Origin of the sequence: Mycobacterium sp. 4D054 (assembly GCF_052245755.1) — a bacterium.
Classification (GTDB): Bacteria; Actinomycetota; Actinomycetes; order Mycobacteriales; family Mycobacteriaceae; genus Mycobacterium.
The window spans coordinates 114,846-171,840 of sequence record NZ_JBQQCF010000001.1 but is presented as its reverse complement, the minus strand read 5'-3'; the positions used below and the strand labels follow the sequence as shown (position 1 = coordinate 171,840).

The window sequence follows — 56,995 nt, the reverse complement described above, 5'->3', positions numbered from 1 at the left end:
GCCGCGGGGGCGTCATCGGTGCGGGTGGTGCCTTACACGCTGGCCACCTTGGCCGGCGTGCTGCCGGGCACATCGGCCATCGTGATCTTCGGCGACGCGCTGACCGGACGGGTCAGCCCGCTGCTGCTGGTGGTGTCGGTCTGCACCGCGGCGCTCGGCGTGGCCGGTCTGATCTACGAGATCAGGACCCACCGGCGCAGCCAGACACCGATCACGGCGTCCTGACGTCCGGCCCTTTCACCGTCATCGCTCCGAACATCGCGAGCAGCGACGACGCCGCGACCAGACCCGGGCTCCAGTCCCTGGCCCGGACGTGGGAGCCGACCGCGAGCGTGAAGTAGACCGTGAGCATGAACGTGGTCAGCCGGGCCAGCGCCGGCCAGCGGAACACCGACAGCAACCCCACCGCACTGGCGGCCTTCACCACCGGAATCAACGGGCGCAGTTCCTCGGGCAGGCCGACGTCGTCGAACGCCTTCTTGACCGGCGCGATCGGGCCGACACACGCCGCCGCGTCGGCGGCCTGCACCGCGGCGAGCACGACGTAGGTGCGCGGCGAGGTCAGCGCGCTCACTGCTCCGGCGCCCCGTGCCGCGGCGCAGCCAACTGGCCGGGCGCCTCCGGAGCCGACAGAAGTCCGGGCCCCTGGACCGGGGTGCGCGCCTCGGCCTCGGCCTTGGCCACGGCCTGCGCGATCGCGGGATCGGTCTCGGTGTTGAACCAGTCGGCGACTTCCTCGTCGTCGGACTTCGGCGCCGTGTCGTCGGCCGGCGACGGCGTGTAGCGGAACACCCCGTCGGACCCCGGCGCGCCCAGCAGCTTGGTGAATCCCTGTAGGGCCGAACCGAAGTCGCTCGGCACCAGCCACACCTTGTTGGCCTCGCCCTTGGCCATCTCCGGCAGAGTCTGCAGGTACTGGTAAGCGAGCAACTCCGGTGTCGGCCTGCCGGCCTTGATCGCCGCGAACGTCTTCTCGATGGCCTTGGCCTGCCCCTGCGCCTGCAGGTACGAGGCGGCCCGCTCGCCCTGGGCGCGCAGCATCCGGGACTGTCGATCGGCCTCAGCGGCCAGGATCGCGGCCTGCTTGGCGCCCTCGGCGGCGAGGATCTGCGCCTGCTTCTGGCCTTCGGCCTGCTTGATCGCCGCTTCCCGGCTGCCCTCGGCGGTCAGGATCATCGCGCGTTTCTCGCGGTCTGCGCGCATCTGCTTCTCCATCGAGTCCTGGATCGACGGCGGCGGATCGATGCTGCGCAGCTCGACGCGGGCCACCCGCAGTCCCCACCGGTTGGTGGCCTCGTCGAGCACACCGCGCAGCTGCCCGTTGATCGAGTCGCGCGACGTCAGGGTCTGCTCCAGCGTCATGCCGCCCACGACGTTGCGCAGCGTGGTGGTGGTGAGCTGCTCGACTCCGACGATGTAGTTGCTGATCTGGTAGACCGCGGCCTGCGGATTGGTCACCTGGAAGTACACGACGGTGTCGATGTTCACCGTGAGGTTGTCCTCGGTGATCACCGGCTGCGGCGGGAACGACACCACCCGCTCGCGCAGGTCGACCCGGGCGCGGATCTTGTCGATGAACGGCACCAACAGCGTCAGCTGCCCGGACACCGTCTTGCTGTAACGCCCGAGGCGCTCGATCACGGCCGCCTCGGCCTGCGGGATCAACGCGACCGATTTCGCGACGACCACCGCCGCGAAGACGACGAGCACGGCCAGCAGAATCAGTCCTGCGATAGCGCCATCCACGTGGAACTCCTTCCCTAGACGATCTTGGAGACGACTGCGGTGGCGCCGTCGATGTGCACGACGGTCACGTGATCGCCGGGTTCGTAGACGTCGTCCTGGTTGTACGGCCGGGCCGTCCACACCTCGCCCTCGAGCTTCACCTGACCCTCGTGCTGGGCGACGCGGTCGAGCACCAGCGCGCTCTTGCCCTCCAGCGCCCTCACCGGCTCGGGCAGACCCTTGCCGGACGCCAGACGGCGACGCAGCGCCGGGCGCACCCCGACCAGCAACAGCACCGACACGATCAGGAACACCAGGCCGTCGGCCCAGACCGGCCAGTCGAGCAGGAAGCTGGACCCGGCCGCGGCCAGAGCGCCACCGCTGAGCATGAGCAGGAACATGTCGCCGGTGAGCGCCTCGGCGCCGGCGAGCGCCAGTGCTGCGATCAGCCAGATCAGCGGGACAGGCATGACGCCAGCCTAACGCGGCAACCTACCGGATCAGCGGCTAACAACTACACTGCAGCCATCATGTGGTGCCCCAGTGTTTCACTCTCGGTATGGGCCAACGCCTGGTTGGCAGGCGCGGCGGCGCCCGACGATGTCCTTGACGCGTTATCCCAGTGGACGCCAAAGCATTCGGTCACGGCCTACGATTCGGTGGCCGCCGAACGCACGGGGCTGTCGTGGCCCGATCTCGATGACGCCGCCTCGATGTCGTTGCTGCAGACGATCCGCACCGCCGCCGGCCGCAGCGATGCGCAACCGACGATCGCGTTGACGCTGCCCGTTCCCGGCGACGTGCGCGGCCTGCCGCCGGGGACGCAGTTCGGTCGCGACGCCATCGCCGCCGGCGAGGCGGTGACGGTCAACGGGATCGACGGAGCGATCGGGCTGGTGCCCGACTTCGAATACCAGGACAGCTTTCCCGATGATCCCGACGACGATTTCGAGTTCGATGCGGAACTGAGCGGGCTGTCGTGGACGGTGTACTCGTTCTCGTCGGCGCCGCCCGCGGGTCATTTCGATCTCGGCGAGGCCGAGTATCAGTTGCGTGACGCGGTGCGCTCAGCCGCCGACGCGCTGGGCGCGCTGCGCGCCGGCGCCCCGGGCGGCGAGGTCGCCGATCCGCGCCGGCTTGTCGAGCAGGTCCTCGACGCCACGCGCATGCACCGCATCCCCGACCACGCCCCCACCCGGGCGGTGCGGGTGCTGGAGAACGCCGCGCACATCGACGCCATCATCACCGTCAGTTCCGGACTGATCCCGATCGGACTGCAGAGTTCGTCCGAGGTTCAGCTGGCCAGCGACGCGCTGCGGCCGCTGGCCACCGTGGTGCGCTCGGCCCGGTTGGCCGCGGTGGACGCGGTGCTGCACTCCGCCTGGCGGCCCTGACACACCGCCCCTCAGGCGCACATCTGGGCCGGCGCGCCCACCCTGTTGGCCAATCCTGCTGTGCTGCAGCGAGAACGGAAGACACCTTCGACGCGCACCTGCGCCGACCGGCCGGACCTCACGGCAGTCCGCACCCCACGGTGATGTCTTTGTGACGCGATCCTGTCAATGAGTTCACACCGGGGTCACAGCGGCCGGTGATGCTGGTTCGCGGCAGAAACGCCTCTGGTGTCACCGATGACGCGGGCACCGGCAGTCCGGGCCACGGCCCTCGCGGGCCGGCCGCCGCACAGAATTCAAGGAGAGCGACGTCATGTCCTACGTGGACCCGCCGCAGTTCGTCATCAAGATGATCGACGCCGGCGAGAACAAGGCCTTCATGTCGACCCGGGACACGGTGATCCGCGCGTACATGGCCGGCGCGATTCTCGCTCTGGCCGCCGCGTTCGCCGTCACCATCACCGTGCAGACGGGCAACGCGCTGCTCGGCGCGGTGCTGTTCCCGGTCGGCTTCTGCCTGCTGTACCTGATGGGGTTCGACCTCCTCACCGGGGTCTTCACGCTGGTGCCGCTCGCGTTGCTCGACAAGCGGCGGGGCGTCACGGTCGGCTCGATGCTGCGCAACTGGGGTCTGGTCTTCCTCGGCAACTTCCTGGGGGCCCTGACCGTCGCGGTGATGATCGCCGTCACACTGACCTATGGATTCACCGTGGATCCCAACGAGGTCGGCCAGCGACTCGGTGAGATCGGGTCCAGCCGCACGGTCGGCTACGCCGACCACGGTGCCGCAGGCATGCTGACGCTGTTCATACGCGGGGTGCTGTGCAACTGGATGGTGTCGACCGGAGTCGTCGCGGCGATGATGTCGACGTCGGTGTCCGGCAAGGTCATCACGATGTGGATGCCGATCATGCTGTTCTTCTACATGGGTTTCGAGCACTCGGTGGTGAACATGTTCCTCTTCCCGTCGGGACTGATGCTCGGCGGCGACTTCTCCGTCGCCGACTACCTGATCTGGAACGAGATCCCCACCGTCGTCGGCAATCTCGTGGGAGGCCTCGCGTTCGTCGGGCTCACGCTGTATGCCACCCACGCCCGCACCGGCGGGGAATGGAACCGGCCCGCCGGCGCAGCGGACTTCGACATCCCGGTCAAGGCCAACGCATGACCCGCGATGACGTCACCGCCGCGATCGTGGCGGCCCGGGCGGCCAAGGGCCTGACCTGGCAGCAGCTCGCCGACGCGATCGACAGACCGGTGGTGTGGACCATCGCGGCGCTGCTGGGTCAGCACCCGGTGCCGGAGCGGTCCGGAAAGCTCCTCGCCGACATCCTCGGGCTGGACGAGTCGGCAGTCCCGGTGCTGGCTGCGGTGCCGATGCGGGGCGGGCTGCCGTCCGCGGTACCGACCGACCCGACCATCTACCGGTTCTACGAGGCGCTGCAGGTCTATGGCGGCGCGATCAAGGAGCTCATCGGTGAGCAGTTCGGCGACGGAATCATGAGCGCGATCAACTTCAGCGTCGAGGTCGAGCGCAAGACCCATCCCGACGGTGACCGGGTGGTGGTCACGTTCGACGGCAAGTTCCTGCCGTACGCGTGGACAGCCACCGACGGCTCCGAGCGGCGATGAAAGACTGCCCTGCGGGGCGGCTCAGGCCGAACAGTCAGGCGTACACAGCGCGCCGTTGACGCTGCTGCCGTAACCCGGCACCAGTCCCCCACCGACTCTCTGCGCCGGAAGGCCAAGGCGTACTTCGTCGATCAGGTCGACCACGAGTTGCGCGAAGCGGGGCTGGGCGTTGGGTGTCGACGCCCGCGCGAACGCGACGCCGGCCTCGGCGGCCTGTTCGGCGAGCTCGTTGTCCAGGTCCCAGACCACCTCGATGTGGTCGGCGACGAAACCGACCGGGCAGACGATCACCGCCGCGACACCGTCGGCCGCCAGCGCCTTCAGGTGATCGCCGACGTCGGGCTCCAGCCACGGCACCTGGGGCGGACCCGACCGCGACTGCCATACCTGGTCGTACTCCGGGAATCCGGCGGCGGCTGCCACCAACGCTGCGGTGTGGCCCACCTGACGCTCGTAAAGGTCGGGCCCGCAACGCGATGCCGCCCGCAGCGGGATCGAGTGCGCGGTGAACACCAGACGAGCCTGGTCGCGCACCTGGGCGGGCAGGGTCGCCGCGGCGGCCCTGATGGAGTCGGCGAACATCTCGATCAACAGCGGATGGTCGAAGTACTGACGCAGCTTGACGAGCTCAGGCGCCTCGGGCCCGGCAGCGGCACGGCCGCGGGCGATGTCCTCCTGGTACTGGGTACACCCCGAATAGCCGCCCCACGCCGACGTCGAGAACACCGCAGCACGACGAATACCGTTGTCCCGCATCGCAGCAACAGCGTCTTCGACGTACGGTTCCCAGTTGCGGTTACCGAAGTAGACCGGCAGTGCCACGCCGCGCCGCGCGAGTTCGGCCTCGATCGCCGTGATCAGGTCCCGGTTGATGCCGTTGATCGGCGAGACCCCACCGAAGTGCAGGTAGTGCTCGGCGACCGATTCCAGCCGCTCCCGCGGGATGCCGCGCCCGCGGGTCACGTTCTCCAGGAACGGCATCACCTGCTCGGGGCCCTCGGGTCCCCCGAACGACAACAGCAGCAGGGCGTCAAACGTCACGGGATGTCACAGCAACTGGGTGCTGGCGCCGCCGTCGGCGAAGATGACCGTCCCGGTGGTGGCCGGGAGCCAGTCGGACAGCAATGCGCACACCGTCTTGGCCACCGGTGTCGGGTCCTTCATGTTCCAGCCCAGCGGCGCGCGCTGATCCCAGCCCTCCTCGAGCAGCTGCATCTGGGCGCCGGCTTCCTCGCCGAGCGCACCTCCGACGATGGCGCTCATCGCCAGCGTCCGGATCGGTCCTGCAGCAACGAGATTGGACCGCACACCGACCTTGCCGGCTTCCCGGGCGACGAACCGGTTGACCGACTCCAGAGCGCTCTTGGCGACGGTCATCCAGTTGTAAGCAGGCATCGCGCGCGTCGGGTCGAAGTCCATGCCCACGATGCCGCCGCCGGAGTTCATGATCGGCAGCACCGCCTTGGCCAGCGACGCGTACGAGTAGGCCGAGATGTGGATGCCCTTGGCGACATCCTCGTAGGGGGCGTCGAAGAACGGGTTGATGCCCATGCCGGTCTGCGGCATGAAGCCGATGGAGTGCACCACCCCGTCGAGCTTGTTGCCGTCGCCGATCTCGGCGGTGACCCGGTCGGCGAGCGTGTCCAGGTGCTCGGAGTTCTGTACGTCGAGTTCGATCAGCGGCGCAGGCTTGGGCAGGCGGTCGGCGATGCGACGGATCAGTTTCATCCGGTCGAAGCCGGTCAGCACCAGTTCGGCGCCGGCCTCCTGGGCGACCTTGGCGATGTAGAACGCGATCGAGGAGTCGGTGATGATCCCCGTGACGAGGATGCGCTTGCCTTCGAGAAACCCTGTCATCGTGAAAAGTCCTTATCTCTTCTGATGCGCTGTGCCGTCGGGGCTGGTGACCCTGTTGTCACGGTCGCGCTAATGGCCCATTCCCATGCCGCCGTCGACGGGGATCACCGCGCCGGCGATGTAACTCGCGTCCTCAGACGCCAGGAAGCTGACCACGCCGGCGACCTCGGCGGCGGTGCCGACGCGCTTGGCCGGGATGAAATCCAGCGCGCCCTTCTGGATGCGTTCGTCGAGCGCGCGGGTCATCTCGGTGTCGATGTAACCGGGTGCCACCACGTTCGCGGTGACGTTGGCCTTCGACAGCTCGCGTGAGATCGAACGCGCCATGCCGATCAGGCCGGCCTTGGACGCCGCGTAGTTCGCCTGGTTGCCGATGCCCCACATGCCCGACACCGACCCGACGTAGATGATCCGGCCAAACCGCTTGCGCTGCATGGTCCGCGATGCCCGCTGGGTGACCCGGAACGCACCGGTGAGGTTGGCGTCGATGACGTCGGTGAACCTGGCCTCGGTCATCCGCATCAGGAACGCGTCCTTGGAGATGCCGGCGTTGGACACCAGCACCTCGACCGGACCCTGGTGTTCCTCGACCGCGGTGAACGCGCGGTCGACGGCGTCGTTGTCGGTGACGTCGCACTCGACACCGAACAGGCCCTCCGGCGCGCCGGATCCGCGGTGGGTGACGGCGACCTTGTGGCCGTCGGCGGCCAGCCGCTGGGCGATCGCCAGGCCGATGCCGCGGTTACCGCCGGTCACCAGCACAGAACGCGACACGAACGTGGGACGGCCGCCCGTGGAGTGCGCTTCGGTGTCGGCGGGGTTCTCAGCGACAGTCATGTTCGTCAACTTAGCCGTTGCCCACCATTCTTAAGAAATCGCCTTACTCAGTTCGGCAGCCGCCGATTGATCAGCAGCGCTCCCAGCGCGGCCAGCGCCAGCAGCAGTGAGCCGACCCGCAACCAGCCCACGCTGGCGTCGCCCTTGATGGTCTCGTAACCGATTTGCTCCTGCAGGTTGGTGAAGACCTGTTTGAGCTGCTCCAGGCTGGACGCGGTGAACGCGTCCCCTCCGGAGAGGTCGGCGATCTTCTTGAGCATCTCGTCGTCGACGGGCACCGGCTGGCGTTGGTCGTTGATCTCGACGTACCCGTAGGGTGTGCCGAACGACACCGTGGAGATCGGCACGCCCTGGTCCTTGGCGGTGCGCGCCGCGGTGTAGGCGCCCTTGGGGTTGTCCGGGTTGGACGGCACGGTCTCCTTGCCGTCGGACATCAACACGATGCGCGCCGGCGGCGGTTCGTCACCGCCACCGATGACCGCGCCGACGGTGGCCACGGCCTGCAGTGCGGTGAAGATGCCCTCGCCGGTGGCGGTGCGGTCGGCCAGCTGCAGCTTGTCGATCGCGGTCTTGGTCGCCTCCCGGTTGGTGGTCGGCGACACCAGCACCGTCGCGGTACCAGCGTAGGCGATCAACCCGAGGTTGATGCCGGGGGTCAGCTGGTCGGCGAACTGTTTGGCGGCCTCCTGCGCGGCGACGAGCCGGTTGGGGGCGACGTCGGTGGCACGCATCGACTGGGACACGTCGACGACGAGCATCACCACGGCCCGGTTGCGCGGGATGCGCACGTCGTGCGTCGGGCCCGTCATGGCGATGGTGAACGACACCAGCGACAGGAAGATCAGCACCGCGGGAAGGTGGCGCAGGCGGCTGGGCCGCTTCGGGGCCACGCTCTCCAGCAGCTCCATGTTCGCAAAGCGCAGCATCCGCTTCTGGCGGGACAGCTGCACGATCACGTAAAGAGCGATCAGCCCGAGGACGACAATGAAGAAGAGAAAAAACCAGGGGTGTTCGAAACCCGACAGCGACATCGGTCCGAGCAACGGCAAAGTCATACGGCACTTGTCATTTCGTGTTTATCAGTCATCGTCATCAGCAATGGTGGGCCTCATCACCGCGCGGCGAGGGCGCCGCGGCGCCGACTCGCCACGAAGCGGACCACGTCGGCGATCCAGTCCCGGTCGGTGCGCAGGGTCAGCAGCGGCGCGTCGCAACGGCGCAGGGTGCGCGCGACATCGGCCCGGTGCGCGGCAGCGGCCTTGGCGAAGTCGGTGCGCAACTGCTCGTCGATGGTGAACTCGCGGGTCCGGCCGGTCTCGGTGTCCTGCAGCACGACATCACCGACGTCGGGCAGTTCGATGTCGCGCGGGTCGAGGATCTCGATACCGAGCACCTCGTGCCGGCCGGCGACGGCGCGCAGCGGACGCATCCAGTTGATCGGGCCGAGGAAGTCGCTGATGATCACCGCCATGCCGCGGCGCCGTTCCGGTCTGCGCAGCGCGTCGATAGCCGCGGCCAGGTCCCCGCGCACGCCCACCGGCGCGCGCGGCGTGGTGGCGATCGCCCGCAACAACTCCTGCTCGTGCATCCGACCCGACAGTGCGGGCACGCGGCGCATCGTCTCGCCGTTGGAGATGATCGCGCCGATCCGGTTGCCGCCACCGCTGTTGAGGAACGCGATCGACGCCGCCGCGGCGACGGCCAGGTCACGCTTCTCGCAGTTGGCCGTGCCGAAGTCCAGGCTGGCCGAGACATCGACCACCAGCCAGGTCTCCAGTTCCCGGTCGGCGATCATCTGCCGCACGTGCGGATGGGTGGTCCGTGCGGTCACCGACCAATCCATCCGTCGGACGTCGTCGCCGGGCTGGTAGACCCGCGACTCCCCCGGTTCGGATCCCGGGCCCGGGAGCAGCCCGAGGTGGTCACCGTGCAGCACGCCGTCGAGCTTGCGGCGCACCGTCAGCTCGAGCTTGCGCAGCGCCGCCGTCAGCGCAGGGTCCCGGATCTCCCCGCGCTGCATCGACGGCAGGTCGACAGACCGGCTTGAGCGTGTCACCAGGTCAGCGACCGCTCGCCGCGCCGGCCGCGGCCGGCACTACGGGCGGCACCGAATGACCTTGCTGCGGAATGGCATTGACCTGTGGCAACGCGACCGTCTGCATGATGCGGTTGACCACCGTCTCGGCGGAGATCTCGTCGGCCAGCGCGTCGTAGGTGAGCACCAGGCGGTGCCGCAGCACGTCCGGGATGATCTCCACGACGTCCTGCGGGATCACGTAGTCGCGGCCGCGCACCAGGGCCAGCGCCCGGGACGCCGCGATGATGCCCAGCGAAGCACGCGGGGAGGCGCCGTAGGCGATCCACGCCTTGGCGTCGGGCATGCCGAACTTCTCGGGCTCGCGGGTCGCGGTGACGATGCGGACCACGTAGTCGACGAGCGCGTGGTGGACGAAGTTGTTGGCAGCGACCTCTTGGAGGCGCAGCAGATCGCCGGTGTTGAGGATCGCCTTGGGCTCCGGCGGCTTGACACCCATCCGGTAGATGATCTCGCGCTCTTCCTCGGGCGACGGATAGTCGACGTTCAACTTGAACAGGAAGCGGTCGCGCTGCGCTTCCGGAAGCTGGTAGACGCCCTCTTGCTCGATCGGGTTCTGGGTGGCCATCACCAGGAACGGGCTGGGCAGCGGGAAGGTCTTGCCGCCGATGGAGATCTTGCGCTCGGCCATCACCTCCAGCAGTGCCGACTGCACCTTGGCCGGCGCACGGTTGATCTCGTCGGCGAGCAGGAAGTTGACCACCACGGGGCCGAGTTCGATGTCGAACTCCTCTTTGCCCTGCCGGTAGATGCGGGTACCGACGATGTCGGTGGGCACCAGGTCGGGGGTGAACTGGATACGGGCGAACGTTCCGCCGACGACCTTGGCGAAGGTCTCGACGGCCAGCGTCTTGGCCACCCCGGGCACACCTTCGAGCAGGACGTGCCCCTTGGCGAGCAGGCCGACCAGCATCCGCTCGACGAGCTGATCCTGTCCGACAATGATGCGCTTGACCTCGAAGATCGCCCTTTCCAGCGTGTGCACCTCGTTCTGCAGGCCACCGTTGGACTGCGCCGCGCCCGACGACGGACCCGCGGCGTGCGCACCGGAGGAGTAGCCCTGAGTCGGGGCCGGTCCGGGAAATCCTCCAGCGCCCTGCGGCGGTCCACTCGGTGAGGTCATCAAACATTCCTTCCACATGCGCCGTACATGCTGGTTCATCGCGGCTTCATCGCGGCACCGGCCGGTCATGGCCGTGCGCTCGCCGTCAACTATTCCAGGCGTGCGCAGATCCGTCGACGTCGCCCGGGTTGCTCAGCTTTAACTCAGGCCACACTCAGGATTCGATGATGCGCTGCACCGTCGGCTGCAGGCCCGCCATCCGGACCGAGCTGACGACCACCTTGTCGGCGGTGCCTCCGGACTCCAGCATCTTGCCGTTGCCGAGATAGATGGCGACGTGCTGGCTGCCGCCGGGACCCCAGAACAAGAGGTCTCCACGCTTGGCTTGCTGGATCGGGACGCGGCGACCGGTGTTGAACTGATCGCCCGAATACTTCGGGATCAGCACGCCGACGCCGGCGAAGGAGTATTGGGTGAAGCCGGAGCAGTCGAACCCGACGGTGTTGGCGCCGCGCTCCACGCCGGTGCTGGGGCCCGTCGGCTTGCCGCCGCCCCACGAGTAGGGGGTGCCGAGCTGGGAGGCGCCGCGCTTGATGACGTACTCGACGGCGGCGGCACCTCGCACGCTGCCGGGTGCGACGCTGGGCGCGTCGGGGGGCACCAGACCGAGGCTCTGCAGGAACTTGCGACCCATGCCCATGGTGGCCTGGGTGGCCTGCGCGGTGACGGCCAGCGACGCATTCGCAATCGCCAGAGCATCACCTGGCGCCCCGGCGCTGGGCCGCATCGGAAGAAGCGGATCCCACAGACTGGGTTGGGCGTTGGCCGGGGCCACGGCCCCGGCCAGCAGCGCGGCGGCAGCGGCCAACGCGATGACGAAGCGACGCAGGGCGATCACCACTCGATCATTCGGGTCACGTACGGGGTCATACCGCTGGTGCGCACCGGCGAGATCTTGACGACGGAGCCGGTGTACGGCGCTTCCAGCATCTGCCCGTCACCGAGGTACATGGCGACGTGCTGGCTGGCGTTGGGGCCGTAGAAGATCATGTCGCCGCGGCGCATCTGCGACGACGGCACCTTGCGGCCGGCGTTGTACTGCGAACCCGAGTAGTGGTCGAGCTTGATGCCGACTCCGGCGAACATGTAGAGCATCAGCCCGGAGCAGTCGAAGCCGACAGTGTTTGCGCCACGGTCGATTCCGCGGCTCGGGCCTGAGGCGTTGCCGCCGCCCCACGAGTACGGCACACCCAACTGGGACATGCCGCGCTTGATCACGTACTCGGTGGCCTGCCTGCCGTACAGCGTCGGGATGGCCCCGTTGGTGATACCCGTCGGCGTCGGCAGCAGGCCGATGCTCTGCAGGAACTTGCGGCCGAGCTCTTGGGTGACCTTCAACGAGGTGGTGATGATCTTCAGGACCGCGTTGATGATCTGGATCGGATCGCCGCTGACGAATGCGCTCGGGATCTGGGGCAGGGTCATGTCCCAGGCGGTCTCGCGGTTGCCGGTGGCGGGGTCAACGTCCCAGTCCGGGTGCGCGCCGGCCGGGGCGGGTTTGGCCGCACCCACCGGCGCGGCGGACGGGGTGCCGCCCCACGGGGCGGAGGGCGCCGTCCCGGACGGCGCCGCCAGCGTCCTGGCCTCCTGCAGTTTGGCCTGGGCCTGCACGCGTTCGGCGGTGAGCCGGTCGAGTTCGGCCTGCTGGGCCTTGAAGGTCTGTTGAGCGTTGGTCAGCGCGGCCACGGCGTCCTGCTGGCTGGTCTCGGCCGCCTTGACGGCGTCGTCGGCCTGCTGCTTGGCCAGCCGCGCCGCGGACTCTCGGTTGACCTGTTCGGTGCGCGCCCGCTGCAGGTCGGCCATGACCTTCTGCGAGCTCATCGACAGGGCCTGCCCGGTGGCCGCGGTGTGCAGGATGTCCGACGGGTCGGATGCGCTCAGGTACGAGCTCGAAGGCCCGCTGACGTACATCGACGCGGCGAAGGTGTCGAACCGGTCCTGCGCGGCGGCGATCGCGGCGTTGGCGTCCTTGACGCGTTGCGCACTGGCGTCGATCTCCAGCCGCGCGGACTCGGCCTTCTCCCGGGCGGTCTGCACGTCCAGGATCGCCTTGTTGACGCTCTCCTGTTGCATCTGGATCTGCGCGCCGAGGTCCTGGAGTTTCTGGTTGACGTTCGCGACGTCGGTCACCAGCCGGGCCAGGCCGCTCTGCTGGGCGGGCTGCGCGAGCGCCAACTGCGGCGCGAGGTTGGGCAGCGTGATCACCATTCCCATGGCGAGCGACGCCGCGCACAGCCGCGAGGCGGAGGCGCTGCCGGGGGTGCGTCTCATTCGGCTCAAGTCTCCTCAGGCTCCACGCTTACGTGTCGGCACAGGTCCGGGCGCCTAGAGAACAGAAGTCACATGAGGAACAACCGCAACATCAGGCACCGATTGCACCGTACGTCACATCTGACGCTAAGGAAACTTTAGCCACAAATTACAACAATGTAATTGCAATCGGCGTTATCAAACGGTAATCATTGAATTTGCTGACGCCGCAGCGCAGCGTCATTCAGAGCTGGCGGCAGGCATATCTGAATCAGAGGCACGTTTGCCCCATTTCTGCAGGAATCGGATGCCCACCACGGCCAAAGTGACCGCTAAAACAAGGACAATCGTGAATGGCGTCCACGGAAAGTGAGACTCCGTCAACTCCCCCACGAAATTCTTCGATGACTGCACCGGATTACCCGTCTTGGCCAGATCCTCGCCGGCCTCGAGGGTCACCCGGTCGAACTCAGGACTGTAGGTGCCGGCGAACGACGGGCTCAGCACCAGCACGGTGGCGCCGGGGTTGTCCGCGCCGACCTCGGTCGCGATGTCGCGCAGCGGGGTGTGGATCGGCGGATTTGCCCCGATCACCACGATCTTCAGATCGATGCCCTGATTCCCGGCGTCGGCGACCACCTCTTGCAGTTGCGACACCTGCGCCGGATCCAGCCCCCGGGCGCTGACGCCCGCTTCGGCGACGTCGGCACCCACCACGTCCATGCACACGTCGGGCGCGCCGGGTGAGGCCGGGTCGATGCCCACGGTCTGACACAACTCCGGCGGGATGTAGGTCGGCAGGAACGGCACGAAGAGCGGTCCGGTCACAGGCAGCAACCGTAGCCGACCGCCGAGGCGCCGCGCACACGACACGGGCGCGACATTCTGGGTACCCGGCACGGGTGGCAGCACGCTGGACCGAGGACGAGACTGGGTGCCGACCTGGGGTTACTTATAGGACAAGCGTACTGTTAAGGTTACAAACGCCGCCGACACAGCCCGTCGCGGCGATGGTCGAAATCCGGGAGTTGATGTGAGCAGCAAGAATTCATCCCTGAACTCGTTCGGGGCGAAGGACACGCTGAAGGTCGGAGACAACAGCTACGAGATCTACCGCCTGGACGCGGTCCCCGGTACCGAGAAACTTCCCTACAGCCTCAAGGTGCTCGCGGAGAACCTGCTGCGCACCGAGGACGGCTCCAACATCACCAAGGATCACATCGAGGCGATCGCGAACTGGGATCCGCAGGCCGATCCGAGCATCGAGATCCAGTTCACCCCCGCCCGCGTGATCATGCAGGACTTCACCGGCGTCCCGTGCATCGTCGACCTGGCCACCATGCGCGAGGCGGTCGGCGAGCTCGGCGGCGACCCGCAGAAGGTCAACCCGCTGGCCCCCGCCGACCTCGTCATCGACCACTCGGTGATCGCCGACCTGTTCGGCCGCCCCGACGCGTTCGAGCGCAACGTCGAGATCGAGTACGAGCGCAATGGTGAGCGCTACCAGTTCCTGCGCTGGGGCCAGGGCGCGTTCGACGACTTCAAGGTCGTGCCGCCCGGCACCGGCATCGTGCACCAGGTCAACATCGAGTACCTGGCCAGCGTCGTGATGGCTCGTGGCGACGCTGACGGAAACACAGTGGCCTACCCGGATACCTGTGTCGGCACCGACAGCCACACCACGATGGAGAACGGCCTGGGCGTCCTCGGCTGGGGCGTCGGCGGCATCGAGGCGGAGGCGGCGATGCTCGGCCAGCCCGTCTCGATGCTCATCCCGCGTGTCGTCGGGTTCAAGATCACCGGTGAGCGCCGTCCCGGGGTAACCGCCACCGACGTGGTGCTGACCGTGACCGAGATGCTGCGCAAGCACGGCGTGGTCGGCAAGTTCGTCGAGTTCTACGGCGAGGGCGTCGCCGAGGTGCCGCTGGCCAACCGCGCCACGCTCGGCAACATGAGCCCCGAATTCGGTTCCACTGCAGCCATTTTCCCGATCGACGAAGTCACCATCGACTACCTGCGGATGACCGGGCGCAGCGAACAGCAGCTCGCGCTGGTCGAGGCCTACGCCAAGGAGCAGGGCATGTGGCACGATCCGCAGCGCGAGCCCAAGTTCTCTGAGTACATCGAGCTCGACCTCGGCGACGTGGTCGCATCGATCGCGGGGCCGAAGCGTCCGCAGGACCGCATCCCGCTGTCTGACGCGAAGGCCGCGTTCCGCAAGGACATTCACAACTACGTCGAGGAGCACATGCCCGTCGAATACACCAAGGTCGATGTGGCCGTCGACGAGTCGTTCCCGGCCAGCGACCCGGTCGCGCTGTCGTTCGCCGACGAGGACAGCGTCATCCCGTCCGCGGCGGTCGGCTCGAACGGCAGGCCGAGCAAACCGGTGGAGATCAAGAACTCCGAGCGCGGCGACTGCATCATCGATCACGGCGCGGTGGTGATCGCGGCGATCACGTCGTGCACCAACACCTCCAACCCCGAGGTGATGCTGGGTGCCGCCCTGCTGGCCCGCAACGCGGTCGAGAAAGGGCTGACGTCCAAGCCGTGGGTGAAGACCACGATGGCGCCGGGTTCGCAGGTCGTGACCGACTACTACGAAAAGGCCGGCCTGTGGCCGTATCTGGAGAAGCTCGGCTTCTACCTCGTCGGCTACGGCTGCACGACCTGCATCGGCAACTCCGGCCCGCTGCCCGAGGACATCAGCAAGGCGATCAACGACGCCGACCTCTCGGTGACGGCGGTGCTGTCGGGTAACCGCAACTTCGAGGGCCGCATCAACCCGGACGTCAAGATGAACTACCTGGCGTCCCCGCCGCTGGTGATCGCCTATGCGCTGGCCGGGACCATGGACTTCGACTTCGAAACCGAGCCGCTCGGCAAGGACGAGGCCGGCAACGACGTGTTCCTCAAGGACATCTGGCCGTCGCAGAAGGACATCGACGACACCATCGCCTCGGCCATCAACACCGAGATGTTCCGGAAGAACTACGCCGACGTGTTCAAGGGCGACGAGCGGTGGCGCAACCTGCCGACGCCGAGCGGCAACACCTTCGAGTGGGACGAGGACTCGACATATGTCCGCAAGCCACCGTACTTCGACGGTATGCCCGCCGAGCCGGAACCGGTGACCGACATCAAGGGCGCCAGAGTGCTTGCCCTGCTGGGTGATTCGGTGACCACCGACCACATCTCCCCCGCTGGCAGCATCAAGCCGGGCACTCCGGCGGCCCAGTACCTCGACGAGCACGGCGTCGACAAGAAGGACTACAACTCCTACGGCTCGCGACGCGGCAACCACGAGGTGATGATCCGCGGCACCTTCGCCAACATCCGGCTGCGCAACCAGTTGCTCGACGACGTCTCAGGCGGCTACACCCGCGACTTCACCAAGGGCGGCGAGCAGGCGTTCATCTACGACGCCGCGCAGAACTACGCCGCGAACAACATCCCGTTGGTGGTGCTCGGCGGCAAGGAGTACGGCTCGGGCTCGTCGCGCGACTGGGCGGCGAAGGGCACCAGCCTCCTGGGCGTGCGGGCAGTCATCACCGAGTCGTTCGAGCGGATCCACCGGTCCAACCTGATCGGCATGGGCGTCATCCCGCTGCAGTTCCCCGAAGGGGAGTCGGCGGCGTCGCTGAAACTCGATGGCACCGAGACCTTCGACATCACCGGCATCGAGGCCCTCAACGAGGGCAAGACGCCGAAGACGGTGCACGTGAAGGCCAGCAAGGACGGCGGCGAGACGGTGGAATTCGACGCGGTGGTGCGGATCGACACCCCCGGTGAGGCGGACTACTACCGCAACGGCGGCATCCTGCAGTACGTGCTGCGGAACATGCTGAAGGCCTGAGCATCTGACATGCCTCGGGTGACCGACGATCATCTGGCGGCACGCCGCCGCCAGATCCTCGACGGTGCCCGGCGGTGCTTCGCCGAGTACGGCTACGACCGGGCCACGGTCCGCCGACTGGAGCAGACGATCGGGCTCTCGCGCGGTGCGATATTCCATCACTTCCGCGACAAGGACACGCTGTTCTTCGAACTGGCGCGTGAGGACGCAGAGCGGATGGCCGATGTCGCGGCGCGCGAGGGCTTGATCCAGGTGATGCGCGACATGCTGGCCGCGCCCGACCAATTCGATTGGCTGGCCACCCGGCTCGAGATCGCGCGCAAGTTGCGCAACGACCCGGCGTTCAGCAGGGGCTGGTCGGAACGGTCGGCCGAGCTGTCGGCGGCCACCGCCGAGCGGCTCCGCCGACAGAAGCAGGCCGGGCGGCTGCGTGACGATGTGCCGGGAGAGGTGCTGCGCACCTACCTGGAGCTGGTGCTCGACGGGCTGGTCGCGCGGTTGGCCTCCGGCGACGATCCCGAAAGGCTCGGCGCCGTATTGGATCTGGTGGAGGACTCGGTCCGCCAGCAGTGACTAGCTGGCCTTGCGACCGCGGTGGTTGGGGCCGCCCCGGCTACGCATCGTCGTACCCGATTCCCGCAGCATGCTGTGTATCGAGCCGTAGGAGTGGCCGGTCTCGGCCACCAACGACCGGATACTGGCGCCGCGCTCGTAGGCGCTGCGCAGTTCGGTCATCAGCTGATCTCTCGACTTCCCGTTCTTGTTCACCTTCGACGCCTTCCCCGCTGCTGTGCACGGATGTAGCGTTCGCATACCCAGCCGGGTGACGCCTGACACAGGGCGGCGGCGGATTCTCAGGCCAGTTCGATCAGGTCGCGGTATTCGTCGGACCAGAAGTCCTCGGTGCCGTCGGGCAGCAACAGCACCCGCTGCGGGTTGAGCGCCTCGGCGGCGCCGGGATCGTGGGTCACCAGCACCACCGAACCCTGGTAGCTGCGCAGCGCGTCGAGCACCTGTTCCCGCGAAGCCGGGTCGAGGTTGTTCGTCGGCTCGTCGAGCAGCAGCACGTTCGCGGTGGACGCGACGAGTCCGGCGAGCGCGAGGCGGGTCTTCTCACCGCCCGACAGCGTGCCGGCAGGCTGGTCGAGCTGCGGACCGGTGAACATGAACGCGCCCAGAAGGCCCCGGAGATCCTGCTCCCCGGTGTCGGGGGCGGCGGACCGGATGTTCTCCCACACCGTGGCGAGATTGTCGAGGGTGTCGTGCTCCTGCGCGAAGTACCCGATCTTGAGTCCGTGCCCGGGTTCGAGCCCGCCCGCGTCGGGGGTCTCCACTCCGGCCAGCAGGCGCAGCAGCGTGGTCTTGCCCGCACCGTTGAGCCCGAGCACCACGACGCGCGAACCGCGGTCGATGGCCAGGTCGAGGCCGGTGAAGATCTCCAGTGAGCCGTACGTCTTGGTCAGGCCCTTGGCGACCAGCGGGGTCTTGCCGCACGGCGCGGGGGTCGGGAACTTGATCCGGGCCACCTTGTCGGCCACCCGCTCGGCGTCCAGCTCGGCGATCATCCGCTCGGCACGACGCAGCATGTTCTGGGCTGCAACGGCTTTGGTGGCCTTGGCGCCCATCTTCGCGGCCTGCGCCCGCAGCGCGCCCGCCTTCTTCTCGGCGTTGGCGCGCTCGCGGCGGCGCCGCTGCTCGTCGGTGGCGCGGGCGTCGAGGTACTTCTGCCAGCCCATGTTGTACACGTCGGCCTCGCCGCGGACGGCGTCCAGGAACCAGACCCGGTTGACGACGTCGGCCAGCAGATCGACGTCGTGGCTGATGACGACCAGTCCGCCGGTGTGGTTCTGCAGGAACGTGCGCAGCCAGCCGATCGAGTCGGCATCGAGGTGGTTGGTGGGCTCGTCGAGCAGCAGTGTGGTCGCCGACCCGCTGCCGCTCTCGGACGCGGCGAACAGGATCCGGGCCAACTCCACGCGGCGGCGCTGACCACCGGACAGGGTGCGCAGCGGCTGGGTGAGGACCCGGTCAGGCAGCCCGAGGCTCGCGCAGATCCGCCCGGCCTCGCTCTCGGCGGCGTAGCCCCCGAGCGCGGCGAACCGCTCCTCCAGCTGCCCGTACCGGCGGACGGCCTTGTCGCGAGCGGCGTCGTCGGCGACCTCGGCCATCAACGCCTGCTGCTTCTCCAGATCCGAGAGCAGGGTGTCCAGGCCACGCGCCGAGAGCACCCGGTCCCGCGCCAGCATGTCGAGATCACCCTCTTTGGGATCCTGTGGCAGGTAACCGATTTCACCCGTGCGGGTGACCGAGCCGGCGTACGGTTCGCCCTCGCCGGCCAGGATGCGCATCGTCGTGGTCTTGCCGGCGCCGTTACGGCCGACCAGTCCGATCCGGTCGCCGGGCTGCACACGCAGCGCCGACCCGTCGATGGCGAGCAGCGTGCGCGCTCCTGCGCGGACCTCGAGGTCCGTGGCGGTGATCACGCTGATGCTCCTGAGGGAAACGAGGGCATGGTGATACCCCATGCCGCGGGTGGCTTCTGAAAGGCTAGTTGCTGGTGCCGGGCTGAGGCCAATCGATGGCCAATCGCTCACTTGTCGTCGGTGAAGCGCGGCGGCCGCTTCTCCTTGCGGGCTGCCACCGCCTCCTCGAAGTTGGTGGTCAGCAGCCGGACGTAGAGCTGCCCCAGGCCTTCGGTCTGCATGTGTGACTCCAGCGATCCGGCGTCCAGCCCGCTCCACAGCGTGCGCTTGGTCAGCTCGGTACCGGGACGCGAGTACGCCGCGATGCGTGCGGCGAGGTCGTAGCAGGTCGGCAGCAGTTCCTGCGCCGGAACCCGGCGCGAGACCAGTCCTATGCGCTCGGCCTCCTCAGCGTCGACGTCACGACCGGTCAGCATGATCTCGAACGCTCGAGAGGATCCGATCGCCCGCGGCAGCAGGTAGCTCAAGCCCAACTCGCTGGCCGTCAGGCCGTTGTTGATGCCGGCGGCCCGGAAGTACGCATCGGTGGACGCCACCCGGATGTCGGCGGCCAGCGCCAGGCACAGGCCGCCTCCGATCGCGGCGCCGTTGACGGCCGCGATGACCGGCTGGTGCAGCCGTCGCAGCGCCAGGATCACCTCGTCGAGCACCTCCATCGACCGCAAGCCGAAGGCGGGCCGGGTCAGACCCTCCACATGCGGCACGGAGCCGGCTGACTTGTGATCGGCACCGGAGGAGAACCCGGCGCCTGCGCCGGTGAGGACCACGACGCGGACGTCGTTGTCGTAGGTGATCTCGTCCAGCGCCGCCTTGAGCGGCACCATCACGTCGAACGCCATCGAGTTCATCCGCTCGGGGCGGTTCAGCGTCACCAGTGCGACCCCGGGCCGCGGGTGTTCCACCAGGACAAAGCCGTCACCATCGGTCACGGCATGCACCCTAACGCGGGGCGGATCAGCTCTGACCGTTGTCCTGGGCGGCGATCGCGGCGTCGACGTCGAAGTCCTTGATCTGCTGGACGAGGTCCTCCAGGGCGGCGGGCGGCAGCGCGCCTGCCTGGTTGAACACCAACTTGCCCTTCTTGAACGCCATCAGCGTCGGGATCGAGCGGATGTCGGCCGCGGCGGCGAGCTGCTGCTCGGCCTCGGTGTCGACCTTGGCGTAGACGACGTCGGGGTGCTTCTCCGACGACGCAGCGAACGTGGGCGCGAATGCCTTACACGGCCCGCACCAAGAGGCCCAGAAGTCCACCAGGACGATCTCGTTGTCGTTGATGGTGTCGTTGAACTCTTGTGCGGTGATGTCCTTGGTAGCCACGTGTACCTCAACGTTCCTGTCGGCTGGTGTGTTCCTTCGACGGTGCGGCGTGCTGCTAAAGAGCGTATGCCTTCACCCAGTCCACCTTCATCTGTGCGTGAAACGGTGCGTTCGGGTCCGGATCCCCGGTCCACGGGTTCCCGACCGCGACGTTGAGGATCAGGTAGTGCTCCCATGCGCCGGAGAACGGGGTCCAGTCCCCGCCGAGCGCCTCGTACTGAATCTTGGTGATCCGGCCCACCTCGACACCGTCGACGTGCCAGACGATGCGGTCGGGATGCCAGTCCATGCCGTAGTCGTGGAAGCCCTGTGACACGTCGACCCCGAGTTCGGCGTCGACGCCGTGCAACTTCACGTCGAGGCTGTTGTCGGTCTTCGCCGGGCCGTGGATGTTGCCGGTCCACGTGGTGCGCGAATCCGGGGTACCCATGCCGGGGATCTCGACGATGTCGATCTCGCCCTGGCGCGGCCAGTCGTATTCGTGGCCCGGTTCCAGCCCGACCGACCAGAACGCCGGCAGCACGCCCAAGGTGCCCGGCATCTGGATGCGTGCGACGACCCGGGTCCCGACGCCGATGGACTGCTTCCCCATGGTCACCACACGTGCAGACGTGTAGTTGTTCGGCGCGCCCAGCCGGTCCGGGGCGGCTTCGCGACGGGCCTCGATGACGAGGTTGCCCGCAGCGTCGATGTAGACGTTGTCGCCGTCGGTGTAGTACTGGTTCTCCCCCGCCGACTGTCCCCACCGCCCGGTCTGCAGCCCCCAGTAGCGCAGCGCCTCGTCCATGCTGGAGAAATTGGTCTCCCACAGCAGTTTCGGGTTCGCCGGATTGCCAGGCTGCGGGATCACGACGTTGCGGTAGATCACCGACCGCCGAACCAGCCATCGGGCTGCGGTTGCCTTCGACACCGGGATGTCGAGCCAGTCGGTGCCCATCTTCTTGCTGCGGATGCCGATGGAATACATCCAGTCGACGATCATCGATCCCCACGTCACCTTGGTGCTGGTGGCGGCCGCGACGAGCACCGGATCGACCTCGACGGCCGCTGCTGCGGTACGCAGGGTGACTGCCTCGGTGACCGGTTGGACGGTCTTCGCGCTCTCGGCCTGTGGGGCTCCAGCGTCGCGGTTCCGTTCGACAAGCGCGGGATCCGGCTTCGGCGCACGGTCCGCATCGGGCTCTGCGCCGACAACGACCGCGCCGTCCGCTGCGTGTGCCGGGTCATCGACAGGGTTCTCGTCGAGGGTTCCCCCGTCTCCGGGAGTCTGGTGGTCATCACCGGCGTCGCTGCCGATGTGGTCACCGCCGGTGCCGTCGTCGGTACCGGTGTCCTCGTTGTCGAAGACGTCATCGGTGCCGTTGGCCGCTTCGCCGTCCACGTCGTCGGCCGCCGCGTCATCGTCCTGATCGACGGCCTCGTCCTCGGTGTCGTGGTCGACGCCCCTGTCGTCGGCGTCGTGGTCGGCAGCGCCGTCCGTCGTCGCGGTGTCCTTGTCGGCGGTAGCCACGCCTGCCTTCGGACCGTCGGTAGTCTCCGTCGACACCGAGCTGCCCGCTGAGCTTTCTGCGTCGGCGCTCGCCGATGCGCCTGCCGCGCCGGTCATCATGGCGGCGCCAAGCCCGGCAAACATCACGCCCCCGGCCAGCCAATGTTTGCGACCGCATCTGCGCACACCATTACCACGACGCTGACTCATCACCGGACATCCATTCTCGTCACAGGAAACAGGAAATGAAGAAATTACGAATTCCCGATCGATTTGCGTCTGAAAGGAGCGAATGCAATCGATTAGCGGAGTGTGACTGCCATTCACGAACGTAGAGCCTTGAGCTCAAAAGACACCCTCGTCTATGGCTCCCCTCCCGATCACAGCGGTGTGCGGAGCAAACGTTAGCGAAACCTCAACGGACGCGCTCGTTTTCGAACGAAAAGGCTTTTCGGCCGGAAAGTGCAATCGCGTCAAAAAGTCACTTCAGCCGAACGGTGCAGTCATTAGCTGCAATTTCAGCGCAACCGCTCAAGTTTGCCAGAGCTTTCGGGCGCTCCGTGCGGTGAACACGAAAGACGCAGGAAAAGGGAGGGTTTCGCGCGTTGCAGACACGCCGCGTCAAGAACTCCGGCAATTGCCGTCACGTGAGGAGCAAGTCGCCCGATCGGCGTTGCACAGCAGGACAAACCGACGGCGGGGCCACCAGAGCGTCTCGACCGCCAACGCCACCAGATACAGCACGGAGGCCACGGCACTGCCCCACGATCCGTAGGCCGCGTCCCACAATGCGGTGCCCACGGCGACCACGAGGACGAGGCGAATTACCCATCGCAGCGGCCGGGCGGCGCGGGCGGCCGCGTGCAGGCCATCGCGGTATTCGGCGGCGGCATCGGCCAGGCGCCCATCCACCATCCGCGCGCCACGGCGGACAGCGCCGACCACCATCACCCGCTCTTGCGCGCTGATGCGCGCTGACCGGGGCCAGTACCGGGCCATCCGGCGGGCCGTCCAGATGCCGTACACCGTACCGACGACCGTGAAGACGATGAGCCCGACGACGACCGAACCCGAGTCGAGCCCGGCAAGGACGCCGACGCCGACTCCGAGGACTCCGCCGGCGATCAGTGCACGGCGGACGAAGCCACCTCGCCACACGAACGCCGGAAAGACGATCACGCCCCGATTGTGCGCGACTGCGCCGGCAGGCGGACCTAGACGGTGAAGCCGAGCGCCCTCAGCTGCTCGCGACCGTCCTCGGTGATCTTGTCCGGACCCCACGGCGGGTTCCACACCCAGTTGATCCGGATCTCGTCGACCAGGCCGGCGCCCACCAGCGCGGTGCGGGACTGGTCTTCGATCACGTCGGTCAGCGGGCATGCCGCCGAGGTCAGCGTCATGTCGATCAGCGCGACGGGGCCGGAATCGCCGGCCTCCAGGTTGATCCCGTAGACCAGGCCCAGATCGACGACGTTGATCCCGAGTTCGGGGTCGACGACGTCGCGCATGGCCTCTTCGACTTCGGCGAGCAACTCGTCGCCCGCTGCGGTTTCACTCATGGAATCTCCTCAGAATTCTCGGGGCCGTGGGCCTGCGCCAGCGCGGCCTTGAAGGCCGTCCAGCCCAGCAGCGCGCATTTCACCCGCGCCGGGTACTTGGCCACCCCGGCGAAGGCGACACCGTCGCCGAGCACGTCCTCATCGCCCTCTATCTTGCCCCGCGACGACACCATCTCCGAGAACGCGGCCACCGTCTTGAGCGCATCCCCGACCGTCTGCCCGATCACCTGATCGGTGAGCACCGACGTCGACGCCTGACTGATCGAACAGCCCTGGCCGTCGTAGGAGATGTCGTTGACGGTCTCGCCGTCCTCGGAGAGCGCCACCCGCAACGTCACCTCGTCCCCACACGTGGGGTTCACGTGATGCACCTCGGCGTCGAACGGCTCACGCAGACCGCGATGGTGCGGGTGCTTGTAGTGATCCAGGATCACTTCCTGGTAGATCTGCTCGAGGCGCACGTCTCAGATCCTCAACGCAATCCCCGGGCCGCGTCGCTCCGGCCGTCCGGATCGAAGAACTCCACCGCCCGGCGGACGCCCGCGACGAGCCGATCCACCTCGTCCTCGGTGTTGTACACCGCGAAGGACGCGCGCGCGGTGGCGGCGATGCCGAACCGGCGGTGCAGCGGCCACGCGCAGTGGTGGCCGACGCGGACCGCCACACCGTGGTCGTCGAGCACCTGCCCGACGTCGTGGGCGTGCACACCGTCCACCACGAACGACACCGGTGACCCGCGACCGTCCATCGTGGCCGGCCCGATGATCCGGACACCGTCGATTGCCGACAGTCCGGCCAGGGTCCGAGCCACCAGATCCCGCTCGTGCTCTTCCACGACGGGCATGCCGAGGGCATCCAGGTACCGTGCAGCCGCGGCCAGTCCGACCACCTGCGAGGTCATCGGCGTTCCGGCCTCGAACCGCTGCGGTGCGGGCGCGTAGGTGCTCGCCTCCATGGTGACCGTCTCGATCATCGAGCCGCCGGTCAGAAACGGCGGCATCGCATCGAGCAGGTCGCGCCGGCCATAGAGCACGCCGATACCGGTGGGACCCAGCATCTTGTGCCCCGAGAACGCCGCGAAGTCCACGCCGAGGGCATGGAAGTCGACGGGTTGGTGCGGCACCGACTGGCAGGCGTCCAGCAGTACCAGCGCACCGACCGCCTTGGCGCGCGCGACAAGTTCCGCCACCGGGGCAACGGCCCCGGTGACGTTCGAGTGATGGCTGAACGCAACAATCTTCACCCGATCGTCGAGTGCCAGAGAGTCGAGATCGATGCGGCCGTCGTCGGTGACGCCGTACCAGCGCAGGGTCGCGCCGGTGCGCCGGGCCAGTTCCTGCCACGGCACCAGGTTGGCGTGGTGCTCGAGCTCGGTGGTGACGATGACGTCGCCGGGTCCGACGGCACGCTCGAACCGCCTGTCCCCCAGCGCATACGCCACCAGGTTGATCGCCTCGGTCGCGTTCTTGGTGAACACCAGCTCGTCGGAGTCCGCGCCGACGAATGCGGCGATGTCCTCGCGGCCCTGCTCGTAGGCGTCGGTGGACTCCTCCATCAGCTGGTGCGCGCCGCGGTGCACCGCGCCGTTGGAGGTGAGCAGGAACGCACGCTCGGCGTCGAGCACGGCGAGCGGCTTCTGCGACGTCGCCCCGGAATCGAGGTACGCCAGCTGGTTTCCGCCGCGCATGACCCGGCTCAGGATCGGGAAATCGGCACGGATCGCGGCGATGTCCAGGGTCTTGGCGGCCGTCATGTCAGGCCCCTGCGGCAGCAGCCTGGGTGAAGCGCTCGTAACCGTTCTCTTCGAGCTCGTCGGCCAATTCCGGCCCACCCGACTCGATGATGCGGCCGCCGACGAACACGTGCACGAATTGCGGCTGGATGTAGCGCAGGATCCGGGTGTAGTGCGTGATCAGCAGCACGCCGCCGTTCTCGGCCTCCTTGTAGCGGTTCACGCCCTCGCTGACCACGCGCAGCGCGTCGACGTCCAGACCTGAGTCGGTCTCGTCGAGGATCGCGATCTTGGGCTTGAGCAGGCCGAGCTGCAGGATCTCGTGGCGCTTCTTCTCACCGCCCGAAAAGCCTTCGTTGACACTGCGTTCCCCGAAGGAGGGGTCGATGTCGAGGTCGCCCATCGCGCCCTTGACCTCTTTGACCCAGTGCCGCAGCTTCGGTGCCTCGCCGCGCACCGCGGTGGCTGCCGTGCGCAGGAAGTTCGACATCGACACGCCGGGTACCTCGACCGGGTACTGCATCGCCAGGAAGAGGCCCGCTCGAGCACGCTCGTCGATGCTCATCTCCAACACGTCCTCGCCGTCGAGGGTGATGGACCCGGAAGTGACGGTGTACTTGGGGTGGCCGGCGATCGCGTAGGACAGCGTGGACTTGCCCGAGCCGTTCGGGCCCATCACGGCATGCGTCTCGCCTGACTTCACGGTCAGGTTGACCCCTTTGAGGATCGGCACTTCTTCGCCTTCCGGCGTGAAGACCGATGCGTGCAGGTCCTTGATTTCCAGTGTGGTCATGGCTACGAGGTTCTCGATTCCGTGATTGCTAGTTCTCGTTCGATTGCTTCGGTCAGGCGCTCACGCACGGCGGGGACGGCGATCTTCGCGATGATCTCGTTGAAGAAGCCGCGCACCACCAGGCGGCGGGCCTGGTCCTCGGGAATGCCGCGCGCCCGCAGGTAGAACAGTTGCTCGTCGTCGAAACGCCCGGTGGCACTGGCGTGCCCGGCGCCGACGATCTCGCCGGTCTCGATCTCCAGGTTCGGTACCGAGTCCGCGCGGGCACCATCGGTGAGCACCAGGTTGCGGTTCACCTCGAAGGTGTCGGTGCCGGTGGCCTCGGCCCTGATGAGCACGTCACCCACCCAGACGGTGTGCGCGTCCGGCTTCTTCGAGTCCGGATCACCTTGCAGCGCGCCCTTGTACAGCACGTCGGACTTGCAGTTGGGCTGCGAGTGGTCGACGAGCAGCCGGGCCTCGAAGTGCTGTCCGTCGTCGGCGAAATACGTGCCGAGCATCTTGGCATCCCCACCGGGGGCGTCATACCGCACGTTCGCTGTGGTCCGGACGACGTCGCCGCCGAGGGTCACGTTGACGTGTCCCAGCACCGCGTCCTTGCCCAGCCGGGCGTGGTGGGCGCTGACATGCACGGTGTCGTCAGCCCAGTCGGCGATCCAGATGATGCCCAGGCCGGCGGAGTCTCCGACGATGATCTCGACGTTGTCGGCGTAGGTACCGCTTCCCCTCAGGTCGACGACGACGATCGCGCGGGAGAGCTCTTCGACACGGATCTGCAGGTGCCCGTAGGCGACCTTGCCCTCACCGGGTCCGGTGATGCCGATCTCGATCGGTTCGGCGATCTCGGTGTCGCGCGCGACGGTCACGATGGTCGCCGTATCGAACGACGAGAATGCCTGGGCGGCAACACGATCAGACGGCACGCCGGCCTGTCCGAGACGCTCGTCGCCGCGCGCGACGGTCTGCACTGTCACGCCGGGACGTTCGGAGACCGCGATCCCGGCCGACCCGGTCGGGGTCGCGGAGCCGTCGTGCAGGCCGCGCAGCCGCTTCAGAGGTGTGAACCGCCAGATCTCGTCGCGCCCGCCGGGCACCTCGAACGCGTTGACGTCGAACGACGAGAACAGCTCGCCCTTGTTGACGGCAGCGAGGGCCGAACCCTCGACTGCCTGAGTCAGATTGCCCATATCTAGCCGACCGCGCCTTCCATCTGCAGCTCGATCAGCCGGTTGAGCTCGAGTGCGTACTCCATCGGGAGTTCCTTGGCGATCGGCTCGACGAAGCCGCGCACCACCATCGCCATGGCCTCGTCCTCGGTCAGACCGCGGCTCATCAGATAGAACATCTGGTCCTCGCTGACCTTGGACACCGTGGCCTCGTGTCCCATCGTCACGTCGTCCTCGCGGATGTCGACGTACGGATAGGTGTCGGAGCGGCTGACGGTGTCAACCAGCAGCGCATCGCATTTCACCGAGGAGCGTGATCCGTGCGCCCCCTTGTTGACCTGCACCAGGCCGCGGTAGGAGGCGCGGCCGCCACCGCGGGCCACCGACTTGGACACGATGTTGCTCGACGTGTTGGGCGCCAGATGCAGCATCTTGGCGCCGGTGTCCTGGTGCTGCCCCTCACCGGCGAACGCGACCGAGAGCACCTCGCCCTTGGCGTGCTCACCGGTCATCCACACCGCCGGGTATTTCATGGTGACCTTGGAGCCGATATTCCCGTCAACCCACTCCATGGTGGCGCCGGCCTCGGCGCGGGCGCGCTTGGTGACCAGGTTGTAGACGTTGTTCGACCAGTTCTGAATGGTCGTGTAGCGGCAGCGCCCGCCGGGCTTGACGATGATCTCGACGACGGCGCTGTGCAGCGAGTCGCTCTTGTAGATCGGCGCCGTACAACCCTCGACGTAGTGCACGTAGGCGTTCTCGTCGACGATGATCAACGTCCGCTCGAACTGACCCATGTTCTCGGTGTTGATGCGGAAGTAGGCCTGCAACGGGATGTCGACGTGCACCCCGGGCGGGACGTAGATGAACGACCCGCCCGACCACACGGCGGTGTTCAGCGCGGAGAACTTGTTGTCCCCGGCCGGGATCACCGTGCCGAAGTACTCCCTGAACAGCTCCGGGTGCTCTTTGAGAGCGGTATCGGTGTCCAGGAAGATCACGCCCTGGGCCTCGAGGTCCTCGCGGATCGAGTGGTAGACGACCTCAGACTCGTACTGGGCGGCGACACCGGAGACCAGGCGCTGCTTTTCGGCTTCCGGGATGCCCAGCTTGTCGTAGGTGTTCTTGATGTCGGCCGGCAGGTCGTCCCACGTGGCGGCCTGCTTCTCGCTGGAGCGCACGAAGTACTTGATGTTGTCGAAGTCGATGCCCTCGAGGTTGGAGCCCCAGCTCGGCATCGGCTTCTTGCCGAAGGTGCGCAGGGCCTTCAAGCGGATGTCGAGCATCCACTCGGGCTCGCTCTTCTTCGCCGAGATGTCGCGGACCACCGCTTCGGACAGCCCGCGCTGTGCGCTGGCGCCCGCGACGTCAGAGTCAGCCCAGCCGTAGCCGTACTTACCCAGCGAGGCGATGGCCTCCTCCTGGGTCAAGGCCTCCGGCTTAGAGACTGACGCCTCCGGTGTGAGTGTCATTGCGACACACTCCTTTTGCTCGTGTGATGGCTTCGGCGCGGGCTGTGTGCCGAAGATTTCCTGTTGTCCGTTGTCTTAGGCGTTCGTTGTCTCAGCGTTCGGCCGGCACCAGCGGCACGTGGGTGGTACAGGCACAGTCGCCGTTGACGATGGTCGCAAGCCGCTGCACGTGGGTGCCCAGCACCTCGGCCATCGCCTGTTGTTCGGCCTCGCACAGCTCGGGGAACTGCTCGGCGACGTGCGACACCGGGCAGTGATGCTGACAGATCTGCACTCCGCGCACCGGGCCGCCGACCTTGGCGGTGGTGGTCGCATATCCGGCCCCGCTGAGGGCTTCGGCGATCCTGTCCGCCACGGCCTCCACCTCCCCGTCGGACGCCGCATCGCCCACCGGGTCCACGTCGGCGAGGATCGCGTCGATGCGGCGGCGGGCGAAGGTCCGTACCGCGTCGTCACCGCCGATCTCCCGGAGCTGCCTCATGGCCGCCGAAGCGAGATCGTCGTAGGTGTGCTCCAACTTCGCCTTACCGGCCGCGGTGAGCTGATAGCGCTTGGCGGGCCGGCCGCGGCCCGCATGCTGCCAGGCCGCCGCAGCCTGGGCCTGCGCTTCCCCCGCCTCTATGAGTGCGTCGAGATGTCTGCGCACACCGGCCGCCGACAGGCCCAGCCGCTCACCGATGCGGCCGGCGGTGATCGGACCGGACTCGAGCAGCAGCCTGATGATGGCGCCCCGGGTGTGACCGTCGGCAGCAAAAGAAGGCGCCGATGCCGGCGCCTCCGAGCTGTGCGGACGGATTTTCACAACACCAGTGTGACGCAATTCAGTGGGCGGGTCTAGCAAGGGCACCCTTAGCAGCCGGGTCGGAATTCTCACACACGTCGTCGCGCTTTGGGGGAATAACCGCCCGCTACGCTGCCATCGTGGCAGCCCGCGAGCACTCCCTCAGCTCCTCGATCGCCCGCTGGCACGGTGACGAGCGGACGGTCGGCAGCCCGCTGACCGCCGCCGAGGTGGCCGCGATGCATCGCACCCGCATCTTCGGCGCCACCGGCACGGTGCTGATGGCCATCGGCGCGCTGGGCGCCGGCGCCCGGCCGGTCGTGCAGGACCCCACCTTCGGGGTCCGGCTGCTCAACTTGCCGTCGCGTATCCAGACGGTGTCGTTGACGATGACGACCACGGGCGCGGTGATGATGGCGCTGGCGTGGCTGATGCTGGGCCGGTTCGCGCTGGGCCCCCGCAAGATGACGCGCAGCCAGCTCGACCGGACACTGCTGCTGTGGGTACTGCCGCTGCTGATCGCGCCGCCGATGTACAGCAAGGACGTCTACTCCTATCTCGCCCAGAGTGAGATCTCGCTGCAGGGCAACGACCCGTACAAGGTCGGTCCCGCTCCCGGACTGGGCCTCGGTCACGTCTTCACCCTGTCGGTGCCGAGCATGTGGCGGGAGACCCCGGCGCCGTACGGGCCGCTGTTCCTGTGGATCGGCCGTGGCATCTCGCGCCTGACCGGGGAGAACATCGTCGAGGCGGTGCTCTTCCACCGGCTGGTCGTGCTACTCGGTGTGGGCATGATCGTGTGGGCCACCCCGCGCCTGGCCCGGCGCTGCGGCGTCGCCGAGGTCAGCGCGCTCTGGCTGGGTCCGGCCAACCCGCTGCTGATCATGCATCTGGTGGCGGGCATCCACAACGAGGCGCTAATGCTGGGCCTGATGCTGGCGGGCACCGAGTTCGCGCTACGCGGCGTGGACGCGGCCACCCCGTTGCTGCCCCGCCCGCTGACGTGGCCGCGCGGAAAGGAGCAGTGGGCCCGCTGGTATCCGCTGGCGATGCTCGTCACCGGCGCCGTGCTGATCACGCTGTCGTCGCAGGTGAAGCTGCCGTCGCTGCTCGCGCTCGGCTTCGTGGCGATGGCACTGGCCCACCGCTGGGGCGGCACCGTCAAGGCCTTCCTGATCGCGAGCGCCTCGCTCGGGACGGTCAGCCTGGCGGTGATGGCGCTCATCGGCTGGGCCAGCGGGCTGGGCTTCGGCTGGCTGTTCACGCTCGGCACCGCCAACGTGGTGCGCAGTTGGATGTCTCCACCGACCCTGCTGGCGCTGGGCACAGGCCAGGTCGGCATCCTGCTCGGGCTCGGCGACCACACCACCGCGGTGCTGGCACTGACGCGCGCGATCGGCGTGACACTGATCGCGGTCATCGTGTTGTGGCTGCTGTTGGCGGTGTTGCGCGGTCGGCTGCACCCCGTCGGCGGACTCGGCGTCGCGCTCGGAGCCACACTGCTGCTGTTCCCGGTGGTGCAGCCCTGGTACGTGCTGTGGGCGATCATCCCGCTGGCCGCCTGGGCCACCCGCCCACGGTTCCGCGCCGCGGCCATCGCCGTCACGCTGGTGGTCGGGATTTTCGGGCCCACCGCCAACGGCGACCGGTTCGCACTGTTTCAGATTGCGCTGGCGACCGTGGCAAGCACGGTGATCCTGCTGATCCTGGTGGCGCTGACCTATCGGAGGTTGCCCTGGCGCGTCCGCTCCGACGGCGCGGACGGCGAGGCATCACCGCCACCGCCGCCACCGCGCGCCAAACCCGACGCCTACGCTGAGACCCCGTGACCTCCGTACCTTCCCCCCCGGTGCAGTTGCGCGGGGTCAGCAAGCGATATGGAGCAACGACGGCCGTCGCCTCGCTCGACCTCGACGTGCGGGCCGCCGAGGTCTTCGCCCTGCTCGGGCCCAACGGCGCCGGCAAGACCACGACGGTGGAGATGTGCGAGGGCTTCATCAGGCCCGACGCCGGCTCGATCAGGATCCTGGGCCTGGACCCGGTCGCCGACAACGCCGAGGTGCGCGCCCGTACCGGCGTGATGCTGCAGGGCGGCGGCGCCTATCCGGCGGCCCGCGCGGGCGAGATGCTCGACCTCGTCGCGTCCTACGCCGCCGACCCGCTCGACCCGCAGTGGCTACTGGACACGCTGGGACTCACCGATTCGGCCCGCACGACCTACCGGCGGCTCTCCGGGGGACAACAGCAGCGGCTCGCGCTCGCCTGCGCGGTCGTCGGCCGTCCCGAACTGGTCTTCCTCGACGAGCCCACCGCCGGCATGGACGCCCACGCCCGGCTGGTGGTGTGGGAGCTGATCGACGCGCTGCGCCGCGACGGCGTCACGGTGGTGTTGACCACCCACCAGCTTGCCGAGGCCGAGGAACTGGCCGACCGGATCCTGATCATCGACCATGGCGCGGCGGTCGCCACCGGTACTCCCGCCGAGCTCATGCGCAGCGGAGCCGAGAACCAGCTGCGCTTCCGCGCGCCCCGCATGCTCGACCTCTCGCTGTTGATCGCCGCGCTGCCCGAGAACTACCGAGCCTCCGAGACCGCGCCGGGCGAGTACCTCGTCGAGGGACACATCGACCCGCAGGTGCTGGCCACCGTGACCGCGTGGTGCGCGCGGCTGGACGTGCTGGCCACCGACATGCGGGTCGAACAACGCAGCCTGGAAGACGTCTTCCTCGATCTGACGGGGCGGGAGTTGCGCAAATGACGACGGGAAACCGTTTCGCCCCGGGCACGTTCACCCCCGATCCGCGTCCAGCACCGATCCCGAAGATGCTGGCCGCGCAGTTCGGGCTGGAGTTGCGCCTGCTGCTGCGCAACGGCGAACAGCTGTTGCTGACCATGTTCATCCCGATCACGCTGCTGGTCGGGATGACGCTGCTGCCGCTGGGTGACTTCGGGGCGAACCGGGCCGACACGTTCGTCCCGGCCATCATGGCGCTCGCGGTGATCTCCACGGCGTTCACCGGGCAGGCGATCGCGGTCGCGTTCGACCGGCGCTACGGCGCGCTCAAGCGGCTCGGCGCGACCGCGCTGCCGGTGTGGGGCATCATCGCCGGCAAGTCGCTGGCGGTGGTCGCGGTGGTGTTCCTGCAGGCGATCCTGTTCGGCGCCATCGGCTTCGCCCTGGGATGGCGTCCGCCGCTGGCCGGTCTGGCGCTCGGCGCGATGATCATCGCGCTGGGGACCGCGGTGTTCGCTGCGCTGGGCCTGCTGCTCGGCGGCACCCTGCGCGCCGAGATCGTGCTCGCCGTGGCGAACCTGCTGTGGTTCGTCTTCGCCGGACTGGGCGCGCTCACCCTGGAAGGCGGGATGGTGCCGTCGGCGGTGCAGTGGGTGGCACGCCTGACGCCGTCCGGCGCGCTGACCGAGGCGCTGTCCCAGGCGATGACGTCATCGATGGACTGGTTCGGCTTGGCCGTACTCGCGGTGTGGGGTGCCGTCGGGGCGCTCTGCGCGTTGCGCTGGTTCCGCTTCACCTGAGCCGTTCAGCCACGCGCGTCACACGACCCGCCCCTACTACGAGGTGTAGTTAACGACGCTCTACCATCGGAGCGTGCCCGTCGGACGACTCTTCCTGCGGCTGGTCGACCTGCTGCCCGAACCCAGCCTTCGGGTTCAGCGCCTTATCGCCGCCGCCGTGATCCTGACCCAGGGCGGCATCGCCGTGACCGGGGCCATCGTGCGGGTCACCGCGTCGGGCCTCGGGTGTCCGACCTGGCCGCAGTGCTTCCCGGGCAGCTTCACCCCGGTCCCGCACGCCGAGGTCGCCGGTATCCACCAGGCGGTCGAATTCGGCAACCGGCTGTTGACGTTTTTGGTGGTGTTCACCGCCGCGGCGGCCGTGCTGGCCGTCATGCGCGCCCGGCGCCGCCGCGAAGTATTGATCTACGCCTGGCTGATGCCCGCCTCGACGGTGGCGCAGGCGATCATCGGGGGCATCACCGTGCTCACCGGCCTGCTGTGGTGGACGGTCGCGATCCACCTCCTGGTGTCGATGGCGATGGTCTGGCTGGCGGTGCTTCTGTACGTCAAGATCGGGGAACCGGACGACGGCGTGGTGGTCACACGGGCGCCGAAGCCGTTGCGGCAGCTGACCGCGCTGTCCGGCCTGACGCTGGCCGCGGTGCTGGTCACCGGAACGATGGTCACCGGCGCCGGCCCGCACGCCGGGGACAAAAGCCTGGAGCGGCCGGTGCCGCGGCTGCAGGTGGAGATCACCACGCTGGTGCACATGCACTCCTCGCTATTGGTCGCCTATCTGTCGCTGCTGGTGGCCCTGGGTTTCGGTCTGCTCGCCGTGCGCGCGTCGCGGGACGTCATGAAACGTCTCGGTGTCGTGGTGGTCCTGGTGGCCGCGCAGGGGACGCTGGGGGCGATCCAGTTCTTCACCGGGGTGCCCGAGGCTCTGGTCGCCCTGCACGTCGCGGGTGCTGCGGCGTGCACCGCCGCCACTGCGGCGCTATGGGCGTCGATGCGAGAGCGGACCGAGCCCGAGGCGCTCCAGCGCTGACTCCACGGCCAGCGCGAACCGGCGTTCCTGGCGCTTGCGGTCCGCCCCGTGCAGCTGACGCCAGCCCAGGGACGGTTCCACCAACTCGAGCTCGAGCAACCGCGGATCGTCGCCACCGCCGATGAGGTCGACCCGCGCATACAGCAGCTCCGACGCCGTCAATCCGACCCGAGCCGCGGCCGCGGCCAACGCGGCGCGGCCGAGGTCCCACAGCTCGAAATCCGGATCGGCGGGGCACAGCGTCTCCTCGGCGTAGGTGCCTGACTCGTCGAAGACCGGCGACTGCCCCGGCGCGGGCAGCATCGGCGCCTTGGTGAACGCATGGGACTGCTCGCCGCCCAGGAACACCAGGGCGGTCTCGCCGGCGCTGATCCGCCGGTCATACGGCTGCACCAGCGCGGTACGCCCGGCCGCGTGCAGGGACACGGCGTGGGCGCGGGCCCGGGCGGCGTCGGTGAAGCGCAGCGCACCCACCGATCCCGCGCCCACCGACGGCTTGACCACCACCTCACCGGCTGGGATGGTCACCGGCTCCCCCGGTGCGAAGAACGCGCTGGGCACCGTCGGCACCCCGGCCGCGGCCAGGTCGGCCAGATAGCGCTTGTCGGCGTTCCAGGCCACCACTTCCGGCGGGTTCAGCAGATGCGCGACCCGCCGAGTCCAGGCGAGGAAATCGTCGAGCCGGTCGGTGTAGTCCCAGGTGGCCCGCAGGATCACCAGGTCGGCGTTCGCGGTGGCCGGATCGTCCCAGGATGCCCACCGGGCGTGCAGCCCCCGGGCCCTCAACGCGGCGACGAGGCCGGCGTCGTCGCCGTCACCCTCGGGCAGCGCCGCGCAGCCGGCGAACACGATGCGCGGGTGGAAGACGTCGGGGCGGACGAGTTTCATGACGAGTGGATGATAGACAGCATGCACGCCATCGAAGTCGCCGAGATCGGCGGACCCGAAGTCCTGTCCTTCGTCGAGCGGCCGCAGCCCACCCCTGGGCCGGGGCAGGTGCTGATCAGGGCCGAGGCGATCGGCGTCAACTTCATCGACACCTACTTCCGGTCGGGTCTCTACCCCCGGGAGGTGCCGTTCGTCGTCGGCAACGAGGTGTGCGGCATCATCGAGGCCGTCGGTGAGGGCGTGGCCGCCCTGAACGTCGGCGACCGTGTGGTGACCGACAAATCGCTCGGCGCGTACGCCGAGTACACGCTGGCGCCGGCCGATTTCGTGGCCTACGTGCCCGATGGCGTGGCACCGGAAGTGGCCGCCTCTGCCCTGCTCAAAGGCATGACCGCGCACTACCTGATCAAGTCGACCTACGAGGTGGCGCAAGGCGACGCGCTGCTGATGCACGCCGGCGCGGGCGGGGTCGGGCTGATCCTGACGCAGTGGGCGACCAGCCTGGCGGCGTCGGTGATCACGACGGTGTCGACCCCGAAGAAGGCCGAGCTGTCCCGGCGCGCCGGAGCGGTCGAGGTCCTCGATTACCCCGACGATCCGCAGGCGTTCGGCGCGCGGATCCGCGAACTCACCGACGGCGACGGGGTGGCCGCGGTGTACGACGGGGTCGGCGCGTCGACGTTCGAGGCCAGCCTGGCCAGCCTGGCGGTGCGCGGCACACTGGCCCTGTTCGGTGCGGCCAGTGGGCCCGTTCCCCCGGTCGACCCGCAACGGCTCAATGCGGCCGGATCGGTGTTCCTGACCCGGCCGAACCTCGCGCACTACACCCGGACACCAGACGAATTCTCCTGGCGCGCAGGCGAACTGCTCACCGCCATCGCCGACGGCACTTTGGAGGTCACCGTCAGCCACCGGTATGAGCTGCGGGAGGCCGAGCAGGCCCACCGCGACCTGCAGGGCCGCAAAACAGTCGGTTCGGTAGTTCTGATTCCCTAGACGGGCTCGGCGGCCGGGAAGATCCACGACCCGTCGAGGATCTCCGGTCGCGGCCGGTACAACCGCACCAGGTAGTTCCAGCCCGCCGTGACGGGCAGGTAATTGATCGCGCCTTCGGCGCCGGATTCACCCGATCCCCCGAATTGGATCGTCACGGCACCGTCGGCGTCTGTGACGGCGGTGACGTTGTTCACCGAGTACGCGCCGGCCGGGTTCGGGGTGAAGTAGCCCTCGGCGTTGTAGACCGTGATCGACCAGAACCCGTCCACCGGGACGTCGTCGACGGTGAGCCGGTGCACAGTCTTGCCGTCGTTGGCGTCCGGGTTGACCGTCAGGTACAGCGCGTCACGCTCCGGGTTGCCGCCCCACGCGGCGGCGGCGCCGATCAAGCGGCGCACCGGGTCCACCTCATCTTGGGCGCCGAACATGCCCCGCGTGTCCGGCAGCGTGGCGAACAGGGCGACCAATGCCTCACGTACCGCCTTCTGGCTCACCGGGTCCCAGTTCGGCACTTCGAAGCTGCCGGTCCTCGCCTGATCGACGATGATGCCGTCCTGCAGCGCGTGCACGGCGGCGAGATCGGCCGGATCGCCGGGGTCGACGAGCGTGCGCAACGCGAGCATCACGTACCGGGTCCCGATGCCGGCCCGGTCGAAGCGGTGACTGCCCGAGGTGTAGATCACCGTGGGAACGTAGTGGTCCTGGTTGATCACCTGCAGGGACCGGAACCGGGCACCAGCGTCGGGCAGCGTGACGGTGACGGCTCCGGCGTCCAGATCAAACACGCCGACTGAATACAGCGTGTCCCGGTTCTGGCGCACGACGAGCTGGTTGTCCAGCGGCCCGAAGTCCCGGAAGTGCGTGAAGCGTCCCAGTGCGCCGTCGCCGATGACGTTGCCGAAGTACAGGTCGGTCTCGGCGCGGATGAAATTGTCCGGCGAGACGTGCACGGTCACGGTCAGAGGCTGAACAGGGTCGGCAGTGCGAGCGCCGAGTCGACGGCCAGAGCGCAGAACACGACCGCCAGATAGTTGTTCGACTGCAGGAACAGCCTCAGCGGTTTCACCGGTTCACCGCGGCGCACGCCCGCATAGAGCTGGTGTGCCATTGCCAGGAACCAGGTGCCGGCGACGATCGCCACGGCCGCGTACAGCCAGCCGGTGGCCAGCGCCAGTCCGAGCGTGGCCGCGACAGTCAGCCAGGTGTAGATCAGGATGTGCTTGGTGACCTTCTGCTCGGTCGCCACCACCGGCAGCATCGGCACACCGGCCGCCTCGTAGTCCTCCTTGTAGCGCATTGCCAGCGCCCAGGTGTGCGGCGGTGTCCAGAAGAAGATGATCAGGAACATGACCAGCGCGGGCCACTGGATCGTCCCGGTGACCGCGGACCAGCCGATCATCACGGGCATGCAGCCCGCGGCTCCGCCCCACACCACGTTCTGCGATGTGCGGCGCTTGAGCAGCAGTGTGTAGACGAGCACGTAGAACGCGATGGTGGCGCCGGCCAGATGCGCCGACAGCATGTTGGTGGTCCACCACAGCCAGAAGAACGAGGTGACCGACAACGCCAGTCCGAAGATCAGCGCGTGGCTGCGCGGCACGGTCGCCCGCGCCAGCGCCCGGCGCTCGGTGCGCTTCATCTTCTTGTCGATGTCGGCGTCGGCGACGCAGTTCAGCGTGTTGGCACCCGCCGCGGCCAGCAGACCGCCGACGAGCGTGTTGAAGATCAACAGCGGGTCCACGGTGCCGCGGTGTGCCAGCAGCATCGCCGGGATGGTGGTGACCAGCAGCAGCTCGATCACCCGCGGCTTGGTCAGCCCGATGTAGCCGAGCACGCGGTCACGGAATCGGATCGGTCCCCCGGCGACGTCACCGACGAGGTGGCCTTCGCGAATCCTCACGCAACCAACTCCTCAGGGACAACATCGGGCCGATGCCACAGCGACCATCTACTACAGAGGATGGTAGACCGCCCGGGCCGGAGCCCGAAATTGCAGGGTCCATTTTCACAGGCACCGGGGATGAGATCGATCGTCCGTTCCGCACTAGGGTGGTTGATGCGGTCGACACCCCCGCCAAGCCAAGGAGAGCACGCGTCGTGACCACGATCGAAGAGATCACTTCCCTGACCCGGCCCAACCATCCGGACGACTGGACGGATCTGGATTCGCGGGCGGTGGACACCGTCCGGGTGCTGGCCGCCGATGCGGTGCAGAAGGTCGGCAACGGCCACCCGGGCACCGCGATGAGCCTGGCCCCGTTGGCCTACACGCTGTTCCAGCGGCAGATGCGCCATGACCCGAGCGACGTGCACTGGATCGGCCGCGACAGGTTCATCCTGTCCTGCGGGCACTCCAGCCTGACGCTCTACATCCAGCTCTACCTGGGCGGGTTCGGTCTGGAGCTCTCCGACATCGAGGCGCTGCGGACGTTCAAGTCCAAGACGCCCGGCCACCCGGAGTTCCGCCACACCCCCGGGGTGGAGATCACCACCGGCCCGCTCGGGCAGGGGCTGGCCTCGGCGGTCGGCATGGCGATGGCCGCCCGCTACGAGCGCGGCCTGTTCGACCCCGACGCCGCGCCCGGCACCAGTCCCTTCGACCACTACATCTACGTGATCGCCTCCGACGGCGACATCGAAGAGGGCGTCACCAGTGAGGCGTCCTCGCTGGCCGGCACCCAGCAGCTGGGCAACCTGATCGTGTTCTACGACAAGAACCACATCTCGATCGAGCACGACACCAACATCGCGCTGTCCGAGGACGTCGCGGCCCGGTACCGGGCCTACGGGTGGCACGTCCAGGAGATCGAGGGCGGCGAGAATGTCGTCGGTATCGAGCAGGCGATCGCCGAGGCCAAGAAGGTCACCGACAAGCCGTCGTTCATCTCGATCCGGACCATCATCGGTTATCCGGCGCCGAACAAGATGAACACCGGCGGGGTCCACGGGTCAGCACTCGGAGACGACGAGGTGGCCGAGGTCAAGAAGATCCTGGGTTTCGATCCGGACAAGACGTTCGAGGTCGGCGAGGACGTCATCACCCACACCCGTGAACTGGTGGGCCGCGGCAAACAGGCGCACGAGGCGTGGCAGCGCGAGTTCGACGCGTGGGCGCAGCGCGAGCCGCAGCGCAAGGCGCTGCTCGACCGGCTGACCGCACAGGAACTGCCCGAGGGCTGGGACGCCGATCTGACCTATTGGGAGCCGGGTTCCAAGCCGGTGGCCACCCGGGCGGCGTTCGGGCAGGTGCTCAACGACGTCGCCCCGAAGCTGCCCGAACTGTGGGGCGGCTCGGCGGATCTGGCGGGCAGCAACAACACCACCATCAAGGGCGCCAAGTCCTTCGGCCCGCCGTCGATCTCCACCGCCGACTTCACCGCCGACTGGTACGGCCGGGTGCTGCACTTCGGTGTGCGTGAGCACGCCATGGGCGCGATCCTGTCCGGCATCGTGCTGCACGGGCCCACCCGCGCCTTCGGCGGCACGTTCCTGCAGTTCTCCGATTACATGCGTCCGGCGGTGCGGCTGGCCTCGCTGATGGACATCGACACCATCTATATCTGGACCCATGACTCCGTCGGTCTCGGTGAGGACGGACCCACTCACCAGCCCATCGAGCATCTCGCGGCGCTGCGCGCGATCCCGAACCTGTCGGTGGTGCGGCCCGGCGATCCGAACGAGACGGCCTACGCCTGGCGCAGCATCGTCGCCCGCGGCAACGGCAGCGGCCCGGTCGGTTTCATCCTGACCCGGCAGGGCATCCCGGTGCTGGAGGGCACCGACGCCGACGGGGTGGCACGCGGCGGCTATGTGCTCGGTGGCGGGGACGCCACGAGCGCCGACGTCATCCTGATCGCCACGGGGTCGGAGCTGCAGATCGCCGTCGAGGCCCAGAAGCTGCTCAAGGACAAGGGCACCACCGCCGCCGTGGTCTCGATGCCGTGTGTCGAGTGGTTCGAGAGCCAGCCCAAGGAGTACCGCGACCGCGTGCTTCCGCCGAACGTCTCGGCACGGGTGGCCATCGAGGCGGCGGTGGCGCAGAGTTGGTACAAGCTCGTCGGCGACACCGGCGAGATCATCTCCATCGAGCACTACGGCGAATCCGCCGACGACAAGACGTTGTTCCGCGAGTTCGGTTTCACTCCCGAAGCGGTGGTGGCAGCAGCGGAACGCACCATAGCCAATTGACCGCAACCGCGGTCAAGCCGAACCGACCGCACCGTCGGAACTGAGCAGACACGATGAGGACCTGACATGACCCAGAACCCGAACTTGGCAGCACTGGCCGCAGCAGGTGTGTCGGTGTGGCTCGACGACCTGTCCCGTGACCGGCTGCAGACCGGCAACCTGCAAGAGCTCATCGACACCAGGTCGGTGGTCGGTGTGACCACCAACCCGTCGATCTTCCAGGCCGCGCTGTCGAAGGGCCACGCCTACGACGCGCAGCTGGCCGAGCTCGCCGAACGCGGCGCCGACGTCGACGCCACCATCCGCACGGTCACCACAGATGACGTGCGCAACGCCTGCGACGTGCTGGCCAAGGTCTACGAGGCCTCCGACGGCGTGGACGGCCGGGTCTCCATCGAGGTGGACCCGCGCCTGGCCCATGACACCGACAAGACGATCCTGCAGGCCATCGAACTGTGGAAGATCGTCGACCGGCCGAACCTGCTGATCAAGATCCCCGCCACGATGGCCGGCCTGCCCGCGATCACCGCGGTCATCGCCGAGGGCATCTCGGTCAACGTGACCCTGATCTTCTCGGTGGAACGGCACCGCCTGGTGATGGACGCCTACCTGGCCGGCCTGGAGAAGGCCAAGGAAGCCGGCCACGATCTGTCCCGGATCCATTCGGTCGCCTCGTTCTTCGTGTCCCGGGTGGACACCGAGATCGACAAGCGACTCGAGAAGATCGGCACCGACGAGGCGCTGGCGCTGCGAGGCAAGGCGGGAGTGGCCAACGCCCGGCTGGCCTACGCCGCCTACGAAGAGGTGTTTCTGGGCGGCGACCGCTTCTCGGCGCTGGGGTCGGCCGGAGCCCGGGTTCAGCGCCCGCTGTGGGCATCGACTGGCGTGAAGAACCCCGACTACTCCGACACCCTCTACGTCACCGAGCTCGTCGCCCCGAACACCGTGAACACGATGCCGGAGAAGACGATCGAGGCGTTCGCCGACCACGGCGTGGTCACCGGGGACACCGTCACCGGCCGTGCCGCGGAGTCCCAACAGATCTTCGACCAGCTGGCCGCGGTCGGCATCGACATTCCCGACGTGTTCCGGGTGCTCGAAGAGGAAGGCGTCGAGAAGTTCGAGAAGTCGTGGCAGGAGCTGCTCGAAGCCACCCAAGGTCAGCTCGACAGCGCCAAGGGCTGACCTCCCGATGGCCGAGGCGTGGCGTAACCCGTTGCGGGACAAGCGCGACAAGCGCATGCCCCGAATCCCGGGACCGTGCAGCGTAGTCATCTTCGGGGTGACCGGAGACCTTGCCCGCAAGAAGCTCATGCCGGCGATCTACGACCTCGCCAACCGCGGTCTGCTCCCGCCGTCCTTCGCGCTGGTGGGTTTCGCCCGCAGGGACTGGCAGGACGAGGATTTCGGCCAGGTGGTCTACGAGGCGGTCAAACAGCACGCGCGCACACCGTTCCGGCAGGAGGTCTGGGACCGCCTCGCCGAGGGTTTCCGGTTCGTGCAGGGCACATTCGACGACGACGAGTCGTACGAGCGGCTCAAGGAGACGCTCCAAAAGCTCGATGCCGAACGGGGCACCGGCGGCAACCACGCGTTTTATCTCTCCATACCGCCCAAGGCCTTCCCGGTGGTGTGTGAGCAGCTGCAGAAATCCGGGTTGGCCAGCCAGACGGACGGCAGCTGGAGCCGAGTGGTCATCGAGAAACCATTCGGGCACGACCTCGAGAGCGCCCGTGAGCTCAACGCGGTGGTCAACAGCGTGTTCCCCGAGGAGTCGGTGTTCCGCATCGACCACTACCTCGGCAAGGAGACCGTCCAGAACATCCTGGCGTTGCGGTTCGCCAACGAACTCTACGAGCCCGTGTGGAATTCGCACTACGTCGACCATATCCAGATCACGATGGCCGAGGACATCGGACTGGGCGGCCGCGCAGGGTATTACGACGGGATCGGCGCCGCACGCGATGTCATCCAGAATCACTTGATCCAGCTGCTGGCGCTCACCGCGATGGAGGAGCCGGTCAACTTCAGCCCGCATGAGCTGCAGGCCGAGAAGATCAAGGTTCTCTCGGCGACCCGGCCACTGCAGCCGTTGGGCCAGACCACCGCGCGCGGACAGTACACGGCGGGCTGGCAGGGCAGCGAGAAAGTCCCTGGACTCCTCGAGGAGGAGGGCTTCGCCCACGATTCCACCACCGAGACGTTCGCCGCCATCACACTCGAGGTCGACACCCGGCGCTGGGCCGGCGTGCCGTTCTTCCTGCGCACCGGAAAACGCCTAGCGCGCAGGGTGACCGAGGTCGCGCTGGTGTTCAAGCGGGCCCCGCACCTTCCATTCGACAGCACGATGACCGAAGAGCTGGGCAAGAACGCGCTCGTGCTGCGCATCCAGCCCGACGAGGGCATCACCTTGCGCTTCGGGTCCAAGGTGCCGGGCAGCGCCATGGAGGTGCGGGACGTCAACATGGACTTCTCGTACGGTTCGGCGTTCGCCGAGGACTCCCCCGAAGCCTATGAACGGCTGATCCTCGACGTGTTGCTGGGCGAGCCGTCCCTGTTCCCGGTCAACGCCGAGGTCGAATTGTCCTGGCAGATACTCGATCCGGTACTGGAGAACTGGGCTCGAAACGATGAGACATCGGCGAGGCTCGAGCCCTACGAGGCCGGCACCTGGGGCCCGCCGTCGGCGAATGAGGTCGCGCACCGGCTCGGACGGGAATGGAGGCGGCCCTGATCATGATCGTCGAATTGGCCGATACCACCACCAACGAGATCAACAAGAAGATCACCGGGATACGCGAGGAAGGGGGCGCGCTGACCCTCGGCCGGGTGCTGACGCTGGTGATCGTCCCCGACTGCGAGGAATCCCTGGAAGACTCGATCGAAGCGGCCAACTTCGCCAGCCGCGAACACCCGTGCCGCGTCATCGTGACGCTGCCCGGGGACGGCTCAGAAACCCGCCTCGACGCCGAGTTGCGTGTGGGGCGAGACGCCGGAGCCGGCGAGGTCGTGGTGCTGCGCCTGCACGGTGAACTGGCCGAACATGCCGACAGCGTGGTGCTGCCGTTCCTGCTGCCCGATACGCCGGTGGTGGCGTGGTGGCCGGCCACCGCACCGGACGTGCCGTCGCAGGATCCGGTGGGCCGATTGGCGATTCGCCGGATCACAGACGCCACCCGCTCCCCCGAGCCGTTGGGAGCGATCAAGAGCCGGCTGCCCGGGTATGCGCCCGGCGACACCGATATCGCGTGGAGCCGCATCACCTACTGGCGGGCGCTGCTGGCGTCGGCGATCGACGAACCACCGCATGAGCCGATCGAGTCGGCAGTGGTGTCAGGACTTCAATCCGAACCGGCACTCGACATCCTGGCCGGGTGGCTGGCCAGCCGAATCGACGGCGAGGTCACCCGTGCGGTCGGCACCCTGAAGGTCGAACTCCACCGCGCCACGGAGACCGTCACGCTCAGCCGCCCGCAGGAGGGAGTCACGGCGACGTTGAGCCGCACTTCCCGGCCGGTAGCGCTGCTTCCGCTGGGCCGCAGAGACGTGCCGGAGTGTCTGGCCGAAGAACTCCGCAGGCTCGACGCCGACGAGATCTACCGGGAAGCGCTGGCAGGATTGGACAAGGTGATCTACCGATGACGCGGACGATCAAAAGATACTCCGACACAGCGGCTCTGGTGGAAGCTGCCGGTGACCGGCTGGTGGACGCCGTTGCCTCGGCAATCCAGGAACGGGGGTCGGCGCACATCGTCCTGACCGGCGGCGGGACGGGCATCGGCCTACTCAGACGAGTCGGTGAACGCAGCGATGAGATCGACTGGCCGAAAGTTCACATCTACTGGGGCGACGAGAGATTCGTGCCCCGCGACGACGACGAACGCAACGAGAAGCAGGCCCGGGCGGCGTTGCTCGACCACGTCGACATCCCGGCGGCCAACGTGCACGCGATGGCCGCCAGCGATGGCGAGTTCGGTGACGCGCTGGACGCGGCCGCCGAGGCCTACTCGCAGGTGTTGATCGAGGCCGGTGGTGCCGAGCCCACACCCCCCTTCGACGTGCATCTACTGGGGATGGGCCCCGAAGGACACATCAACTCGCTGTTCCCCCACACCGCGGCGGTCAAGGAGACTGAACGGATGGTGGTCGGGGTCCCCGACTCCCCCAAGCCGCCCCCGAAGCGAATCACGTTGACACTCCCGGCGATCACCCGGTCGCGGCAGGTATGGCTGGTGGTGTCCGGCTCCGGTAAGGCCGACGCAGTGGCCGCCGCGATCGGCGGCGCCAAGCCCGTCGACATCCCCGCCGCGGGCGCCGTGGGCCGGGAGGCGACGGTGTGGCTACTCGACGAGGACGCGGCGTCGAAGCTCTGACCCGCGTACGAGAACGGCCAGCACGGCGGCAGCCAGCAGCAGCGCCGGGACGTCACCCCACAGGTGCCCCCTCGAGTGGCTGTCCCGCACGGCCTGCACCGCCATGATCGCGGCGTGCACCACACTCGACCAGACGGCGAACCAGATCAGAGGTGTGTGGGCTTCCGGGCGGCGCGCGGCCAGGCACAGAAACACCCCAAGCACGGCGTACAACCCGACGATCATCATGAAATAGTCCGATTCGTACGGCGCACCGTGATGCCATGCCCATCCCGACGGCCACACCGCGGCCAGCGGATACAGAAGCAGCATCAACGCGCCGAACACCACGAGCGCGATGCGCAGCAGCCGGTAGTAGGCGGTTGATGTCATCGTGCTCCTGGCGGGACTTGAACCCGCGGCCTGCGTCATGAGGACGCCACTCTCACCGACTGAGTTACAGGAGCGCGCCAACCCGAGTCAGCACGCCGATATTCGGTTCCGGCACCACGCGAGTGGGTGCACAGCACCGGTCTTACCACAAGCGCGGATCCCGGTCCACGGCGTCGGCCATACTGTCGTGATGGCAGACAGAGGTGGCAGACCGGTACGCACCGGACCGGAACGGATCCGCAAACTCGCACAGGCAGCACTGAACGCGGACGTCACCGTCGAGCAGGTTGACACCATCCTCGAGAGCCTCGGCGAAACACTCGAGGATCTGAACAATTCGACCGAGAACCTCGACGCCACCATGGAACGGTTCAACGCCACGATCACCCGTATCGACGAGTTGGCACCACGCCTGATCGCGGTGGTCGACCGCATGGAGGGCATCGTCGCCCGCGTCGAGCGGATCGTCGGCATCGGCGAATCCGTGATCACTCCACTGGCCGTCACCGAACAGATGGTGCGCGGCGCGGTGGACAAGGTGCGCCGCAGCGCCGGGCTTTGATCAGTTAGCCACTGTTGCGCAGCGCGGTGGCCAGCCCGCTCATGGTGAGCAGGATGCCGCGCTGGACGAGTTCGTCCTCGTCGCCGGACCGATAGCGCCGCAGCAACTCCACCTGCAGATGGTTCAACGGCTCGAGGTATGGGAAGCGGTTGAACACCGAGCGTGCCAGCGCCGGGTTGTCGGCGAGCAGGTCGTCATGACCGGTGATGAGCTTGTGCATGCGGATCGTGCGGGCGTGCTCGTCGGCGATCTTGTCGAACACCCGGCGCCGCAATGCCTCGTCCTCGACCAGCTCGGAGTAGTGGGCGGCCAGCCCGAGGTCTGATTTCGCCAGCACCTGCGCCATGTTCGACAGCACGGTCGCGAAGAACGGCCACCGCCGGTACAGGTCCTGCAGCACCGCGAGCCGCTCCTGGCTGCCCGGCCCGTCGCCCACATAGTCCTCGAACGCGGTGCCGGTGCCGTACCAGCCCGGCAGCATGACACGCGACTGGCTCCATGCCAGCACCCACGGGATCGCCCGCAGATCCGAGATCGACGTCGTCGGCTTGCGCGACGTGGGGCGACTGCCGATGTTGAGCGCGCCGATCTCGCTGACGGGTGTCGAGGCCTTGAAGTACTCAACGAAACCCGGTGTGTCGTGCACCAGTTCGGCGTACGCGCGCTGAGCGCGCGCCGCGAGATCGTCCAACACCTCGTAGGCGGGACCCGCGGCGTCACCGAGGCCCTCGACGTCGAGCAGGGTGGCTTCGAGTGTGGCGGCCAGTAGCGTCTCCAGGTTTCGGTGCGCGATTCGCGGTTCGGCGTACTTCGCCGCGATCACCTCGCCCTGCTCGGTGAGCCGCAGCGAACCCTGCACCGCACCGGGGGGCTGGGCCAGGATCGCGTCATAGCTGGGTCCGCCACCGCGGCCGACCGTGCCGCCGCGGCCGTGGAAGAGGCGCAACCGGATTCCGGTCTTGCGCGACGATTCGACCAAATCGAGCTCGGCGCGGTACAGCGCCCAGTTCGCCGCCAGGTAGCCGCCGTCCTTGTTGGAGTCCGAGTAGCCGAGCATCACCTCCTGGCTGTCACCGCGCGCGGCGACCACTGCGCGGTACAGCGGAAGGTCAAGTGCCGCTTCGAGAATCGACGCACCCCGCTGGAGGTCATCGATGGTCTCGAACAGCGGCACGATGCCGACCGGGGCGTACGGATGCTCCGACGAGGCATCCAGCAGTCCGGCTTCCTTGAGCAGCAGCGCCGCCTCGAGCATGTCCGACACCGACTCGCACATCGAGATGATGTAGTTGGGCACGGCCTGCGGTCCGAACAGCCGGACGGCTCTGGCCGCGGCGGCCACGATGTCGAGCTCCTTGCGGGCCAGCTCGGACAATTCGGCGTCCGGACCGGTCAACGGTCGGCGGGTCGCCAGTTCGGCGGCCAGGATCTCGACCCGTTGCTGTTCGTCGAGGGCCGTATAGTCGGCGTGCACACCGGCCCACGCCAGCAGCTCGGCGACGACCTCTTCGTGCACGTCGGAGTTCTGCCGCAGATCCAGCCCCGACAGGTGAAAGCCGAACACCCGCACGGCTTCCCGCAGCCGGGCCAGCCTGTCGTCGGCCAGCAGCGCACTGCCGTTGACGCGCAGTGATTGGTCGATCGCATCGAGGTCATCGAGCAGTTCGCCCGGTGCGGAGTAGGGATCCATGCCGAGGTCGAGCTCGTGCTCGGGCTGGCGGTCGAGGATCTGCCGGGCAGTCGCGGTCAGGCGGGCGTGCACGACGCGCAGGGCGCGCCGGTAGGGCTCGTCGGCGCGGGCCGGCTCGTGGCAGGCGTCGGCCAGAGCGGCCAGATGATCGCTGATGTGGACCAGCCGCACCGACATCGACAGTTCCTGTTCGAGCGCGGTGAGCTCCGAGAAGTAGTGCGCGAACGCGGTATGAGCGGCACTGCCGGTGGCCAGCCGGACCACCTCTGCGGTGACGTTCGGGTTGCCGTCGCGGTCCCCGCCGATCCACGAGCCGGGCCGCAGTATCGGCTCCTCCAGGATCCCCGCGTCCGGAAAGCGGGCCTGCAGGGCCGACCGCACCTCAGCGTTCACCTGCGGGATGACCTCCAGGAGCGCGGCCGAGTAGTACCGCAGCCCCGTCTCGATCTCGTCCTGGACCTTCAAGCGGGACAACCGGATCAACGCGGTCTGCCACAACGTCAGGATGTGGCGGCGCAGCTCGCGGTCGACGTCCTTGCCGTCGGGTGTGGTACCGAATCCGTGCAGGCGCAACCGCATCAACTCGGTGATGCGGTGCTGGGTGTCGAACACCGTGCGACGCCTGGTCTCGGTGGGATGAGCGGTGATCACCGGCGACACCAGGGCGCCGACGAGGGCGTCGGCGACGGCCGAGGCGTCCAGATCGGCGTCGTCGAGTTTGCGGTAGGTCGCGGCCAGGCTGCTGTTCTGTGGTGGCTCACCCGCCGCTTCGTGCACGGCCCGGCGACGTTCACGGTGGATGTCCTCGGCGACGTTGGCCAGCAACGCAAAATGAGTGAACGCGCGGATCACCGGGATGGCGAGGTGGACGTCGACGCCGTCGAACATCCGGGCCATGTCGACGCGGTCGATCTCGGAGCGGCGCACCCGGAACGCTTCGACGCGGGCCCGCTCGACGAGATCGAACACGTCGTCGCCGTTCTGCTCACGGACGGTGTCGCCCAGGATCGTGCCCAGCAGCCGGATGTCCTCGCGCATCGGTTCGGTGGCTTCCCGGCCCACCTGGGTGCGCTGCACTGCTCCGATGGGTTCCAGCGCGATGTCGGGTACTTCCGGAGCTTGAGCCATCGGTCGATTATCTCCGCTGCCTGTCACGGCTGCAGAGCGAGCCCCCCGCGTCAGCTGTACTTGATCTGGAGCGCCATCCCGACGATGGACACGATCCAAATACCGGTGACGAACAGCGTCAGGCGGTCGAGGTTCTTCTCCACGACGGTGGAGCCGGACAGGCTGGACTGCACACCGCCACCGAACAGGCTGGACAGACCGCCACCCTTGGCGCGATGCAGCAGTACCAGGAGGACGACCAACACACTGGTCACGACCAGGATGATCTGCAGGGCCAATTGCATAGGGGCCAGACTACCGAAACACGCGCGCGGTCAGGGAAGCGGGCCGCCCGCGGCGATCGCCGACAGTGTGGCGAACTGCTCGCCGTCCAGTGAGGCGCCGCCCACGAGCGCTCCGTCGACGTCGCCCTGACCGACGATCTCGCCGACGTTCTTGGCGTTCACCGAACCGCCGTAGAGCACCCGCACCCCGGCCGCGATCTCAGCGGAGGTCAGATTGCCCAGTTCGTCGCGGATGGCCTTACACACCTCCTGGGCGTCCGCCGCGCTGGCCACCCGTCCGGTCCCGATCGCCCAGACGGGCTCGTAGGCGATGACAGCCTGCCCGATCTGTTCGGCAGACAGCCCGGCCAGCGAGCCGCGTAGCTGGTTGACGTTGTACGAGACGTGGTTGCCCGCCTCGCGAACGTCGAGGTGCTCGCCGATGCAGATGATCGGGATGAGCCCGTGCCTGAACGCCGCCGCCGCCTTGGCGGCCACCAGCGCGTCGTCCTCGTGGTGGTAGGTACGCCGCTCGGAGTGCCCGACCACGACGAATGTGCAGCCCAGCTTCGCCAGGAACGCCCCGCTGATCTCGCCGGTGTAGGCGCCGGAATCATGCTGGGACACATCCTGGGCGCCGTAGGTGAGCCGCAGCTTGTCACCGTCGACCAGCGTCTGCACACTGCGCAGATCGGTGAACGGCGGGAGCACCGTGACATCGACCTTGTCGAAGTACTTGTCCGGCAACGAGAATGCGATCTTCTGCACCAACGCGATCGCCTCGAAGTGGTTCAGGTTCATCTTCCAGTTGCCGGCGATCAGCGGCTTACGGGACACGTCGGTCTCCTAGTTCTCGGGACTTTCGAGGACGGCGATGCCTGGCAACTCTTTGCCCTCAAGGTATTCCAGCGACGCGCCGCCACCGGTGGAAATGTGCGAGAAACCGTCCTCGGGCAAACCGAGCTGGCGCACCGCGGCCGCGGAGTCGCCGCCGCCGACCACGCTGAACGCGCCCTTACCGGTGGCGCCGATGATGGCCTCGGCCACCCCCTTGGTGCCCGCGGCGAAGGCCGGGAACTCGAACACGCCCATCGGGCCGTTCCAAAAGATCGTCTTCGCGTTGGACAGCAACGCGGAGAACCGCCGCACCGACTCCGGGCCGATGTCCAGACCCATCCTGTCGTCCGGGATCTTGTCGGCGGCCACCGTCTGCGGCTCCGAGTCCGCGGCGAACTTCTCGGCGACGACGATGTCGACGGGTAGGTGCAGCACGTCGCCGTAGTCGTCGAGCAGTTTGCGGCAGGTGTCGATCATGCTCTCTTCGAGAAGAGAGCTGCCCACCGAAAGGCCCTGTGCGGCAAGGAAGGTGAAGCACATTCCGCCGCCGATGATCAGGCTGTCGGCCTTGGTCGCGAGGTTCTCGATCACCGCGAGCTTGTCCGACACCTTCGAACCCCCGAGCACCACCGCGTACGGCTTCTCGCCGGCTTCGGTCAGCCGCTGGAGCACCTTGATCTCGGTGCAGACCAGCGTGCCGGCGTAGTGCGGCAACAGCATCGCGACCTCGTAGACCGAGGCCTGCTTGCGGTGCACCACCCCGAACCCGTCTGATACGTAAGCTGCCCCGGACTCTGGGCCGCCGACGAGCTCGACGAGCGCCTTGGCCAGCTCAAGCCGCTCCGCCTCGTCCTTGCTGGTCTCGCGCGGGTCGAAACGGATGTTCTCCAGCAACAGGATGTCGCCGTCGGTCAGCCCTTCCGAACGCGCCAGCGCGTCGCTGCCGACTACGTCGCCGGCCAGCTGGACATGCCTGCCGAGCTTGTCGCTGAGCGCCTTGGCGACCGGCGCGAGGGAGAACTTGGGGTCCGGCTTGCCCTCGGGCCTGCCGAGGTGGGCGGCGACGACGACCTTGGCGCCGGCGTCACTGAGCGCCTTCAGCGTCGGCACCGAGGCGATGATGCGCCCTGGGTCGGTGATTTTGTCGCCGTCCAGCGGGACGTTCAGGTCGGAGCGCACCAACACGCCCCGCCCCGAAACACCCTCGGACAGAAGATCGTCGAGTGACTTAATGCCCATGGCTAGAGGGACTTGCCGACTAGGCCGACCAGATCGACCAGGCGGTTGGAGTAGCCCCACTCGTTGTCGTACCAGGAGACGACCTTGGCCAGGTTGTCGACGACCTTAGTCAGGCCCGCGTCGTACAGCGAGCTGTGCGGGTCGGTGACGATGTCGGTGGAGACGATCGGCGCGTCGTAGTACTTGAGAATCCCCTTCAGCTGCCCTTCCGCTGCGGCCTTCATGGCGGCGTTGATCTCGTCGACGGTGGCCTTCTTGCTCAGTTCGGCGGTGAGGTCGGTGACCGAACCCGTGGGGATCGGCACCCGCAGCGCGTAGCCGTCGAGCTTGCCCTTCAGCTCGGGCAGCACCAGACCGATGGCCTTGGCCGCGCCGGTGGAGGTGGGCACGATGTTGATGGCGGCGGCGCGGGCGCGGCGCAGGTCCTTGTGGGGGCCGTCCTGCAGGTTCTGGTCCTGGGTGTAGGCGTGGACCGTCGTCATCAGGCCCTTCACGATGCCGAACTCGTCGTTGAGCACCTTGGCCAGCGGGCCGAGGCAGTTCGTGGTGCACGAGGCGTTGGAGATGATGTTCTGGCTGCCGTCGTACTTGTCGTCGTTGACGCCGAGCACGATGGTGATGTCCTCGTCGCTGGCCGGCGCGGAGATGATGACCTTCTTGGCGCCCGCGTCCAGGTGGCCCTGCGCCTTGGCGCGGGCGGTGAAGATACCGGTGGACTCGACGACCACGTCGACGCCGAGGTCACCCCAGGGCAGCGCGGCGGGGCCTTCCTTGACCTCGAGGGCCTTGATCTTGTGGTCGCCGACGACAATGGTGTCCTCGCCCTCGAGGCTGACGTCGTAGGGCAGACGGCCCAGGATCGAGTCGAACTTCAGCAGGTGCGCCAGCGTCGCGTTGTCGGTGAGGTCGTTCACCGCGACGATCTCGATGTCGGTGTTCTTGCCCTCGGTCTTCTGCGCATCCAGCGCCCGGAAGAAGTTGCGCCCGATACGGCCGAAGCCGTTCACGCCTACGCGGATCGTCACGTGTGTCTCCTCTGTCCTCTGTGTTTCGGTGAACTGCGGCGTCGACTACTCGAGCAGTCAGCCTAGTGGTTGGCCCCACCACTGCGTGCGGTCGCCCCGGGTCGCGGTCACAGCATCCCCAGACTCTGGTCGACGTACGGGTTGCCGAGCCACTGCCTGCGGATGCGCTGCAGGGTGCCGTCCTCTTCGAGCTCGGCCTGGGCGACCTGAAGCCGGGCGAGAAGCCGCTGCTCGGCGGGGTTGACCGCGATCGCGATGTCCTCCACCGAGAGGCCGCGCTGCACCATCTCGACCCCGGGCACCTCCTTGACCAGTTCGGCCAGTGCCGGCGCGAGTTTCATCACCGCATCGCAACCGCCGGCCACCAGGTCGGCGATCGCCGCCGTTACCGCGCCGTAGTCGTAGACGCGCACCCGGTCGGCCTTGCCGTCCTCGACCATCCGCTGCGCGATCGCCTCGCTGGTGTTGCCGCGCTGCACGCCGATGGTCAATCCGGTGAGGTCGTCGACGGAGTGCACGTGCGGCAGCCGAGCGGTGTCGACGGCCAGCCCCTGCCCGGAGATCAGGTAGGGCGGCAGGAACGCCACCTTGCTCTCGCGCTCGGGGGTGACGGTGGTGCCTGCGATGACGCAGTCGTACTCACCGGCGGCGAGCCGGTCGAAGATCCCGTCGAGATCAGCCCCGTCGTAGACGACGAACTCGACGTCCTCGGCGATCGCCGCCGCCAGCGCGGTCATCATCTCGATGTCGAGGCCGGACCGGCCCGGCATGGAGTTGAACGGTGGTTCCGGATAGGCCACCCCCACCCGCACGGCGGCCCCCACGGGTCAGGCGTCCTCGAGCAGATCCGGCGTGACGGCCGACTCGGTGTCCGGGATCCCGTCCTGTTTGGCCTTGCGGTCGGCCATCGAGAGCAGCCGCCGGATACGGCCTGCCACAGCGTCTTTGGTCATCGGCGGGTCGGCCAACCGGCCCAGCTCCTCCAGGGAGGCCTGCCGATGGGCGACGCGCAGACTACCCGCGGCGGCGAGGTGGTCGGGCACGGAGTCCCCGAGGATCTCCAGCGCGCGTTCCACCCGTGCGGCGGCCGCGACGGCGGCGCGGGCCGAGCGTCGCAGGTTGGCGTCGTCGAAGTTGGCAAGCCGGTTCGCAGTGGCCCGCACCTCGCGGCGCATCCGCCGCTCCTCCCAGGTCAGCCGGGTGTCCTGGGCGCCCATTCGGGTCAGCAGCGCACCGATGGCCTCGCCGTCGCGAACCACGACCCGGTCACTGCCGCGCACCTCGCGGGCTTTGGCGCTGACACCGAGGCGCCGCGCGGCTCCCACCAGCGCCAGTGCCGCCTCCGGCCCGGGGCAGCTGACCTCCAGCGCCGACGAACGGCCCGGCTCGGTGAGCGAGCCGTGCGCGAGAAACGCTCCGCGCCAAGCAGCTTCGGCATCGGCGACGCTGCCGCCGACCACCTGGGCCGGCAGGCCGCGGACCGGGCGGCCGCGCAGGTCGAGCAGGCCGGTCTGCCTCGCCAGCGCCTCCCCGTCCTTGGCCACCCGCACCACGTAGCGGGTGCTCTTGCGGATGCCGCTCGCGGACAGCACGTGCACCACGGCGTTGTAGCCGTACAGGTCGTAGATGTCCTTGCGCAGCCGCCGGGCGATGATGCCGAGATCGACCTCGGCCTCGACGACGACGCGGCCGGACACGATGTGCAGACCGCCGGCGAATCGCAGCAGCGAGGCCACCTCGGCACGGCGGGCACTCACAGAGTTGACCACCAACCGGCTCAGTTCGTCTTTGACCTCGGCTGTCATCGCCACGGGTCGTCACCTCTCGGTCCGTTCGCTGTCGGCGTGGGCATGGTCGGCTGCTGGAACCCCTGGTGGGTGCCATCGGACGCCGTGCCGCGCGTGCGAACCCCCTCCAGCGCCGCGGCCAGCCTCGCCGGGTCATGTAAAGGTGTACCAGGTCGGGAAACGTCAGCAAACTCAACGTTCGCGTCGAGGATGGTGGCGGTGCGGCGCAGCTGGTCGCGCTCGCGGTCACTCGGGACGCGCGCCGAGTCGACGACGATGTCGTGCACCGTGAAACCCGGCGCGTGCTGGGCCAACACGTGGATGTGACGCTCGACCGAGAAACCGGCGGTCTCCCCCGGTTCGGCGACCAGGTTCAGCACCAGCGCGCGGCGGGCCGTGGTCGCCTTCAGCGCCGCGGCCAGCTGAGGCACCAGCACGTGCGGGATCACGCTGGTGAACCACGACCCCGGGCCGAGCACCACCAGGTCGGCGTTCATGATCGCGTCGACGGCCTGATGGGTGGCGGGCGGATCGTTGGGCAGCAGCCGCACCCGGCGCACCTTGCCCACCGTGGTGGCGATCGCGACCTGGCCGCGGATCGAGCGGCTGACGCGCGGGTCGGAGTCCAGGCCGACCACATCGGCCTCGATGCCCAGACCGACCGGACACATCGGCAGCACCCGGCCCTTGACGCCGAGGATGCGGCCCAGCTCATCGAGAGCAGCGACGGGATCGGCGAGCACCTCGTTGAGGCCGGCGAGCACCAGGTTCCCGATGGGATGCCCGGCCAGCGCCCCGCTGCCACCGAACCGGTGCTGGATGATGGTGGCCCACAGCCGGCCGTGCGGGCTGTCGGATGCCAACGCCGCCAGCGCCATTCGCAGGTCACCAGGGGGCACGACATCCAGCTCGCTACGCAGCCGGCCGGACGAGCCTCCGTCGTCGGCGACGGTGACGACCGCCGTCACGTGGGGGGTGAGCCTGCGCGCCGCCGACAGCGTGGCGTAGAGGCCGTGGCCTCCGCCGAGCGCGACGATGCGCGGGCTCATCTGTCCTCCTCGCGTGCGGGGGGGGTGAAGCTCATTCGCGCCCCAGATCACGATGCAGCACCCGCACCGTCAGGTCGGCGTCCTGGAGCCGTTCTGCCAACGCCTCGGCCATCGCGACGCTGCGGTGCTTGCCCCCGGTGCACCCGATCGCGACGGTCATGTAGCGCTTTCCCTCCCGGCGGTATCCGTCGATCACAACGTCCAACAGCTGATGGTAGGAGTCGAGGAACTCCACGGCGCCGTTCTGGCCGAGCACATAATCACGGACCTCCTGGTGCTGGCCGGTGCGCGGCCGGAGTCGGTCCACCCAGTGCGGGTTGGGCAGGAACCGGACGTCCATCACGGTGTCGGCGTCCATCGGCAGCCCGTATTTGTACCCGAAGGACTCGACCGTCACGTTGGTGTGGGCGACGGTCTCACCGGCGAAGGCCCGTTCGATGCTGTCGCGCAGTGCGTGCACCGACAGCGACGAGGTGTCGATCACCAGGTCTGCGGAGGCCCGTACCGGGGCCAGCATCGCCCGCTCGGCGGCGATGCCCTCGGCCAGCGTCTGGTTGCCCTGCAGTGGGTGACTGCGCCGGTTCTGCTCGTAGCGACGGACCAGGATGTCATCGGACGCCTCCAGGAACAACACGCGCGGCACGATGCCGCGGGTACCCAGTTCGCTGCGCACCCAGTCCAGGTCGCCGGTGAAGCCGCGTGACCGCACGTCCATCACGACCGCGAGCTGGGTGATCCGCGAGCCGGCCGCCAGCCCGAGGTCGACCATCCTCGCGATCAACTCCGGCGGCAGGTTGTCGGCCACGTACCAACCGAGATCCTCCAGCACCTTGGCCGCCGTGCCGCGGCCGGCGCCGGACAGGCCCGTGACGAGGACGACGTCGATCCCCGTGTCGGCCCCGCCGTCGACGGGCGCTGTCTCGAGGCCCCTCTCGTCGCCGGCGCGGCCGGCTCCCCCACGCAGTTCCTCGTGCATGCCCTGCTCTGTCATCCCGATACCCTGCTCTGATCATTGCCGATGTCCGTGGTCGGCGCGTCGGAATCGACCGCAGCCGCCGTCGGCACATCGGCGCCGAGTGCCTCCAGGACCGCCCGTGCGGTCGCCGCGCCGATGCCCGGCACCGCCGTGATCTCCTCGATGCCGGCCTGCTTGAGCCGCGCCACCGACCCGAAGTGGGTGACCAAGGCCTTGCGGCGGTGCTCGCCGAGCCCCCGCACCGAATCGAGCGCCGACGCCGTCATCCGCTTGGACCGCTTGCTGCGGTGATAGGAGATCGCGAACCGGTGCGCCTCGTCGCGGACCCGCTGCAGCAGATACAGGCCGTCGCTGTTGCGCGGCATGATCACGGGGTCGGGCTCTGACGGCACCCAGACCTCTTCGAGCCGTTTGGCCAGGCCGATCACCGCGACGTCGGTGATCCCCAGTTCGTCGAGGACCGCCTGGGCGGCGTTGACCTGGGGGGCGCCGCCGTCGACGACGAACAGGTTGGGCGGATAAGCGAATCTCGCCGGACGCGCGCTCGCGCGAGGATCTTCTGCCCGGTGGCCTTCCGGTGCCGCTTCGGCGGCGACAGTGGCTGCGGTTGTCGTGTGGTCACCGGTTTTCACGGTGTCTTTCAGGTGACGGTGGAACCGCCGGCGGGTCACCTCGGCGATGGAGGCGACGTCGTCGGACCGGCCGTCGCCCGCAGCCTCGCGGATCGCGAAGTGGCGGTAGTCGGACTTGCGCGGCAGCCCGTCCTCGAACACCACCAGCGAGGCCACCACATCGGTGCCCTGCACATGGCTGATGTCGACGCACTCGATCCGCAGCGGCGCCTCCGCCAACCCCAGTGCGTCCTGAATGCTCTGTAACGCAGCGCTTCTGGCGGTGAAGTCGCCCGCCCGCTTGAGCTTGTGCTGGTTCAGCGCCCCTTCGGCGTTGCGCTTGACCGTCTCGGCGAGCGCCCGTTTGTCGCCGCGCCGCGGCACCCGGAGTGAGACCCGGGACCCCCGCAGCTGTGACAGCCAGGTCTCCAACTCGGCCGCGGTGTCGGGCAGCACCGGGACCAGCACCTCTTTGGGTATCGGGGTGGTCGCCTCGTCCCCGCCGCCGTCGCTGGCCCCGCCGAGCTCGGCCTGGTCGCCGTAGAACTGGGTGAGGAACTGCTCGACAAGGTACTCGTGCGTGGATTCGCCCGGCTCACCGGACTTTTCGATGATCCAGCCGCGTTGACCTCGGACCCGGCCACCGCGCACGTGGAACACCTGGACGGCGGCTTCGAGCTCATCGTCGGCGAACGCGACGACGTCGGCGTCGGTGCCGTCGCCGAACACCACGGTCTGCTTTTCCATGGCCCGACGCATCGCGCCGATGTTGTCCCGCAGCCGGGCGGCCCGCTCGAAGTCCAGCTCCTCGGCCGCGGCGTTCATCTGCTGTTGCATCTCGCGGATCAGCCGGTCGGTCTTGCCGGCCAGGAAGTCGCAGAAGTCC

Annotated in this window: 56 protein-coding genes (2 of these 56 only partly in view); 17 read left to right on the top strand and 39 right to left on the bottom strand. The window is 68.0% G+C overall.

Translation table 11 applies throughout. The annotated features are described in order from the left end of the window. Positions 1–225, top strand: partial view of a TVP38/TMEM64 family protein gene (locus ACTWP6_RS00785; protein ID WP_260752225.1) — the 3' portion only. Its footprint begins 489 nt before the window's first position; the window shows 225 of its 714 coding nt (coding positions 490–714); its start codon lies off the left edge, out of view; its stop codon occupies positions 223–225. On the opposite strand, the gene ACTWP6_RS00780 is transcribed toward ACTWP6_RS00785, so the two are convergent. Genes ACTWP6_RS00780 through ACTWP6_RS00770 form a run of 3 tightly spaced genes read right to left on the bottom strand, consistent with a single transcriptional unit; the run spans position 212 to position 2,195 of the window. Next, positions 212–574: a DoxX family protein gene (locus ACTWP6_RS00780; protein ID WP_260752224.1), complete on the bottom strand. Its 363-nt coding sequence runs from the start codon at positions 572–574 to the stop codon at positions 212–214. The genes ACTWP6_RS00785 and ACTWP6_RS00780 overlap by 14 nt on opposite strands. Then, entirely contained in the window at positions 571–1,746 is a 1,176-nt protein-coding gene (locus tag ACTWP6_RS00775; RefSeq protein WP_260752223.1) for an SPFH domain-containing protein, read from the bottom strand. The genes ACTWP6_RS00780 and ACTWP6_RS00775 overlap by 4 nt, the downstream gene beginning before the upstream one ends. Positions 1,747–1,760: 14 nt before the next feature. Beyond that, positions 1,761–2,195, bottom strand: a complete 435-nt coding sequence (locus ACTWP6_RS00770) for an NfeD family protein (protein WP_260752222.1) — start codon at positions 2,193–2,195, stop codon at positions 1,761–1,763. A gap of 60 nt (positions 2,196–2,255) precedes the next feature. Here ACTWP6_RS00770 and ACTWP6_RS00765 point away from each other — a divergent pair, with 60 nt between their 5' ends. The 3 genes from ACTWP6_RS00765 to cynS all read left to right on the top strand — a co-directional run bounded on the left by ACTWP6_RS00765 (position 2,256) and on the right by cynS (position 4,751). Continuing rightward, on the top strand, positions 2,256–3,119 hold the full coding sequence (locus ACTWP6_RS00765; protein ID WP_260752221.1) for a hypothetical protein: 864 nt from the start codon (positions 2,256–2,258) through the stop codon (positions 3,117–3,119). A 313-nt stretch (positions 3,120–3,432) separates the two neighbouring features. Beyond that, positions 3,433–4,287: a formate/nitrite transporter family protein gene (locus ACTWP6_RS00760; RefSeq protein WP_260752220.1), complete on the top strand. Its 855-nt coding sequence runs from the start codon at positions 3,433–3,435 to the stop codon at positions 4,285–4,287. Beyond that, positions 4,284–4,751 carry a cyanase gene (gene cynS, locus ACTWP6_RS00755; protein ID WP_443186574.1) on the top strand — a complete coding sequence of 156 codons (468 nt, stop codon included), beginning with the start codon at positions 4,284–4,286 and terminating at the stop codon, positions 4,749–4,751. Before ACTWP6_RS00760 ends, cynS begins: the two co-directional genes overlap by 4 nt. A gap of 21 nt (positions 4,752–4,772) precedes the next feature. Here the strand turns inward: cynS and ACTWP6_RS00750 are convergent, their stop codons facing one another. The 9 genes from ACTWP6_RS00750 to ACTWP6_RS00710 form a co-directional block, all read right to left on the bottom strand. Continuing rightward, positions 4,773–5,792: a ferrochelatase gene (locus ACTWP6_RS00750; RefSeq protein ID WP_260752218.1), complete on the bottom strand. Its 1,020-nt coding sequence runs from the start codon at positions 5,790–5,792 to the stop codon at positions 4,773–4,775. Between the two features lie 6 nt (positions 5,793–5,798). Beyond that, positions 5,799–6,608, bottom strand: a complete 810-nt coding sequence (gene inhA, locus ACTWP6_RS00745; protein WP_260752216.1) for an NADH-dependent enoyl-ACP reductase InhA — start codon at positions 6,606–6,608, stop codon at positions 5,799–5,801. A 69-nt stretch (positions 6,609–6,677) separates the two neighbouring features. Then, positions 6,678–7,445 carry a 3-oxoacyl-ACP reductase FabG1 gene (gene fabG1, locus ACTWP6_RS00740; RefSeq protein WP_443186573.1) on the bottom strand — a complete coding sequence of 256 codons (768 nt, stop codon included), beginning with the start codon at positions 7,443–7,445 and terminating at the stop codon, positions 6,678–6,680. 47 nt (positions 7,446–7,492) lie between these two features. Continuing rightward, positions 7,493–8,500 carry a VWA domain-containing protein gene (locus ACTWP6_RS00735; protein WP_260752213.1) on the bottom strand — a complete coding sequence of 336 codons (1,008 nt, stop codon included), beginning with the start codon at positions 8,498–8,500 and terminating at the stop codon, positions 7,493–7,495. A 56-nt stretch (positions 8,501–8,556) separates the two neighbouring features. Next, the gene (locus ACTWP6_RS00730) at positions 8,557–9,465 is read right to left on the bottom strand and encodes a DUF58 domain-containing protein (RefSeq protein ID WP_260758094.1); all 909 of its coding nucleotides are present in this window, start codon (positions 9,463–9,465) and stop codon (positions 8,557–8,559) included. 40 nt (positions 9,466–9,505) lie between these two features. Further along, positions 9,506–10,663, bottom strand: coding sequence for a chaperone MoxR1 (moxR1, locus tag ACTWP6_RS00725; protein ID WP_443186572.1), 1,158 nt, complete (start codon positions 10,661–10,663; stop codon positions 9,506–9,508). A gap of 154 nt (positions 10,664–10,817) precedes the next feature. Then, positions 10,818–11,498 (bottom strand): NlpC/P60 family peptidoglycan endopeptidase RipB, encoded by a 681-nt coding sequence (gene ripB, locus ACTWP6_RS00720; protein ID WP_260758093.1) that lies wholly within the window; start codon positions 11,496–11,498, stop codon positions 10,818–10,820. Further along, a complete protein-coding gene (gene ripA / locus ACTWP6_RS00715; RefSeq protein ID WP_443186571.1) occupies positions 11,498–12,934 on the bottom strand; it encodes an NlpC/P60 family peptidoglycan endopeptidase RipA in 1,437 nt (478 codons plus the stop codon). Before ripA ends, ripB begins: the two co-directional genes overlap by 1 nt. 219 nt (positions 12,935–13,153) lie before the next feature. Next, entirely contained in the window at positions 13,154–13,741 is a 588-nt protein-coding gene (locus tag ACTWP6_RS00710) for an Rv1476 family membrane protein (protein ID WP_443186570.1), read from the bottom strand. 205 nt (positions 13,742–13,946) lie between these two features. On the opposite strand from ACTWP6_RS00710, the gene acnA reads away from it, so the two are divergent. Beyond that, a complete protein-coding gene (acnA, locus tag ACTWP6_RS00705) occupies positions 13,947–16,769 on the top strand; it encodes an aconitate hydratase AcnA (RefSeq protein ID WP_443186569.1) in 2,823 nt (940 codons plus the stop codon). Positions 16,770–16,778: 9 nt separating this feature from the next. Further along, on the top strand, positions 16,779–17,342 hold the full coding sequence (locus ACTWP6_RS00700) for a TetR/AcrR family transcriptional regulator (RefSeq protein ID WP_260752205.1): 564 nt from the start codon (positions 16,779–16,781) through the stop codon (positions 17,340–17,342). Here ACTWP6_RS00700 and ACTWP6_RS00695 read toward each other — a convergent pair whose 3' ends face one another. The 13 genes from ACTWP6_RS00695 to ACTWP6_RS00635 form a co-directional block, all read right to left on the bottom strand. Continuing rightward, positions 17,343–17,537 carry a helix-turn-helix domain-containing protein gene (locus ACTWP6_RS00695; protein WP_260752201.1) on the bottom strand — a complete coding sequence of 65 codons (195 nt, stop codon included), beginning with the start codon at positions 17,535–17,537 and terminating at the stop codon, positions 17,343–17,345. Between the two features lie 86 nt (positions 17,538–17,623). After that, a complete protein-coding gene (locus ACTWP6_RS00690; protein ID WP_443186568.1) occupies positions 17,624–19,252 on the bottom strand; it encodes an ABC-F family ATP-binding cassette domain-containing protein in 1,629 nt (542 codons plus the stop codon). Positions 19,253–19,359: 107 nt separating this feature from the next. Continuing rightward, complete coding sequence (locus tag ACTWP6_RS00685) at positions 19,360–20,190, bottom strand: enoyl-CoA hydratase (protein ID WP_260752199.1); 831 nt, start codon at positions 20,188–20,190, stop codon at positions 19,360–19,362. Positions 20,191–20,206: 16 nt separating this feature from the next. After that, a complete protein-coding gene (gene trxA, locus ACTWP6_RS00680; RefSeq protein WP_260752198.1) occupies positions 20,207–20,569 on the bottom strand; it encodes a thioredoxin in 363 nt (120 codons plus the stop codon). Positions 20,570–20,624: 55 nt separating this feature from the next. Continuing rightward, a complete protein-coding gene (locus ACTWP6_RS00675) occupies positions 20,625–22,079 on the bottom strand; it encodes a glycoside hydrolase family 16 protein (RefSeq protein ID WP_260752197.1) in 1,455 nt (484 codons plus the stop codon). 600 nt (positions 22,080–22,679) lie between these two features. After that, positions 22,680–23,237, bottom strand: coding sequence for a hypothetical protein (locus tag ACTWP6_RS00670; protein WP_443186567.1), 558 nt, complete (start codon positions 23,235–23,237; stop codon positions 22,680–22,682). A 35-nt stretch (positions 23,238–23,272) separates the two neighbouring features. Next, complete coding sequence (locus ACTWP6_RS00665) at positions 23,273–23,617, bottom strand: metal-sulfur cluster assembly factor (RefSeq protein ID WP_260752195.1); 345 nt, start codon at positions 23,615–23,617, stop codon at positions 23,273–23,275. Then, positions 23,614–24,078, bottom strand: a complete 465-nt coding sequence (sufU, locus tag ACTWP6_RS00660; RefSeq protein WP_260752190.1) for a Fe-S cluster assembly sulfur transfer protein SufU — start codon at positions 24,076–24,078, stop codon at positions 23,614–23,616. The genes ACTWP6_RS00665 and sufU overlap by 4 nt, the downstream gene beginning before the upstream one ends. An 11-nt stretch (positions 24,079–24,089) precedes the next feature. Next, a complete protein-coding gene (locus tag ACTWP6_RS00655) occupies positions 24,090–25,370 on the bottom strand; it encodes a cysteine desulfurase (protein ID WP_260752189.1) in 1,281 nt (426 codons plus the stop codon). Position 25,371: 1 nt separating this feature from the next. Continuing rightward, complete coding sequence (gene sufC, locus ACTWP6_RS00650; RefSeq protein ID WP_260752186.1) at positions 25,372–26,142, bottom strand: Fe-S cluster assembly ATPase SufC; 771 nt, start codon at positions 26,140–26,142, stop codon at positions 25,372–25,374. Positions 26,143–26,144: 2 nt separating this feature from the next. After that, entirely contained in the window at positions 26,145–27,329 is a 1,185-nt protein-coding gene (gene sufD / locus ACTWP6_RS00645; RefSeq protein ID WP_260752185.1) for a Fe-S cluster assembly protein SufD, read from the bottom strand. Positions 27,330–27,331: 2 nt separating this feature from the next. After that, on the bottom strand, positions 27,332–28,780 hold the full coding sequence (gene sufB, locus ACTWP6_RS00640) for a Fe-S cluster assembly protein SufB (protein WP_260752184.1): 1,449 nt from the start codon (positions 28,778–28,780) through the stop codon (positions 27,332–27,334). Positions 28,781–28,871: 91 nt separating this feature from the next. Further along, positions 28,872–29,654 carry a helix-turn-helix transcriptional regulator gene (locus ACTWP6_RS00635; protein WP_443186566.1) on the bottom strand — a complete coding sequence of 261 codons (783 nt, stop codon included), beginning with the start codon at positions 29,652–29,654 and terminating at the stop codon, positions 28,872–28,874. Positions 29,655–29,701: 47 nt separating this feature from the next. Between ACTWP6_RS00635 and mptB the strand changes: the two genes are divergently transcribed. The 4 genes from mptB to ACTWP6_RS00615 all read left to right on the top strand — a co-directional run bounded on the left by mptB (position 29,702) and on the right by ACTWP6_RS00615 (position 34,125). After that, complete coding sequence (gene mptB, locus ACTWP6_RS00630; protein ID WP_260752180.1) at positions 29,702–31,390, top strand: polyprenol phosphomannose-dependent alpha 1,6 mannosyltransferase MptB; 1,689 nt, start codon at positions 29,702–29,704, stop codon at positions 31,388–31,390. Next, a complete protein-coding gene (locus ACTWP6_RS00625) occupies positions 31,387–32,319 on the top strand; it encodes an ABC transporter ATP-binding protein (protein WP_443186565.1) in 933 nt (310 codons plus the stop codon). Before mptB ends, ACTWP6_RS00625 begins: the two co-directional genes overlap by 4 nt. Further along, positions 32,316–33,095: an ABC transporter permease gene (locus ACTWP6_RS00620; protein WP_260752178.1), complete on the top strand. Its 780-nt coding sequence runs from the start codon at positions 32,316–32,318 to the stop codon at positions 33,093–33,095. Before ACTWP6_RS00625 ends, ACTWP6_RS00620 begins: the two co-directional genes overlap by 4 nt. Positions 33,096–33,195: 100 nt before the next feature. Next, positions 33,196–34,125: a COX15/CtaA family protein gene (locus ACTWP6_RS00615; RefSeq protein WP_443186652.1), complete on the top strand. Its 930-nt coding sequence runs from the start codon at positions 33,196–33,198 to the stop codon at positions 34,123–34,125. Here the strand turns inward: ACTWP6_RS00615 and ACTWP6_RS00610 are convergent. Further along, positions 34,075–35,013: an ATP-grasp domain-containing protein gene (locus ACTWP6_RS00610; RefSeq protein ID WP_443186564.1), complete on the bottom strand. Its 939-nt coding sequence runs from the start codon at positions 35,011–35,013 to the stop codon at positions 34,075–34,077. The genes ACTWP6_RS00615 and ACTWP6_RS00610 overlap by 51 nt on opposite strands. A gap of 21 nt (positions 35,014–35,034) precedes the next feature. Between ACTWP6_RS00610 and ACTWP6_RS00605 the strand changes: the two genes are divergently transcribed. Then, the gene (locus ACTWP6_RS00605; RefSeq protein ID WP_443186563.1) at positions 35,035–36,009 is read left to right on the top strand and encodes a quinone oxidoreductase family protein; all 975 of its coding nucleotides are present in this window, start codon (positions 35,035–35,037) and stop codon (positions 36,007–36,009) included. Here the strand turns inward: ACTWP6_RS00605 and ACTWP6_RS00600 are convergent. Continuing rightward, a complete protein-coding gene (locus ACTWP6_RS00600; protein ID WP_443186562.1) occupies positions 36,006–36,965 on the bottom strand; it encodes a DUF1214 domain-containing protein in 960 nt (319 codons plus the stop codon). The genes ACTWP6_RS00605 and ACTWP6_RS00600 overlap by 4 nt on opposite strands. A gap of 2 nt (positions 36,966–36,967) precedes the next feature. Then, on the bottom strand, positions 36,968–37,861 hold the full coding sequence (locus tag ACTWP6_RS00595) for a heme o synthase (protein ID WP_260758091.1): 894 nt from the start codon (positions 37,859–37,861) through the stop codon (positions 36,968–36,970). Positions 37,862–38,106: 245 nt separating this feature from the next. Here ACTWP6_RS00595 and tkt point away from each other — a divergent pair, with 245 nt between their 5' ends. The 5 genes from tkt (at position 38,107) to pgl (ending at position 44,570) form a co-directional block, all read left to right on the top strand. Further along, complete coding sequence (tkt, locus tag ACTWP6_RS00590) at positions 38,107–40,197, top strand: transketolase (protein ID WP_260752172.1); 2,091 nt, start codon at positions 38,107–38,109, stop codon at positions 40,195–40,197. A gap of 66 nt (positions 40,198–40,263) precedes the next feature. Beyond that, a complete protein-coding gene (tal, locus tag ACTWP6_RS00585; protein WP_260752171.1) occupies positions 40,264–41,382 on the top strand; it encodes a transaldolase in 1,119 nt (372 codons plus the stop codon). Between the two features lie 7 nt (positions 41,383–41,389). Beyond that, entirely contained in the window at positions 41,390–42,931 is a 1,542-nt protein-coding gene (gene zwf, locus ACTWP6_RS00580) for a glucose-6-phosphate dehydrogenase (RefSeq protein WP_260752170.1), read from the top strand. 2 nt (positions 42,932–42,933) lie between these two features. Continuing rightward, complete coding sequence (opcA, locus tag ACTWP6_RS00575; protein WP_260752169.1) at positions 42,934–43,839, top strand: glucose-6-phosphate dehydrogenase assembly protein OpcA; 906 nt, start codon at positions 42,934–42,936, stop codon at positions 43,837–43,839. Then, positions 43,836–44,570, top strand: a complete 735-nt coding sequence (gene pgl / locus ACTWP6_RS00570; protein WP_443186561.1) for a 6-phosphogluconolactonase — start codon at positions 43,836–43,838, stop codon at positions 44,568–44,570. The genes opcA and pgl overlap by 4 nt, the downstream gene beginning before the upstream one ends. Here pgl and ACTWP6_RS00565 read toward each other — a convergent pair. Beyond that, on the bottom strand, positions 44,538–44,942 hold the full coding sequence (locus ACTWP6_RS00565; protein ID WP_260752167.1) for a DUF6632 domain-containing protein: 405 nt from the start codon (positions 44,940–44,942) through the stop codon (positions 44,538–44,540). The genes pgl and ACTWP6_RS00565 overlap by 33 nt on opposite strands. Before the next feature lie 190 nt (positions 44,943–45,132). On the opposite strand from ACTWP6_RS00565, the gene ACTWP6_RS00560 reads away from it, so the two are divergent. Further along, a complete protein-coding gene (locus ACTWP6_RS00560; RefSeq protein WP_443186560.1) occupies positions 45,133–45,504 on the top strand; it encodes an ATPase in 372 nt (123 codons plus the stop codon). Positions 45,505–45,508: 4 nt separating this feature from the next. On the opposite strand, the gene ppc is transcribed toward ACTWP6_RS00560, so the two are convergent. From ppc to uvrC, 10 genes are all read right to left on the bottom strand, one after another. After that, positions 45,509–48,322, bottom strand: a complete 2,814-nt coding sequence (ppc, locus tag ACTWP6_RS00555) for a phosphoenolpyruvate carboxylase (RefSeq protein WP_260752165.1) — start codon at positions 48,320–48,322, stop codon at positions 45,509–45,511. A 50-nt stretch (positions 48,323–48,372) separates the two neighbouring features. Continuing rightward, positions 48,373–48,606 (bottom strand): preprotein translocase subunit SecG, encoded by a 234-nt coding sequence (gene secG / locus ACTWP6_RS00550; RefSeq protein WP_003932081.1) that lies wholly within the window; start codon positions 48,604–48,606, stop codon positions 48,373–48,375. A gap of 30 nt (positions 48,607–48,636) precedes the next feature. Continuing rightward, positions 48,637–49,422, bottom strand: a complete 786-nt coding sequence (gene tpiA, locus ACTWP6_RS00545) for a triose-phosphate isomerase (protein ID WP_260752164.1) — start codon at positions 49,420–49,422, stop codon at positions 48,637–48,639. A 9-nt stretch (positions 49,423–49,431) separates the two neighbouring features. Then, a complete protein-coding gene (locus tag ACTWP6_RS00540; protein ID WP_443186559.1) occupies positions 49,432–50,661 on the bottom strand; it encodes a phosphoglycerate kinase in 1,230 nt (409 codons plus the stop codon). A gap of 2 nt (positions 50,662–50,663) precedes the next feature. Beyond that, positions 50,664–51,686 carry a type I glyceraldehyde-3-phosphate dehydrogenase gene (gene gap / locus ACTWP6_RS00535; protein WP_260752162.1) on the bottom strand — a complete coding sequence of 341 codons (1,023 nt, stop codon included), beginning with the start codon at positions 51,684–51,686 and terminating at the stop codon, positions 50,664–50,666. 107 nt (positions 51,687–51,793) lie between these two features. Continuing rightward, positions 51,794–52,510, bottom strand: a complete 717-nt coding sequence (locus ACTWP6_RS00530) for an ABC transporter substrate-binding protein (RefSeq protein ID WP_443186558.1) — start codon at positions 52,508–52,510, stop codon at positions 51,794–51,796. Positions 52,511–52,513: 3 nt separating this feature from the next. Further along, positions 52,514–53,491: a DNA-binding protein WhiA gene (gene whiA / locus ACTWP6_RS00525; RefSeq protein ID WP_260758090.1), complete on the bottom strand. Its 978-nt coding sequence runs from the start codon at positions 53,489–53,491 to the stop codon at positions 52,514–52,516. Then, positions 53,488–54,522, bottom strand: coding sequence for a uridine diphosphate-N-acetylglucosamine-binding protein YvcK (gene yvcK, locus ACTWP6_RS00520; protein WP_443186557.1), 1,035 nt, complete (start codon positions 54,520–54,522; stop codon positions 53,488–53,490). The genes whiA and yvcK overlap by 4 nt, the downstream gene beginning before the upstream one ends. Positions 54,523–54,553: 31 nt before the next feature. Next, positions 54,554–55,513 (bottom strand): RNase adapter RapZ, encoded by a 960-nt coding sequence (gene rapZ / locus ACTWP6_RS00515; protein ID WP_443186556.1) that lies wholly within the window; start codon positions 55,511–55,513, stop codon positions 54,554–54,556. Beyond that, positions 55,510–56,995, bottom strand: the 3' portion of a protein-coding gene (gene uvrC / locus ACTWP6_RS00510; protein WP_443186555.1) for an excinuclease ABC subunit UvrC. 590 nt of this gene lie beyond the right edge of the window; the window shows 1,486 of its 2,076 coding nt (coding positions 591–2,076); the start codon falls outside the window, past its right edge; the stop codon is at positions 55,510–55,512. The genes rapZ and uvrC overlap by 4 nt, the downstream gene beginning before the upstream one ends.

What these genes read in the sequence shown, in the direction of transcription:
- ACTWP6_RS00620 (WP_260752178.1), top strand. Translation starts at nt 32,316, where the DNA reads ATGACGACGGGAAACCGTTTCGCCCCGGGCACGTTCACCCCCGATCCG.
- ACTWP6_RS00700 (WP_260752205.1), top strand. Translation starts at nt 16,779, where the DNA reads ATGCCTCGGGTGACCGACGATCATCTGGCGGCACGCCGCCGCCAGATC.
- ACTWP6_RS00665 (WP_260752195.1), bottom strand. Translation starts at nt 23,617, where the DNA reads ATGAGTGAAACCGCAGCGGGCGACGAGTTGCTCGCCGAAGTCGAAGAG.
- ACTWP6_RS00735 (WP_260752213.1), bottom strand. Translation starts at nt 8,500, where the DNA reads ATGACTTTGCCGTTGCTCGGACCGATGTCGCTGTCGGGTTTCGAACAC.
- opcA (WP_260752169.1), top strand. Translation starts at nt 42,934, where the DNA reads ATGATCGTCGAATTGGCCGATACCACCACCAACGAGATCAACAAGAAG.
- ACTWP6_RS00560 (WP_443186560.1), top strand. Translation starts at nt 45,133, where the DNA reads ATGGCAGACAGAGGTGGCAGACCGGTACGCACCGGACCGGAACGGATC.
- ACTWP6_RS00610 (WP_443186564.1), bottom strand. Translation starts at nt 35,013, where the DNA reads ATGAAACTCGTCCGCCCCGACGTCTTCCACCCGCGCATCGTGTTCGCC.
- fabG1 (WP_443186573.1), bottom strand. Translation starts at nt 7,445, where the DNA reads ATGACTGTCGCTGAGAACCCCGCCGACACCGAAGCGCACTCCACGGGC.
- sufC (WP_260752186.1), bottom strand. Translation starts at nt 26,142, where the DNA reads ATGACCACACTGGAAATCAAGGACCTGCACGCATCGGTCTTCACGCCG.
- ACTWP6_RS00760 (WP_260752220.1), top strand. Translation starts at nt 3,433, where the DNA reads ATGTCCTACGTGGACCCGCCGCAGTTCGTCATCAAGATGATCGACGCC.
- ripA (WP_443186571.1), bottom strand. Translation starts at nt 12,934, where the DNA reads ATGAGACGCACCCCCGGCAGCGCCTCCGCCTCGCGGCTGTGCGCGGCG.
- sufD (WP_260752185.1), bottom strand. Translation starts at nt 27,329, where the DNA reads ATGGGCAATCTGACTCAGGCAGTCGAGGGTTCGGCCCTCGCTGCCGTC.
- ACTWP6_RS00655 (WP_260752189.1), bottom strand. Translation starts at nt 25,370, where the DNA reads ATGACGGCCGCCAAGACCCTGGACATCGCCGCGATCCGTGCCGATTTC.
- ACTWP6_RS00765 (WP_260752221.1), top strand. Translation starts at nt 2,256, where the DNA reads ATGTGGTGCCCCAGTGTTTCACTCTCGGTATGGGCCAACGCCTGGTTG.
- ACTWP6_RS00770 (WP_260752222.1), bottom strand. Translation starts at nt 2,195, where the DNA reads ATGCCTGTCCCGCTGATCTGGCTGATCGCAGCACTGGCGCTCGCCGGC.
- pgl (WP_443186561.1), top strand. Translation starts at nt 43,836, where the DNA reads ATGACGCGGACGATCAAAAGATACTCCGACACAGCGGCTCTGGTGGAA.
- cynS (WP_443186574.1), top strand. Translation starts at nt 4,284, where the DNA reads ATGACCCGCGATGACGTCACCGCCGCGATCGTGGCGGCCCGGGCGGCC.
- whiA (WP_260758090.1), bottom strand. Translation starts at nt 53,491, where the DNA reads ATGACAGCCGAGGTCAAAGACGAACTGAGCCGGTTGGTGGTCAACTCT.
- moxR1 (WP_443186572.1), bottom strand. Translation starts at nt 10,663, where the DNA reads ATGACCTCACCGAGTGGACCGCCGCAGGGCGCTGGAGGATTTCCCGGA.
- yvcK (WP_443186557.1), bottom strand. Translation starts at nt 54,522, where the DNA reads ATGAGCCCGCGCATCGTCGCGCTCGGCGGAGGCCACGGCCTCTACGCC.
- zwf (WP_260752170.1), top strand. Translation starts at nt 41,390, where the DNA reads ATGGCCGAGGCGTGGCGTAACCCGTTGCGGGACAAGCGCGACAAGCGC.
- ACTWP6_RS00605 (WP_443186563.1), top strand. Translation starts at nt 35,035, where the DNA reads ATGCACGCCATCGAAGTCGCCGAGATCGGCGGACCCGAAGTCCTGTCC.
- sufB (WP_260752184.1), bottom strand. Translation starts at nt 28,780, where the DNA reads ATGACACTCACACCGGAGGCGTCAGTCTCTAAGCCGGAGGCCTTGACC.
- tal (WP_260752171.1), top strand. Translation starts at nt 40,264, where the DNA reads ATGACCCAGAACCCGAACTTGGCAGCACTGGCCGCAGCAGGTGTGTCG.
- rapZ (WP_443186556.1), bottom strand. Translation starts at nt 55,513, where the DNA reads ATGACAGAGCAGGGCATGCACGAGGAACTGCGTGGGGGAGCCGGCCGC.
- ACTWP6_RS00540 (WP_443186559.1), bottom strand. Translation starts at nt 50,661, where the DNA reads ATGGGCATTAAGTCACTCGACGATCTTCTGTCCGAGGGTGTTTCGGGG.
- ppc (WP_260752165.1), bottom strand. Translation starts at nt 48,322, where the DNA reads ATGGCTCAAGCTCCGGAAGTACCCGACATCGCGCTGGAACCCATCGGA.
- ACTWP6_RS00565 (WP_260752167.1), bottom strand. Translation starts at nt 44,942, where the DNA reads ATGACATCAACCGCCTACTACCGGCTGCTGCGCATCGCGCTCGTGGTG.
- secG (WP_003932081.1), bottom strand. Translation starts at nt 48,606, where the DNA reads ATGCAATTGGCCCTGCAGATCATCCTGGTCGTGACCAGTGTGTTGGTC.
- ACTWP6_RS00730 (WP_260758094.1), bottom strand. Translation starts at nt 9,465, where the DNA reads ATGCAGCGCGGGGAGATCCGGGACCCTGCGCTGACGGCGGCGCTGCGC.
- inhA (WP_260752216.1), bottom strand. Translation starts at nt 6,608, where the DNA reads ATGACAGGGTTTCTCGAAGGCAAGCGCATCCTCGTCACGGGGATCATC.